General features: G+C 67.2%; 56 protein-coding genes and 1 pseudogene. 21 read left to right on the forward strand and 36 right to left on the reverse strand.

What is annotated here, in order from left to right; translation table 11 throughout:
• The first annotated feature begins 328 nt into the window (after positions 1 to 328).
• Positions 329 to 982, forward strand: a complete 654-nt coding sequence (locus tag VGI62_RS05270; RefSeq protein WP_331503348.1) for a YceI family protein — start codon at positions 329 to 331, stop codon at positions 980 to 982.
• Here the strand turns inward: VGI62_RS05270 and VGI62_RS05275 are convergent.
• Positions 969 to 1,856: a pyridoxamine 5'-phosphate oxidase family protein gene (locus tag VGI62_RS05275; protein WP_331503349.1), complete on the reverse strand. Its 888-nt coding sequence runs from the start codon at positions 1,854 to 1,856 to the stop codon at positions 969 to 971. The genes VGI62_RS05270 and VGI62_RS05275 overlap by 14 nt on opposite strands.
• Positions 1,857 to 1,932: 76 nt before the next feature.
• Here VGI62_RS05275 and VGI62_RS05280 point away from each other — a divergent pair, with 76 nt between their 5' ends.
• Entirely contained in the window at positions 1,933 to 2,880 is a 948-nt protein-coding gene (locus VGI62_RS05280; RefSeq protein WP_331503350.1) for a LysR family transcriptional regulator, read from the forward strand.
• Here VGI62_RS05280 and VGI62_RS05285 read toward each other — a convergent pair.
• From VGI62_RS05285 to VGI62_RS05295, 3 genes are all read right to left on the reverse strand, one after another.
• Positions 2,831 to 3,061 (reverse strand): hypothetical protein, encoded by a 231-nt coding sequence (locus VGI62_RS05285; protein ID WP_331503351.1) that lies wholly within the window; start codon positions 3,059 to 3,061, stop codon positions 2,831 to 2,833. The two genes, VGI62_RS05280 and VGI62_RS05285, sit on opposite strands and share 50 nt — an antisense overlap.
• 153 nt (positions 3,062 to 3,214) lie before the next feature.
• Positions 3,215 to 3,985: an HpcH/HpaI aldolase family protein gene (locus tag VGI62_RS05290; protein WP_331503352.1), complete on the reverse strand. Its 771-nt coding sequence runs from the start codon at positions 3,983 to 3,985 to the stop codon at positions 3,215 to 3,217.
• A 24-nt stretch (positions 3,986 to 4,009) separates the two neighbouring features.
• On the reverse strand, positions 4,010 to 5,416 hold the full coding sequence (locus VGI62_RS05295; protein ID WP_331503353.1) for a M20/M25/M40 family metallo-hydrolase: 1,407 nt from the start codon (positions 5,414 to 5,416) through the stop codon (positions 4,010 to 4,012).
• A gap of 192 nt (positions 5,417 to 5,608) precedes the next feature.
• Here VGI62_RS05295 and VGI62_RS05300 point away from each other — a divergent pair, with 192 nt between their 5' ends.
• Complete coding sequence (locus VGI62_RS05300) at positions 5,609 to 6,661, forward strand: hypothetical protein (protein ID WP_331503354.1); 1,053 nt, start codon at positions 5,609 to 5,611, stop codon at positions 6,659 to 6,661.
• A gap of 10 nt (positions 6,662 to 6,671) precedes the next feature.
• On the opposite strand, the gene VGI62_RS05305 is transcribed toward VGI62_RS05300, so the two are convergent.
• Positions 6,672 to 8,156 (reverse strand): amidohydrolase family protein, encoded by a 1,485-nt coding sequence (locus tag VGI62_RS05305; RefSeq protein ID WP_331503355.1) that lies wholly within the window; start codon positions 8,154 to 8,156, stop codon positions 6,672 to 6,674.
• 131 nt (positions 8,157 to 8,287) lie between these two features.
• On the opposite strand from VGI62_RS05305, the gene VGI62_RS05310 reads away from it, so the two are divergent.
• From VGI62_RS05310 to VGI62_RS05340, 7 genes and pseudogenes are all read left to right on the forward strand, one after another.
• The gene (locus VGI62_RS05310; protein ID WP_331503356.1) at positions 8,288 to 9,337 is read left to right on the forward strand and encodes an alpha/beta hydrolase; all 1,050 of its coding nucleotides are present in this window, start codon (positions 8,288 to 8,290) and stop codon (positions 9,335 to 9,337) included.
• 64 nt (positions 9,338 to 9,401) lie between these two features.
• Positions 9,402 to 9,641, forward strand: coding sequence for an aa3-type cytochrome c oxidase subunit IV (locus VGI62_RS05315; RefSeq protein WP_331503357.1), 240 nt, complete (start codon positions 9,402 to 9,404; stop codon positions 9,639 to 9,641).
• 112 nt (positions 9,642 to 9,753) lie between these two features.
• The gene (locus tag VGI62_RS05320) at positions 9,754 to 10,887 is read left to right on the forward strand and encodes a Re/Si-specific NAD(P)(+) transhydrogenase subunit alpha (RefSeq protein ID WP_331503358.1); all 1,134 of its coding nucleotides are present in this window, start codon (positions 9,754 to 9,756) and stop codon (positions 10,885 to 10,887) included.
• 4 nt (positions 10,888 to 10,891) lie between these two features.
• Entirely contained in the window at positions 10,892 to 11,230 is a 339-nt protein-coding gene (locus tag VGI62_RS05325) for an NAD(P) transhydrogenase subunit alpha (protein ID WP_331503359.1), read from the forward strand.
• Between the two features lie 14 nt (positions 11,231 to 11,244).
• Positions 11,245 to 12,662 (forward strand): annotated as a pseudogene (locus VGI62_RS05330) (NAD(P)(+) transhydrogenase (Re/Si-specific) subunit beta).
• 116 nt (positions 12,663 to 12,778) lie between these two features.
• The gene (locus tag VGI62_RS05335; protein ID WP_331503360.1) at positions 12,779 to 13,828 is read left to right on the forward strand and encodes an aldo/keto reductase; all 1,050 of its coding nucleotides are present in this window, start codon (positions 12,779 to 12,781) and stop codon (positions 13,826 to 13,828) included.
• A gap of 72 nt (positions 13,829 to 13,900) precedes the next feature.
• Positions 13,901 to 14,731, forward strand: a complete 831-nt coding sequence (locus tag VGI62_RS05340) for an alpha/beta fold hydrolase (RefSeq protein WP_331503361.1) — start codon at positions 13,901 to 13,903, stop codon at positions 14,729 to 14,731.
• Here the strand turns inward: VGI62_RS05340 and tilS are convergent.
• From tilS to ruvA, 10 genes are all read right to left on the reverse strand, one after another.
• Positions 14,728 to 15,936, reverse strand: coding sequence for a tRNA lysidine(34) synthetase TilS (tilS, locus tag VGI62_RS05345; protein WP_331503362.1), 1,209 nt, complete (start codon positions 15,934 to 15,936; stop codon positions 14,728 to 14,730). The two genes, VGI62_RS05340 and tilS, sit on opposite strands and share 4 nt — an antisense overlap.
• A 65-nt stretch (positions 15,937 to 16,001) precedes the next feature.
• Positions 16,002 to 16,874 (reverse strand): tol-pal system protein YbgF, encoded by an 873-nt coding sequence (gene ybgF / locus VGI62_RS05350; RefSeq protein WP_331503363.1) that lies wholly within the window; start codon positions 16,872 to 16,874, stop codon positions 16,002 to 16,004.
• Entirely contained in the window at positions 16,874 to 17,440 is a 567-nt protein-coding gene (gene pal / locus VGI62_RS05355) for a peptidoglycan-associated lipoprotein Pal (protein WP_331503364.1), read from the reverse strand. The genes ybgF and pal overlap by 1 nt, the downstream gene beginning before the upstream one ends.
• A 75-nt stretch (positions 17,441 to 17,515) precedes the next feature.
• The gene (gene tolB, locus VGI62_RS05360; protein WP_331503403.1) at positions 17,516 to 18,811 is read right to left on the reverse strand and encodes a Tol-Pal system beta propeller repeat protein TolB; all 1,296 of its coding nucleotides are present in this window, start codon (positions 18,809 to 18,811) and stop codon (positions 17,516 to 17,518) included.
• An 8-nt stretch (positions 18,812 to 18,819) separates the two neighbouring features.
• Complete coding sequence (locus tag VGI62_RS05365) at positions 18,820 to 19,611, reverse strand: energy transducer TonB (protein WP_331503365.1); 792 nt, start codon at positions 19,609 to 19,611, stop codon at positions 18,820 to 18,822.
• Positions 19,608 to 20,135 (reverse strand): ExbD/TolR family protein, encoded by a 528-nt coding sequence (locus VGI62_RS05370; protein WP_331503366.1) that lies wholly within the window; start codon positions 20,133 to 20,135, stop codon positions 19,608 to 19,610. The genes VGI62_RS05365 and VGI62_RS05370 overlap by 4 nt, the downstream gene beginning before the upstream one ends.
• Positions 20,136 to 20,138: 3 nt before the next feature.
• Positions 20,139 to 20,840, reverse strand: coding sequence for a protein TolQ (gene tolQ, locus VGI62_RS05375; RefSeq protein WP_331503367.1), 702 nt, complete (start codon positions 20,838 to 20,840; stop codon positions 20,139 to 20,141).
• 63 nt (positions 20,841 to 20,903) lie between these two features.
• Entirely contained in the window at positions 20,904 to 21,356 is a 453-nt protein-coding gene (locus VGI62_RS05380) for a YbgC/FadM family acyl-CoA thioesterase (protein ID WP_331503368.1), read from the reverse strand.
• Positions 21,353 to 22,384 carry a Holliday junction branch migration DNA helicase RuvB gene (ruvB, locus tag VGI62_RS05385; protein ID WP_331503369.1) on the reverse strand — a complete coding sequence of 344 codons (1,032 nt, stop codon included), beginning with the start codon at positions 22,382 to 22,384 and terminating at the stop codon, positions 21,353 to 21,355. The genes VGI62_RS05380 and ruvB overlap by 4 nt, the downstream gene beginning before the upstream one ends.
• Before the next feature lie 115 nt (positions 22,385 to 22,499).
• Positions 22,500 to 23,114 (reverse strand): Holliday junction branch migration protein RuvA, encoded by a 615-nt coding sequence (gene ruvA, locus VGI62_RS05390; RefSeq protein ID WP_331503370.1) that lies wholly within the window; start codon positions 23,112 to 23,114, stop codon positions 22,500 to 22,502.
• A gap of 248 nt (positions 23,115 to 23,362) precedes the next feature.
• Here ruvA and VGI62_RS05395 point away from each other — a divergent pair, with 248 nt between their 5' ends.
• Positions 23,363 to 24,604, forward strand: coding sequence for an MFS transporter (locus VGI62_RS05395; protein ID WP_331503371.1), 1,242 nt, complete (start codon positions 23,363 to 23,365; stop codon positions 24,602 to 24,604).
• Between the two features lie 30 nt (positions 24,605 to 24,634).
• On the opposite strand, the gene ruvC is transcribed toward VGI62_RS05395, so the two are convergent.
• Positions 24,635 to 25,144, reverse strand: a complete 510-nt coding sequence (ruvC, locus tag VGI62_RS05400) for a crossover junction endodeoxyribonuclease RuvC (protein ID WP_331503372.1) — start codon at positions 25,142 to 25,144, stop codon at positions 24,635 to 24,637.
• Positions 25,145 to 25,348: 204 nt separating this feature from the next.
• On the opposite strand from ruvC, the gene VGI62_RS05405 reads away from it, so the two are divergent.
• Together VGI62_RS05405 and VGI62_RS05410 are read left to right on the forward strand one after the other, a co-directional pair.
• Positions 25,349 to 26,611 (forward strand): cytochrome-c peroxidase, encoded by a 1,263-nt coding sequence (locus VGI62_RS05405; protein WP_331503373.1) that lies wholly within the window; start codon positions 25,349 to 25,351, stop codon positions 26,609 to 26,611.
• Between the two features lie 287 nt (positions 26,612 to 26,898).
• Positions 26,899 to 27,210: a helix-turn-helix transcriptional regulator gene (locus VGI62_RS05410; RefSeq protein WP_331503374.1), complete on the forward strand. Its 312-nt coding sequence runs from the start codon at positions 26,899 to 26,901 to the stop codon at positions 27,208 to 27,210.
• Positions 27,211 to 27,268: 58 nt separating this feature from the next.
• On the opposite strand, the gene VGI62_RS05415 is transcribed toward VGI62_RS05410, so the two are convergent.
• From VGI62_RS05415 to VGI62_RS05455, 9 genes are all read right to left on the reverse strand, one after another.
• Entirely contained in the window at positions 27,269 to 27,634 is a 366-nt protein-coding gene (locus VGI62_RS05415) for an EthD domain-containing protein (protein ID WP_331503375.1), read from the reverse strand.
• 200 nt (positions 27,635 to 27,834) lie between these two features.
• Positions 27,835 to 28,122 carry a UrcA family protein gene (locus VGI62_RS05420; protein ID WP_331503376.1) on the reverse strand — a complete coding sequence of 96 codons (288 nt, stop codon included), beginning with the start codon at positions 28,120 to 28,122 and terminating at the stop codon, positions 27,835 to 27,837.
• 150 nt (positions 28,123 to 28,272) lie between these two features.
• The gene (locus VGI62_RS05425) at positions 28,273 to 28,842 is read right to left on the reverse strand and encodes a hypothetical protein (protein WP_331503377.1); all 570 of its coding nucleotides are present in this window, start codon (positions 28,840 to 28,842) and stop codon (positions 28,273 to 28,275) included.
• A complete protein-coding gene (locus tag VGI62_RS05430) occupies positions 28,839 to 29,489 on the reverse strand; it encodes a peptidylprolyl isomerase (RefSeq protein ID WP_331503378.1) in 651 nt (216 codons plus the stop codon). Before VGI62_RS05430 ends, VGI62_RS05425 begins: the two co-directional genes overlap by 4 nt.
• A 10-nt stretch (positions 29,490 to 29,499) precedes the next feature.
• Positions 29,500 to 30,000, reverse strand: a complete 501-nt coding sequence (locus VGI62_RS05435; protein ID WP_331503379.1) for a nuclear transport factor 2 family protein — start codon at positions 29,998 to 30,000, stop codon at positions 29,500 to 29,502.
• Positions 29,997 to 30,812: a site-2 protease family protein gene (locus VGI62_RS05440; protein WP_331503380.1), complete on the reverse strand. Its 816-nt coding sequence runs from the start codon at positions 30,810 to 30,812 to the stop codon at positions 29,997 to 29,999. Before VGI62_RS05440 ends, VGI62_RS05435 begins: the two co-directional genes overlap by 4 nt.
• Before the next feature lie 13 nt (positions 30,813 to 30,825).
• A complete protein-coding gene (locus tag VGI62_RS05445; protein WP_331503381.1) occupies positions 30,826 to 31,446 on the reverse strand; it encodes a hypothetical protein in 621 nt (206 codons plus the stop codon).
• A 150-nt stretch (positions 31,447 to 31,596) separates the two neighbouring features.
• Complete coding sequence (locus VGI62_RS05450; RefSeq protein ID WP_331503382.1) at positions 31,597 to 33,255, reverse strand: M28 family metallopeptidase; 1,659 nt, start codon at positions 33,253 to 33,255, stop codon at positions 31,597 to 31,599.
• A 280-nt stretch (positions 33,256 to 33,535) separates the two neighbouring features.
• Positions 33,536 to 33,745: a cold-shock protein gene (locus VGI62_RS05455; RefSeq protein ID WP_331503383.1), complete on the reverse strand. Its 210-nt coding sequence runs from the start codon at positions 33,743 to 33,745 to the stop codon at positions 33,536 to 33,538.
• 308 nt (positions 33,746 to 34,053) lie between these two features.
• Here VGI62_RS05455 and VGI62_RS05460 point away from each other — a divergent pair, with 308 nt between their 5' ends.
• Positions 34,054 to 34,269: a hypothetical protein gene (locus tag VGI62_RS05460; protein WP_331503384.1), complete on the forward strand. Its 216-nt coding sequence runs from the start codon at positions 34,054 to 34,056 to the stop codon at positions 34,267 to 34,269.
• 2 nt (positions 34,270 to 34,271) lie between these two features.
• On the forward strand, positions 34,272 to 34,628 hold the full coding sequence (locus VGI62_RS05465) for a hypothetical protein (protein ID WP_331503385.1): 357 nt from the start codon (positions 34,272 to 34,274) through the stop codon (positions 34,626 to 34,628).
• Between the two features lie 196 nt (positions 34,629 to 34,824).
• Here the strand turns inward: VGI62_RS05465 and VGI62_RS05470 are convergent, their stop codons facing one another.
• A complete protein-coding gene (locus VGI62_RS05470) occupies positions 34,825 to 36,123 on the reverse strand; it encodes an alkyl sulfatase dimerization domain-containing protein (RefSeq protein WP_331503386.1) in 1,299 nt (432 codons plus the stop codon).
• Between the two features lie 72 nt (positions 36,124 to 36,195).
• Here VGI62_RS05470 and VGI62_RS05475 point away from each other — a divergent pair, with 72 nt between their 5' ends.
• Positions 36,196 to 36,318, forward strand: coding sequence for a hypothetical protein (locus tag VGI62_RS05475; RefSeq protein WP_331503387.1), 123 nt, complete (start codon positions 36,196 to 36,198; stop codon positions 36,316 to 36,318).
• A 24-nt stretch (positions 36,319 to 36,342) separates the two neighbouring features.
• Here VGI62_RS05475 and VGI62_RS05480 read toward each other — a convergent pair whose 3' ends face one another.
• On the reverse strand, positions 36,343 to 36,837 hold the full coding sequence (locus VGI62_RS05480) for an SRPBCC family protein (protein WP_331503388.1): 495 nt from the start codon (positions 36,835 to 36,837) through the stop codon (positions 36,343 to 36,345).
• Between the two features lie 113 nt (positions 36,838 to 36,950).
• On the opposite strand from VGI62_RS05480, the gene VGI62_RS05485 reads away from it, so the two are divergent.
• Positions 36,951 to 37,925, forward strand: coding sequence for a hypothetical protein (locus tag VGI62_RS05485; RefSeq protein ID WP_331503389.1), 975 nt, complete (start codon positions 36,951 to 36,953; stop codon positions 37,923 to 37,925).
• Positions 37,926 to 38,076: 151 nt separating this feature from the next.
• Here the strand turns inward: VGI62_RS05485 and VGI62_RS05490 are convergent, their stop codons facing one another.
• Positions 38,077 to 38,823 carry a YebC/PmpR family DNA-binding transcriptional regulator gene (locus tag VGI62_RS05490; protein WP_331503390.1) on the reverse strand — a complete coding sequence of 249 codons (747 nt, stop codon included), beginning with the start codon at positions 38,821 to 38,823 and terminating at the stop codon, positions 38,077 to 38,079.
• Between the two features lie 111 nt (positions 38,824 to 38,934).
• On the opposite strand from VGI62_RS05490, the gene VGI62_RS05495 reads away from it, so the two are divergent.
• Positions 38,935 to 39,171, forward strand: a complete 237-nt coding sequence (locus tag VGI62_RS05495) for a hypothetical protein (protein WP_331503391.1) — start codon at positions 38,935 to 38,937, stop codon at positions 39,169 to 39,171.
• Between the two features lie 7 nt (positions 39,172 to 39,178).
• Here the strand turns inward: VGI62_RS05495 and VGI62_RS05500 are convergent, their stop codons facing one another.
• The 4 genes from VGI62_RS05500 to VGI62_RS05515 form a co-directional block, all read right to left on the reverse strand.
• A complete protein-coding gene (locus tag VGI62_RS05500; protein ID WP_331503392.1) occupies positions 39,179 to 39,766 on the reverse strand; it encodes a histidine phosphatase family protein in 588 nt (195 codons plus the stop codon).
• Positions 39,763 to 40,548: an SDR family NAD(P)-dependent oxidoreductase gene (locus VGI62_RS05505; protein ID WP_331503393.1), complete on the reverse strand. Its 786-nt coding sequence runs from the start codon at positions 40,546 to 40,548 to the stop codon at positions 39,763 to 39,765. Before VGI62_RS05505 ends, VGI62_RS05500 begins: the two co-directional genes overlap by 4 nt.
• 15 nt (positions 40,549 to 40,563) lie before the next feature.
• Positions 40,564 to 41,403 (reverse strand): alpha/beta hydrolase, encoded by an 840-nt coding sequence (locus VGI62_RS05510; RefSeq protein ID WP_331503394.1) that lies wholly within the window; start codon positions 41,401 to 41,403, stop codon positions 40,564 to 40,566.
• Positions 41,404 to 41,518: 115 nt separating this feature from the next.
• Complete coding sequence (locus VGI62_RS05515; protein ID WP_331503395.1) at positions 41,519 to 42,484, reverse strand: zinc-binding alcohol dehydrogenase family protein; 966 nt, start codon at positions 42,482 to 42,484, stop codon at positions 41,519 to 41,521.
• Positions 42,485 to 42,625: 141 nt separating this feature from the next.
• Between VGI62_RS05515 and VGI62_RS05520 the strand changes: the two genes are divergently transcribed.
• Positions 42,626 to 43,513 (forward strand): patatin-like phospholipase family protein, encoded by an 888-nt coding sequence (locus tag VGI62_RS05520; protein ID WP_331503396.1) that lies wholly within the window; start codon positions 42,626 to 42,628, stop codon positions 43,511 to 43,513.
• On the opposite strand, the gene VGI62_RS05525 is transcribed toward VGI62_RS05520, so the two are convergent.
• On the reverse strand, positions 43,510 to 44,673 hold the full coding sequence (locus VGI62_RS05525; protein ID WP_331503397.1) for a DegT/DnrJ/EryC1/StrS aminotransferase family protein: 1,164 nt from the start codon (positions 44,671 to 44,673) through the stop codon (positions 43,510 to 43,512). The genes VGI62_RS05520 and VGI62_RS05525 overlap by 4 nt on opposite strands.
• 272 nt (positions 44,674 to 44,945) lie before the next feature.
• A complete protein-coding gene (locus VGI62_RS05530; RefSeq protein WP_331503398.1) occupies positions 44,946 to 45,671 on the reverse strand; it encodes a TorF family putative porin in 726 nt (241 codons plus the stop codon).
• Positions 45,672 to 45,721: 50 nt separating this feature from the next.
• Here VGI62_RS05530 and VGI62_RS05535 point away from each other — a divergent pair, with 50 nt between their 5' ends.
• Positions 45,722 to 46,657 carry a LysR family transcriptional regulator gene (locus VGI62_RS05535; protein ID WP_331503399.1) on the forward strand — a complete coding sequence of 312 codons (936 nt, stop codon included), beginning with the start codon at positions 45,722 to 45,724 and terminating at the stop codon, positions 46,655 to 46,657.
• Here VGI62_RS05535 and VGI62_RS05540 read toward each other — a convergent pair.
• A complete protein-coding gene (locus VGI62_RS05540) occupies positions 46,654 to 48,240 on the reverse strand; it encodes an AMP-binding protein (RefSeq protein ID WP_331503400.1) in 1,587 nt (528 codons plus the stop codon). The genes VGI62_RS05535 and VGI62_RS05540 overlap by 4 nt on opposite strands.
• Positions 48,241 to 48,396: 156 nt before the next feature.
• Positions 48,397 to 48,990, reverse strand: coding sequence for a hypothetical protein (locus tag VGI62_RS05545; protein ID WP_331503401.1), 594 nt, complete (start codon positions 48,988 to 48,990; stop codon positions 48,397 to 48,399).
• Positions 48,991 to 49,155: 165 nt separating this feature from the next.
• Here VGI62_RS05545 and VGI62_RS05550 point away from each other — a divergent pair.
• Positions 49,156 to 49,439, forward strand: a 284-nt coding sequence (locus tag VGI62_RS05550) for a hypothetical protein (RefSeq protein ID WP_331503402.1), incomplete at its 3' end; no start/stop codon positions are given.

The raw sequence follows: 49,439 nt of genomic DNA on the forward strand, positions 1-49,439 counted from the left end.
TGGCGATGACGCGATTGTCGGGCAGGGTGACAAGATCGAACTTGCGCACCCGTGCCACCTGATCGACGCCCGCGTTGGAACGGGAGTCCGAGGCCAGCACCAGGCCCTGCGGCAGCAGGATTCCGAGGCAATAGGTCATGCGGCTCCTCTCGCCATCTGCGCCGGGTCGTCGGGCGCAACCTAAGTCCGTGAGGCGGGCGAGTCCCGGCCCGAACGACCGACTCTCATCATCAGCTCCCGCGAGGGTTGCCGCTGGCCCCGTCTTCGCGCATGTCGGACTGACGGCCCACCGTTCGTCCTTCGGGCGAACGCCAACGAGAGAGACGAGATGAAGAGCCTCCCGACCACAGGCGCCGCCCTGGCGCTCGCGATCTGCGCCGTCCAGCCCGCCGCCGCGGCGCCTGCCGCCGCCGCGCCGCAGCCGCCGACCGGCGCCTACACGATCGACAAGGCCCACACGTCGGTGACCTTCCGGGTCAGCCACCTGGGCTTCTCGCACTACACCGCCCGCTTCGCGAAGGTGGACGGCAAGCTGAAGTTCGACCCGGCGGCGCCGGCGGCCATGGCCGTGGAGGCCACCATCGACCCGCAGTCGCTGGAACTGAACGCCCCGCCAGCCGGATTCCACGACCAGCTGATGGGCAAGAGCTTCTTCGAGGCGGCCAAATATCCCGCGATCACCTTCCGCTCCACCAAGGTCGCCGTCACGGGCCCGAACACCGCCAAGGTCACCGGCGACTTCACCCTGCACGGGGTCACCAAGCCGGTGACGCTCGACGTCACCTACAACGGCGGCTGGCCGGCCAACGCCATGGACGGTAATCGCATCGGGTTCTCCGCCCACGGATCGTTGAAGCGCTCGGCCTTCGGCATGGGCTTCGGCGTGCCCGCGGCTGGCTCGAACATCGGCGTCGGCGACGACGTCGAGGTGATGATCGAGACCGAGTTCGCGAACGGCGGCCCGGCGGCTAAGCCGAAGTAGGCGAGGCCGTCCAGCTCAGCGGGACGGCGGCCCGGCGCCGCCAGCCGGCCTCGACCTGCAATGACCAGGTGCGCTGGGCGCCCGCGAAGCCGGTGGCCTCGGCGTCGGCGTCCCAGGACACCTCGGCCGCGCCCTGCAGGTGCAGCAGGTCGCCGGTCTGGAAATCGAGGAACAGCGCCGCCGCCCGCGGATAGGCCAGCATGTTGCCGAGCGTGTTGAAATAGCGGTTGCCGCGGAAGTCGGGGACCGTGAGCCGGCCTCCCTCCAGCTTCACGAAGCCCGGCCGGCCGCCGCGGTGCGAGACGTCGACCCCGCCGTCCGGACCCATGGCGGCGGTGGCGACGAAGAAGGTGTCGGCGGCGGCGATCTGGTCAGCCGCCTCGGCGTCGAGCGCGGTGAAGGTCTCGAACCGGCCGGGTGAGCGCGGCGCGGCGTGGACCTCGCGCTGCTGGATGTACTGCGGACAGTTGCCGAAGCTCTGGTCGACCACCAGCCAGTAGCCGGCCGGCGCGACCGCGGCGACGCGGCCGTTGGCGCGGTTGCGGCGGCGCGTCGCGAAGTCGATGCCCAGCAGGGCGAAGGGCGCGCCGGGCGCGAGCGCCGAAGCCATCGGGTCCCGCGGATCGAGCGCGGTCGCCACGGTCAGGGTGAGTGGGTTGGGCGCCGAGATGAAGCCGGCCGGCCCGGCGACCATGGTGGCCGCGGGTTCGCCGGCCAGGTCCAGCCCGGCCAGGACGGCGTAGGGCAGCGTCTGGAAGAAGGCCCGGTGCTGGTCGGGCATGGCCTCTCGGATGCCGTGGCCCCCGGGGCCGCCGCCGGCCAGGCGCTGGGCCTCAAGCTCCCCGGCGTGGAACGGGTCTTGCGGATGGATCATGGGGTCCTATCTGCGCCTTGCGGGAAACGGCGATAATCCGGCGCCGCCGCAAATCACCCTTCCGGGAAGCGGAACAATGGATCGGCTGGACGAACTCGAGGTCTTTGTGGCGATCGTCGAGGCCGGCAGCCTGACCGGCGCGGCCCGGCGGCTGGGGCGGTCGCAGGCCGCCGTCACCCGTGCGCTGGCGGCCCTGGAGGCGCGGGCCCGGGTCCGCCTGGCGGAGCGCACGACGCGCAAGCTCGCGCTCACCGACGCCGGCCTGCGGCTCGCCGAGCAGGCGCGTCGCGTCCTCGCCGACTATTCGGCGGCGGTGAGCGCGGAGACCGCCGAGGGCCCGCTGCACGGCCGCATCGCCGTGACCGCGCCCCTGGTGTTCGGCCGGCGTAACGTGACGCCGGTGGTCACCGCCTTCCTCGACGCGCATCCCGAGGTCTCAATCGAGCTCGTCCTGTCGGACCGCCACCTCGACCTGATCGACGAGCACCTGGACGTCGCCGTGCGGATCGGGCCCCTGGCCGACTCCGGCCTAGTGGCGCGCAAGGTCGGCGAGGTGCGCCGCGTGACGGTCGCGGCGCCCTCCTACCTCGACCGCGCGGGCGCGCCGGAGACGCCGGCGGACCTCGCGGGCCGGCAGACCATCCTCACCACCGGGCCTTCGCAGCTCGCCGAGTGGCGCTACACGGGCGCCGACGGCCGCGAGGTGGTCGTGAAGCTGAGCCCCCGGCTGACGGTGAGCGACGTCGATGCGACCCTATCGGCGGCGCGGGACGGCCATGGGATCGCGCGGCCGCTGAGCTATCAGGTCGCCGAGGACCTGGCGGCGGGGCGTCTGGTGCGACTGCTGGAGGCGTTCGAGCCCGCGCCCCTGCCGGTGCAGTTGGTGACGCCCAGCGCGCGGCTGACGCCGGTCCGGATTCGCGCCTTCCTGGACCACGCGGCGGACGCGCTGGCGGTCCTGCCGGCGGTGCGGCCTATTCCTTGGCGAGCAGATACCGCACGCCGCGCGCGGCGAGGGCCATGACGACGGCGGCCACCGCCAGCTGCGTGGCGAGGACAGTCGACCAGCCGTCGACCGCGAAGCCCATGGCGGTCACCAGAAAGGCGATCGCCAGGGCGACGCCCAGCCAATGGATGGATCGCCCGATCAGGCCCGAGGGGCCGACGTCCGAGCTCAAGGCGCGCGGCCAGATGAGGTTCGGCATGGTTCGCTCCCGCGACGGTGGCCTGGCTGGCCAAGTCGTGCTTACGCACATTCAGGGCCGACCTCGAGCGGTGAAGCTTCCCACGAAGGAGCTTTCGAAGGTGTTGCCGCCAAATGATGCAGCGACAGGCGCCGGCCGCCCGTGGAACGGCCGTCAGTGGGCGTCGAGCCAGGCCCGCATCTCGGCAGCCTCGCGGCGTCCGCTCATCAGGTAGCGGGTGTCGGCGCCGACGGTGACCAGGTCGAAGCCGCGGCCGATCATCTTCTGCGAGTAAGCCGGGCTGTTGGTGTGGACGCCGACCCGCACGCCCGCGGCCTTGCAGGCGGCGAGGATCTTGTCGAACGCCGCCATCAGGGCGGGGGCGTCGGAGTCCTGGCCGGGCGGGCCGCCCATGGCCAGCGAGAGGTCCGAGGGCCCGATGTAGACGCCGTCCAGGCCGGGCGTCGCGACGATCGCCTCGACGTTCGCGAGGCCCGCGGCGGTCTCGATCATGGCGAAGGCCAGCATCTCACCGTTGGCCTTGGCGTGGTAGTCGGCCCCGCCGTAGACGACCGCTCGCGTGGGGCCCGAGCTGCGGAACCCCTCCGGCGGATAGCGGCAGGCCTGGACGAAGGCCGCGCACTCGGCCGCGTCGTTGATCATCGGGCAGATGACGCCATAGGCGCCGGCGTCCAGCGCCCGCATGATCTCGCCGGGCTGGTTCCACGAGACCCGCACCAGCGGCGTGGCCGCGGTGGTGGAGATGGCCTGCAGCATGGCCAGCATCTCGGAATAGCCGATCACGCCGTGCTGGGTGTCGACGGTCACGGCGTCCCAGCCCATGGACGCCATCAGCTCGGCGGAGAAGGCGCCCGGCATGGAGCACCAGCCGTTGATCACCGGCTTGCCGGCGTTCCACAGTTCCCGCAGGCGGTTGGCGCGCATCTTCACTCTCCAGCTGGTCGAAGCTTACCCGGCGCTGGCGTAGGCCTTCACCAGGTCGGTCAGGTAGTCGCGGCCGGTATAGACCGCCTTGACCGCGATGTGCTCGTTCAGGCCGTGGGCGCCGCTGCCCTCGGGGCCGGACCAGAAGCCGGGGACGCCGTAGGTCGGGATGCCGACCGGGATCAGGTAAATCGCGTCGCTGGCGCCGGTGGACATAGTCGGGATCATCGGCACGCCGGGGAAGTACTTGGCGGCGACCTTCTCGGCCGGGCCCATGATCTTCGGGTCGAGCGGCGAGGGCATCGACTTGCCGCGGATCGGCTGCAGGGGGATGAGCTTGACGCCGGGGTCGCCGATGGCGGCTTCCAGTGCGGCCTTGGCGCCTTCCATGGTGGAGCCCGGGAACATCCGGCAGTTGATGTTGGCGCCGGCCCGCTGCGGCAAGGCGTTCTCGGCATGGCCGCCGTCGAGCAGGGTGGCGACGCAGGTGGTGCGCAACATCGAGTGGAACGCCCGGTCGGTATTGAGCTGCGCTTCGGCGGCTTTGTCATTGGGGTCCTTGGCGATGGCGACCATGGCTTGGCCCATAGCGTCGGTGCGCCCCGCGCCCGCCTTGGCGAAGAACGCCCGCGTCGTGTCGCTCATCGTCAGGGGGAACTCGTAGTCGCGGATCTTCAGCAGCGCCTGGGCCAGCTGGTAGATAGCGTTGTCGCGGATCGGGACCGATGAGTGGCCGCCTGGATTGGTGGTCTCCATGCGGAATTGCTGGACGACCTTTTCGCCGACCTGGATGCCCTGGGTCTGCAGGACGCCGTTCGCGTCGGCCCGGCCGCCGCCGCCTTCGTTCAAGGCGAACTCAGCGTCGATCAAGTCACGCTTGTTCTTGGCCAGCCAGTCTGCGCCGTTGAATGCTTCGAGGGTCTCTTCCCCGCAAGTCAGCGCCAGCTTGATGGTTCTCTTGGGCTGATACTTCTCCTCCTTGAAACGGATCAGCATGTCGACCCAGGTCGCGTCGATCACCTTCATGTCCGAGGTGCCGCGTCCGTAGAAGTAGCCGTTCTCCTCGATCAGGACGAAGGGGTCGCGTGTCCAGTCCGCGCGCTTGGCTTCGACGACGTCCAGGTGGCCAAGGAGCAGCATCGGTTTCGCGGTCTTGCTGGTCCCCGGCAGGATCGCGACCAAGCCGCCTTCCTTGGGATGGTCGGGGACGGAGAAGTAGCTGAGCTGGCTCTCGGCGAACCCGGCCGCCTTCAGCCGCGCTCCCATCTTTGCGGCGGCCTCCGTGCAACTCCCCGCGGAGAGCGTGGTGTTGGTCTCGACAAGCTCCTTGTAAATCTCGCGAAAGCGGACCTGGTCGGGCCGAAGGTCCGCCGCGCTCGCGGTGTGAACGAGCCCGAGCGCCAAGGCCGCGCCCAAAATCCTGCCTAACATCACAAAGCTCCCCCAAGGTTCGACGACTGCAGGCCCTTATGGAAGGCGCGGGCGAAGCTTCCAAGCCCGGGAATGTCCAGGCTCCGCCATTTCCTGCGCGTTGACATCGTTTCGGACGGCGTATCGGATCGGCAGCGGGCGGGGCTGCACGTGTTGAGGCGATCCGCCGCGGCTGTTCGAACGGGAAACGGCATGGGGCGGATGACCTTATGGGCGGCGTTGGCCGTCGCAGCGTTGACCAGCGAGGCCTTGGCGGGGCCGGCATGCGCCGCGCAGACGAAGCCGTTGTTCGCCAGCGACGAGGTGATCCGTCTCACGATCAAGGGACCGATCCCCGTGCTGGTGCAACGCGCGGCGACTTCGGAAAAGCCCATAGCCGGCTCACTGGCGGTCCAGGGCGCAGCGCCGGAGACCCTGCCGGTGGCGCTGTCGGCCCGCGGGATCACACGGCGACAGCAAGACGTGTGCACGTTTCCACCGATCCGCGTCGAGTTTCCGCAGAAGCCGCCCGCAACCTCGCTGTTCCGGGGCCAGAAGCGTCTCAAACTGGTCACCCATTGCCGGCCGGGCGAGGGGTTCCAGCAGTACGTGCTGTTGGAATACGCGGCCTACAAACTCTACAACCTTCTGACGCCGGCCAGCTTCGACGTGCGCCTCGCCAAAATCGACTACGTGGACAGCGACGGTCGCCCAATCATCTCGCGGATCGGCTACTTCATCGAAGACGCCGACGACATGGCCCGTCGCAACGACATGACCAGGTTCAGGACCAAGAGCCGGGTGCCAGTGGCCCAGCTCAACGCCCATGACGCGGCGAGGTTCGTGCTTTTTCAGAACATGATCGGCAATCTCGACTGGGCGATGACGGCGGGGCCGGCCGGCACGGATTGCTGTCACAATGCGAGGCTGATCGGCGCAGACGGGGCGACGACGAATTTTACGCCTGTGCCTTACGACTTCGATTTCTCCGGTATGGTCGACGCGCCCTATGCGACCCCACCCGCCCAGATCAAGATCCCCAACGTCCGGGTCCGACGCTACCGCGGATATTGTCGGCACAATGAGGAAGCCCAGGCCGTCGCCGCGGACCTGTCGGCGCGCCGGACGTCACTGCTGGCGGTGATTGGCGCCATACCGCAACTCGACGCGCCGATGCGCCAGAAGGCGACCGCCTATCTTGGCGGCTTCTTCGATCAGATCGGCAGCCAGGCGGGCGTCGCCGACCTCCTCAAGGCCTGCGTCTAGTAGGCGTTGCTCAGTACTGCCCGTAGCGCCCTCTCACCGACTCCAGCAGTCTTGCGGAGTCGTAGCCGACGCCGTCCTTGAAAACGATTTCGACGTTCTCGATGTCGGCGATGGCCTTGGAGGGGTCGCCTTTGACAACCACGAGGTCGGCGTCCTTGCCAGGGGTGACCGTGCCGATCTTGTCGGCCAGCCCGAGATAGGTGGCCCCGTTCAGGGTGGCGATCCTGATGGCTTCCTCGGGTTCGAAGCCGGCCTGGACGAGCAGTTCGACCCCGCGTTGATCGCCGAAACCCGGGATCACCCCGCCATTGCCGGTCGGGTCTGGGCCGGCCAGCAGCAGGCCGCCGGCGGCGACGAACTTTCGCTCCAGGGCGAGGTCGTTCTGATAGGCCCTGGCGGCGTCGGCATAGCGCTCACGCGGCGCCTGGTTCACGAGGTTGCGGGAATAGAGATAAGCCTCGCGCGCTTCGGTGGTCAGCACCGCCATAGCTCTGGGATTGAGCGCCGTGAGGCCCGGCACGCGCTCGGCGAAGACCGGCAGGGTCGAAGTCACCGCCACATGGTGCTCGACCAGGAGCTTGATCAGAGCATTCGCCGCCGGGCTGTCGGGGGTCATCGCAAGCAGGGTCGGCGTGCCGGTCCCTTGCGAACAGAGGTCCGGCTGCTTGCCCGGATCGAGTTGCGTATTGACGAAGAAGCCGTGTTCCAGGTCGTCGATGCCGAGGGTGGCGGCTTCCGGATAGGTTACCGAGCACAGGTGGCCGGTGATTTTCAGCCCGCGTCTGTGGGCCTCGTCGATAGCCGCCTTTAGCTCGGCGCGGGTGATATTCATGTAGGCCTTGAAGGAGGTGGCGCCCATGTCGGCCCAGAAGGCCACGGTGCGGCGCGCGTCCTCGGGGTCTTTCAGCTGATGCATCTGGATGAACGGGCTTCCGGCGCCTTCAAGATAGGGACCGGTGACATCCATGTGCGGCCCGACCATCCCACCGGCGTCGATCACGCTTTTCACGTTCAGGTCGGCGTAAGGCTCGACGGAGCCGGTTGTCCGCATGGTGGTGACGCCCGCCGCGAGGTAGAGCCTGGGCGAAGAGAACGTCATCTGCGGTACGACCAGCGGCGGCTCCGAATGCCCCGCAGCGTCCATGTTCGGCCGGGCGATGTAATACATGTGGTCATGCAGGCCCACGAGGCCGGGCATGACCGTGCGCCCGGTCAGGTCCAGGACTTCGGCACCTGGCGGTGCGGCCATATCCGGTCCACCGACCGCGGCGATCTTTCCGTCTGCCACGACAACGGTCCTGTCCGGCTGAACCGCAGCGCCGGTTCCGTCGATCACCTGCACGTGGCGAAGCACGACGGCCTTGGCGCTGACCCGGACGAACGGCTGCACCGCGGCGCCGGGAGAAACAGGCGGCGCCAGGATGGCGGGTTGGGCCCCTGCGCCTGTCAGCGTGACGAGCGCCCACGCGCTCCCCAGGATCCAACGCTTCAACATCTCCAGCACCCCTCCACGGCCAAGCCCGGCGGACCCTAACGTCCGGACGAAGCGCTTGCCATTTTTCAAACGCTTGTTAGTCACTCAGCCCCGACGACCTGCGCCGAAGTGACCAGCGAGGACGAGTATCCATGGCCGAAGACGTGAAGCCGGTTGAGACTCCCGTTGGTGGATATGACGACCGGCCGATCCACACCGAGGTCCCGCTCCCGCCTGAGGTGCAGGCCCCGCTGGCCGAGTACAAGGGCGAACCGCCGCCATCGCCGTCATGGTTCAGGGAGGCCATCGCCCGCGAACCGGAGCGGGTGTTCGTCGAATCGCTGGGTTCAAAGCTCGAAGTGCTGACCTGGGGCGAGATCGGTAAGCCCGGGCTCCTGTTCGTGCACGGCAACTCGGCTCATGCCGACTGGTGGAGCTTCATCGCTCCGTATTTCGCCGACGACTATCGGGTGGCGTCGATGTCCCTGGCCGGCATGGGCGCCTCCGATTGGCGCGATCGCTATTCATTCACCGACTTCGCCGATGACGCCGAGGCTGTCTCGCGCGCCGTGGGCCTCTATGAGGGCGGGCAGAAGCCGATCTACGTCGGCCACTCGTTCGGCGGCGGGCAAGTATTCTTCGCCGCCGTGCGCCATCCCGAACACATGCACGCCGCAGTCATGGTCGACACCGGCTTCGGTCCCCCGCCCGAGGAACTCGCCAAGCGCCAGGCGCAGATGGAGGCGGTCCGCAACATTCCGACAGTCGATCGCCCCAGCCGGGTCTATCCGACGCTGGAGGCGGCGCTCGCCCGCTTCCGCCTGATGCCGCCGCAACCGGCCGGCAATCCCTTCATCGCCGACTTCATCGCCCGCCGCTCCTTGAAGAAGGTCCCGATGCCTGACGGGTCCGGCGAGGGCTTCACCTGGCGGTTCGATCCCAACATGTGGGCCAAGCTCGACCGTGAGCGCGCGATGAGCGGCGATTTCGGCCAGGCTGCCGGCGTCACGACGCCCATGGTGCACATCTACGGCGCCAAGAGCCGAATCGTGGAGCACCGCAAGTCGGGGGCGCCCTCGCCATTCCCCGTCGGGATGGTCGAAATCGAGATCCCGGATTCGCACCACCACATCATGATCGACCAGCCCCTGGCGCTGGTCGCGGCGCTTCGTGCGCTATTGGCCGCATGGCCCGCGGGTTGAGCCCAGCCCCGGTCTCGTGTAGCAACCCCGCCCACAAATCCCCGTCAAAGAGAGCGTAGTCCCTATGGCCGGTCCGGCTTCCAACTACCAACGCGGTGAAATGGACATCCAAGAGCAAGTGTCGACCTTCGAGCTTGTCATGCACATGACCAAGTGGGGCAGCCTGGCGGTGACCTCCATGCTTGTGCTGCTGGTGTTGTGGTTCTGCACCGGGGTCGGCTTCTTCACGGCGGCGCTCACCTCGGCGGTCGTGGCGACGCTCGGCGTGATCTTCCTGCGCAACGGCGCCGGCGCCGAGCACTAGGCTTCTGGACGACACCGAGGCTGTGCCTTCGCCCGCGGGCCTTCGAGCCGGCTGGACAGAATCTGACGCACACCCCTAAGGTCCGGCGCAATCTTAGGAGAGCCGTCGAATCATGGCCGTCATTGCCGTCACCAGGGAGCGCCGCGCCGGTGAGACGCGCGTCGCCGCAGTTCCCGAGACGGTGAAGAAGCTGGTCGCTTCGGGGTTTTCGATCGTGATCGAGGCCGGCGCGGGGGCGGTGGCTTCCTATGTCGATGCCGACTACCAGGCAGCTGGCGCGACGCTCGCCAAATCCGCCAAGGACGCGCTCGCCAAGGCCGATATCCTCTTCAAGGTCCGGGCTCCCGAAGCCGAGGAGATCGCCGCGATCAAGCCAGGCACGCTGGTCGTGGCCACCCTAAATCCATATCAGGATCGAGCCGCGCTCGACGGCCTCGCCAAAGCCAAGGCGACGGCCTTCGCCATGGAGTTCGTACCCCGGATCACCCGCGCCCAAATGATGGACGTATTGTCATCCCAGGCCAACCTCGCCGGCTATCGGGCGGTCATAGAGGGAGCTGAGGCCTACGGCCGGGCCATGCCGATGATGATGACCGCCGCGGGCACCATCGCCGCGGCGAAGGTGTTCGTCATGGGCGTGGGCGTCGCCGGTCTGCAGGCCATCGCGACCGCCAGGCGGCTGGGGGCGGTCGTCACCGCAACCGATGTTCGCCCTGCCACCAAGGAGCAGGTCGAGAGCCTCGGCGCGAAGTTCCTCGCTGTTGAGGACGAGGAGTTCAAGAACGCCCAGACCGCCGGCGGCTACGCCAAGGAGATGAGCGCTGAGTACCAGGCCAAACAGGCAGAGCTGGTCTCAGGACACATCGCCAAGCAGGACATGGTGATCACGACCGCGTTGATTCCAGGTCGTCCGGCGCCGAAGTTGGTCTCGGCCGCCCAGGTCGCCTCGATGAAACCCGGCTCGGTGATTGTCGACCTGGCTATCGAGCAGGGGGGCAACGTCGTGGGCGCCAAGCTCGGCGAGGCCGCTGTCACCAAGAACGGCGTGAAGATCCTGGGCCTGCCGAACTTGCCGGGAAGGGTCGCCACCGACGCCTCGGCGCTCTACGCCCGAAACCTGATGGCCTTTGCGGGCCTGTTCCTCGACAAGGACGGCAAGTTCGCCCCGGACTACGCAGATGAGATCCTGCAGGCGGCTCTGGTCACCCGCGACGGCGCCGTCGTGCATCCGTCATTGAAGGGGTAGCTTCATGGAAGCCGTCGACCCGACCGTCTTCCGCCTGGCGATCTTCGTGCTGGCGATTTTCGTGGGCTACTACGTCGTCTGGAGCGTGACGCCGGCCCTGCACACGCCCTTGATGGCGGTCACCAACGCCATCTCCTCGGTGATCATCGTCGGCGCGCTGCTTGCCGTGGCGGCGCACGCGACAGGCGGCGAAATGACCCCGAGCATCATGATCTCCAAAGGCGCCGGCGCGGTCGCTGCGACCTTCGCCTCGGTCAACATCTTCGGCGGCTTCCTCGTCGTTCGCCGCATGCTGGCGATGTACAAGAAAAAGGACCCGGTCCTGAAGAAGGAAGCCGCATGACCGGTGGACTCGGAATGAACGCCAATCTCGCGGCTATCCTCTACCTGATCTCCGGCGTCCTCTTCATCCTGGCCCTCCGGGGCCTCTCCTCGCCGACCACCAGCCAGACGGGCAATCGCAACGGCATGATCGGCATGGCGATCGCCGTCGGCACGACCCTGGCCACGCTCTGGACCCAAGGCGTTCTCGACGGCCTGACGCTCGGCCTGGTCGCCGGCGGCGTGGCTATCGGCGGAACGGTTGGGGCGGTGATCGCCCGGCGCGTGGCCATGACCGCCATGCCGCAGCTCGTGGCAGCCTTCCACAGCCTGGTCGGCATGGCCGCCTGCCTTGTGGCGGTGGCCGCGATCCATACGCCCCAGGCCTACGGCATCGCCGGGGCCGACGGGGTCGTCCACTTGAATTCGCTGATCGAGCTGTCGATCGGCCTGGCCATCGGCGCGGTGACTTTCACTGGCTCGGTGATCGCCTTCGCCAAGCTGAACGGCAACATGAGCGGCGCGCCGATCCTGCTGCCTGCCCGCCACCTGATCAACATCGCCATCGGCGCGGCCATCGTGGTCCTGGTGGTCATGCTGGTGATGAGCGGCGGCTCGGCGCTCTGGGCGTTCTGGGGGATCTTCGCGCTGGCGCTGCTGATCGGGGTGACCCTATCATCCCGATCGGCGGGGCGGCCATGCCGGTCGTGGTGTCGATGCTGAACAGCTACTCAGGCTGGGCGGCCGCCGCGCTGGGCTTCACGCTTGAGAACACCACCCTGATCATCACCGGCGCGCTGGTCGGCTCTTCCGGCGCGATCCTCAGCTACATCATGTGCAAAGGGATGAACCGCAGCTTCATCTCAGTGATCCTGGGCGGCTTCGGCGGCGACGACGCTGCTTCGGCCGCAAGCGGAAAGGCCGAGACGAGGCCTGTAAAGCAGGGCAGCGCGGAGGACGCGGCCTTCATCATGAAGAACGCGTCCAAGGTGATCATCGTCCCTGGTTACGGCATGGCGGTCAGCCAGGCGCAGCACGCCCTGCGAGAGATGGCCGACAAGCTCAAGGAGGAGGGCGTCGACGTTAAGTACGCCATCCATCCGGTCGCCGGCCGGATGCCGGGCCACATGAACGTGCTGCTGGCCGAGGCCAATGTCCCCTACGACGAGGTCTTCGAACTTGAGGACATCAATGCCGAATTCCCCACCGCCGACGTGGCTTTTGTGATCGGCGCCAACGATGTCACCAACCCTGCCGCAAAGACCGATCCAACCAGCGCCATCTACGGCATGCCGATTCTCGACGTGGAAAAGGCGCGCACCGTGCTCTTCGTGAAGCGCGGCATGGCCGCCGGCTATGCCGGCGTCGAGAACGAACTCTTCTTCCGCGACAACACCATGATGCTGTTCGGGGACGCCAAGAAGATGGTCGAGGGCATCCTCAAGGCGCTCTAGACGGCGCAGGCTGCCGGCAGTTTTCGGTTTATTGCGGGGTCAGACCACGACTGACCTCGACGCGTCACAATGGCCTGACCATATGAGCGGGCACCCCGTTTTTTCGGAGACGCCCCATGAAATACAACCAGCTCGGCCGCACGGGCCTGTTCGTTTCCGAAATCTGCCTTGGCACCATGACCTTCGGCGGCGCTGAAAACGCCGGCATCTGGAAGGCCATCGGGGCGCTGCAGCAAGGGGAGGTGGACGGCATCGTCGGCCGGGCGCTGGAGGCGGGGGTCAACTTCTTCGACACAGCCGATGTCTACTCTTTCGGTGAGTCCGAGAAACTGCTGGGCCTGGCCTTCAAGAACCTCAAGACGAAGCGCAAGGACATTGTCATCGCCACCAAGGTTTTTGGCGAAATGGGGCCGCGCCCCAACGACCGCGGGGCCAGCCGCGGCCATATCATGGACAGCGTCCAGGGGAGCCTCGATCGCCTCCAGACCGACCACATCGACCTCTACCAAATCCACGGCAACGATACGGTCACGCCGATCGACGAGACGCTGCGCGCCCTCGACGACCTCGTGAGCCAGGGCCTGGTACGCTACGTCGGCGTCTCCAACTGGGCCGGCTGGAAGATCGCCAAGGCGCTGGGACTCAGCGACGCCAAGGGCTATGCCCGTTTCGAGACGCTGCAGGCCTACTATTCCATCGCCGGACGCGACCTGGAGCGCGAACTGGTCCCAATGCTCACCTCTGAGCAACTCGGCCTGATGGTCTGGTCGCCGCTCGCCGGGGGGCTTCTCTCCGGCAAATTCGGGCCGGGTTCCAACAATCCGGAGGGCTCGCGCCGCACGACCTTCGACTTTCCGCCCGTGGACAAGGACCGCGCCTGGAGGTGCGTCGAGGTAATGCGCGAGGTCGGCGAGGCGCACGACGCCTCGGTGGCCCGGGTGGCGTTGGCCTGGATCCTCCAAAAGCCGTCGGTGATGAGCATCATCATCGGCGCCAAGACGTTGGAACAGCTGGACGACAATTTGGCGGCCGCCGACCTGAAGCTGACGCCGGAGGACATGGCCAAGCTCGACGAGGTCAGCGAATTGCCGCCCGAATATCCCGGCTGGATGTTCGCCCGCCAAGGCGGTGCGCGGCGGCCGAAACCCTTCGTCAGGGCGAGCTGAGGCCACCCGCCGATGTCCGTGACGAGATCCCGATCCGTTCACCGGCCACCGCCCAAGCCGCCTCGCGGCGAAATGATCGATGTCGGCGGCCGACACCTGCGCGTCGTGCGCGCCGGCCCGGTGACCCAACGGCCGACAATCGTTCTGGAGCATGGCGCCTTCGGATGCGCCTCGGATTGGGCGGTCGTGCAGGAGCGCTTGGCCGCCAAGGGGCTGGCGAGTCTGGCTTATGATCGCGCGGGTCTTGGCCACTCCGATCCCGGACCGAAGCCGCGAGACGGCCACGCCATCGTCTCCGACCTCGCGGCCCTGCTGCGGGAGATCGACGAAGACGGACCGCTGGTCCTGGTCGGCCATTCCATGGGGGGGTTGATGGTCCGTCTCTACACCCTGACCCATACAAGGCAGGTGTTGGGGGTCGTGCTCGTCGATGCGGTCACGCCGGAAGTCATGGCCTCCCCGGTCGGCGCAAAGGCCGTCCAGGCCTTCTCGCGGATGCTGGGGTGGGTCAGCCAAGGCGCGCGGTTCGGCATGATGCGGCCCGTGGCGGCTCTCGCCGGCGACCGTATCGGGCTGACGCCGGAGGCCGCGGCCGAAAAGCGGCGAATCCACGGTTCAGCGCCGCACGCGCGCTGGGCGGCGGAAGAAGTCGGCCAGTGGAGCACGACCTCGGATCAGGCCCGCGTCGCCGACTTCCCGCCGAGCATGCCGGTCGCCGTGGTCACCGCCGGGGCCTCCACCAGCACGGCGTTGAAGCAGGTGCAGATGATTCCCGCTCTCGCCTCGCGCAATGGGTACATCGAACACGTCGCCCGCGCCGGCCACGCGAGCCTCCTCGGACGCCGCTTTGCCGATCCGATCGTGCGCGGCGTCGAGCATGTCCTCGCCACGACGCACCGCTAGGCTGGTTCGCGGTCCACGGCGCCGCAGGCCGCCAGGAGGCGGTCGTAGCCGAGCGGTGTCAGGCGCAGACCACGAACCTCGCCAACCGTCGGGCAGGCGAGCGATCCCGTCGCGTCGACCACGGCCGGCAGAGCCCGACGCGCGTTCGGCGAAAATGTCTTGATGAGCTTCTGTTCCCGGGACGAAAGCCGGCCGGCTTGCCCCGCAAGCCGGCGAACTTCGCAGGGCTGCTCGGCCCGAATCTCGAAACGTCCGTCCCAGACCCCGGTTTGCCCCGCGGCGAGCCGCAGCGGCGCCAGGCCGCCTCGGGAGGCTTCGCCGGCTTCGCGCTCGACCCGGACAATCGCTCTGACTGCTTCGATCCGCGCGCCGGCTAAAGTGGCGATGACGTCGTCCACGCCGGTCAGGCGGTCTGTCAGGCTCTGCACCCGGACAGAAGCCGGCGGGCGGCCTTCCCCCGCGGCGCAGAGGCAGGCGGCTGCTACGAACCGTTGCGCTGCGAGCGTCGCGGCTCCACGCAGTAAGTCGCGGTCCAGTTCCAGGCCGCCGCCGGCATCCGGCCGGCAGGCGATCGCTAGGTCATTGGGGAGCGGTTCCTCTGGCCGCGCGGGTGACAGGCTCGGCGGCCGGGCAAGCGCCTGGCGGGCTCTGGGCCGCGCATAGCCCAGATCGAGGTTGGCGGGGTCATCAATCCAGGTCTCGGCCCGCGCCTTCAACCAATCGCGGATCGCGCTTCGGCGGATGCTCAGTAAGGGCCGTAGCAGGAAGAGGCCGCGGCCTTGCGGCCAGACGGGCGAGGGCGACCACCCGCGCGGATCGGGTGTCGTGGAGCCCGACGCTCGCATCAGCTGGGCCTCCAGAAGATCGTCGGCCGTGTGGCCCATCAGAATGACCCGCGCGCCAATGTCTCGCGCCGCCTCGGCGAGCAGGGTATGCCGCGCGGCGCGGGCCGCAGCCGGCAGGCCGGTGACAGGCTTTTCGGCGGTCCAGTCCAGGCTGCGGAAAGCCAGGCCAAGTCGCGTCGCTGTCGCCGCGCAGGCCCTCGTCCAGGCTGCGCTCTGCGACTGAAGCCTGTGGTCGACGGTGAGGACCACGAGTTCGCGCTCGGCCTGCGCCGCCCACTCGGCGGCTGCAAGCAAAAGGGCGATCGAGTCGCCTCCACCGGAAAGGGCGACGGTGATCGGGCGCCTGCTGCCGGGCAGCAATCGGCGGTCCAGGACCTCGCCGACCCTCTGTTGGAGATCGGGCGCTGTGTTCGTTCGGGCGATTCCTACGCGCACTTCGCCTGGGCGCGCACCGCCGCGGCCCGTGTGGTCACCGCGGCGGGCGCCTTTGGGTATCTACGTTTCAGCTCGGCCAGGGTTTCACACGCGTCCGCCGGCTTCTTCACCCCGACGAGTGCGCGGGAGAGCTCGACCACCGCGTCGGGAGCCCAGGCGGTCTGCGGCCAGCCTCGGATCGCGCCGATGAAGGCGCCGGCCGCCTTAATATTGTCGCCCCGCACCATCAGCGTCTTGCCCCACCAGTAGCGCGCTTCAGGCGTTTTGGTCGTGTCCGGGTAGGTTGTGACGTAGCTGCTGAAGGCGCCCTCCGCTGCGTCGTAGTCTCCGCTCAGCATGAGTTGGCGGGCCTTGGCGAAGGCGTCAGCCGCAGCTGCCTTGTTATCTGCGGGTTGGGGCGAAGCCTCCGGCGGCGGCGGCGGCGCCGGCGGCGGCGCCGCTGCGGCGGCCTCGGCCATCTTCTGCTCGTCGGCGCTCAGGCGGTCGCTTAACGCCTTCAACTGGTTTTTCAGGGCGCTGTTGTCGCGCTGGGCCTGGTCGAGTTCGTGGGTCGCGGCTTCCAGCGTGCCGTTGAGCTTCGTCAGGGTTTGCTCGAGGTCCGTTATCTTGCTGGCCTGTTCGGCAATGCGCGCGTCCGTGTCCGCCGGCTGGACGACCACTGGAGCGCCCGTCTTCTGGGCGTGGAAGACAATGTCACGCAACTCGCGCACGACCTTTTCCATCCGATCCATGCGCTTGGCGTCACGCGCGTCCAGCGGATCATCCATCGGGGTCTGGGCAAACGCCAACCCGGCGAAAGGGGGAGCGGACAGGAGCACCGCTCCTGCCGCCAAGCCCAGCACGCGAAGGCGTACCCGGCGCATCATTGCATCCGGGCGCCGCTGACGACGGCGGTGTGAGCGTTACGGTTGCGTTGGTCGGTCTCATCGCCCGAGCCGAGATCGATGGGCTTTTCTTTGCCAAACGAGACCGTGGAGATTCGGGACGGTTCGATACCGTGCGAGACCAGGTACTCGCGCACGGCATTGGCGCGTCGGGCGCCCAGGGCGAGGTTGTATTCCCGCGTGCCACGCTCGTCGCAGTTGCCCTCGATGCGCACCTGAACGGCCGGGTAGCGCTTCAACCAGCCCGCCTGGGCGTCAAGCAAAGGCATTGCGTCGGTGCGGATCGAATATTGGTCGAAGTCGAAAAACACCCGGTCGCCGATGTTGATCACGAAGTCCCGCTCCGATCCGGGCAGCGCGCCCTGCGTGACCGGCTGGGGCGGCGGCGGCGCATAGGGCGCAGGCGGCGGCGCGGGCTGGGCGGCGGACGGCGGGGTCGTCGGGTAAGCCGGCTTGGGCTTGGAAGCGCAGGCGGCTATCGATAGGGCCGTTGCGGCGAGAATCGTGAGGCGCACGGCGCTCCCGACGTTGCGGGTCGTGACCATATTGATGAGGTCCTCCTTGGAAAGCGCGCCGGCGGCGCAGGGGCAAAGTCTATCGTCAGGCTTGACCGTGCAAGCCTAGTTCAACAACGGCGACCAGGCTGGATCCGATCCCGCGCCCGGGTAGGGCATCGGCTGCGAGATGCGACCCGTGACATCGACGCTCCACAGTTTCGAGCCGCCGCCGGCCCCCTCGCGACTGAACAGCAGGACCCGTCCATTGGGCGCCCAGGCCGGCCCTTCGTCGAGGTAGCTGGAGGTTAGGATCCGTTCGTCCGAGCCGTCTGGCTTCATGACGCCGATGCTGAATTGGCCGCCAACCTGTTTGGTGAAGGCGATGAACTCGCCCGTCGGGCTCCAGACAGGCGTGGTGTAGCGGCCCTGGCCGAATGTGATCCGCCGCGGGTTCGAACCGTCCGCGCCCATGATGTAGAGTTGCGGCGAGCCGGAGCGATCAGAGTTGAATACGATCTTCGATCCATCCGGCGAGAAGGAGGGCGAGGTGTCGATCGCAGGATCGGCCGTCAGCCTGGCGATCGATCGGCTCTTCAGGTCCATCACGAAGACGTCGCTGTTGCCGTTACGCTCCACGGAGAAGGCGACCTTCGCGCCGTCCGGCGAAAAACGCGGGGCGAAAACCATGCCCTTGAAATCGCCGAGACTTTCCTGCCGGTTGGTATCAAGGTTCAGGAGAAAGATCTTCGAGCCCTCGGGCCGAAGCTCCATGTAGGTGATCTCCTGGCTGGTCGCCGAGAAGCGGGGCGTCATGATGATCGAGGAGCCGTCGGTCAGGTAGCTCGGGTTCGCACCGTCCTGGTCCATGATCGCCAGGCGTTTGGTTTTCTTCCCCCGTGCGCCGGACTCCGCCACGAAGACCACGCGGGTGTCGAAATAGCCCTTCTCGCCGGTCAGGCGCTCGTAGACGGCGTCGGAGATCTTGTGCGCGACGCGCCGCCAGTTTTCCGGGCTGGCGGCGAACCGCTGGCCCAGCAACTCCTTCGCTGCGAAGACATCTGAAAGGCGGAAGTCGACCTGAAGGCGACCGGCGACGTTGCTGGCCTGGCCGTAGAGCAGGGCTTGAGCGTTGATCTTCTGCCAGGCCGGATAGTCGGGTTGCACGGCGGCGTTCAGGTCGTGATCGGTGAAGCTTGCCGGATCCAGCGGCCGAAACAATCCCGAGCGCTGAAGGTTGGCTGAGATCACGCCGGCGATGTCGGCGCCCACCTGACCGCCCCCGAAGGCGGGAATCGCGATGGGTAGCGGCTGGACGTCGCCTCGGTTGACGTTGACCTCGATCTCAGCGCGGGCCGCTGACGCCGCAAGGACAGCCGCCGGCAAGGCCGCCAACGCCATCAGCACGGAGCGTTTGGAGATGGGCGTCATCAGGGGCAGGCCTCGCGCGCATTGAAGTTGACGGCAATCTTCTCGCCGTAGAAATCCCGAGGGAGGGTGCGGAACGGGGCGGCGGCGTAGACCGCGCTAACCGCCCGCTCGGCGGCTGTCCGCGAGACGGCCGTCTGGGCGCCCTTGATCTGCGGGGCGACGTCACCGACGACCTGACCGCCGGAGCCAATCGTGAATGTCACGCGCACCTGCACGTCGCGGCCGCCTTCAACTTCGCAGTTGGGATTCCAGCGGCGCTGCAGTTCGTCCGTCAGCCCGCTAAGGGCTGCGGCGGAGACGCCAGCACCCAACGCCGGCCGGGCTTGGGTCGCCGTTTCCGGGCGCGCAGGGCCCTTCGCCGCCGACGAAGGCTTGGCCTGCGCGGGTTTGGCGAGTTTCGAGATGCTGGCGGAGAGCGCGTCCAGGTCGAGGCTCTTTTCGGGCTTGGCCGGTGGCGCAGGTTTTGCGGGAGCAGGCGCCGGGATCGGCTTGACGAGCTTGGGTTTAGGTTCGGGTTTGGGCGGCGGCGCGGGCTTCGGTTCCGGGGCGGGGGGTGTCGATTCCAGCGGCGCCTGGGCGACCGGCTCGTCGGCTTGCGCAGTCTGCTCGACGGGGGCCTGGTCGGCCTGGTGGACCTCGGTGGCAGGGGCCTTGGAAACGATGGTTACAGGCACCGCCGATCCGACCTTCAGATCGCGGGCGAAGTTCCAGGAGATCAACAGCGAAATGGCGACGGCGGCGTGCAACAGCACGGACCCCATCATCGCTGGCGACAGCTCCCTGCGGGTCATTGCGCGCCGGCCTCCGCGGGCGCGCCGCGCGGCCGGGGAGCCGAAGCGGTCTTGGCGCCGGAAGACGGGCCGCCCGTGTCGGTGATCAGATTGATCGCGGTGAAGCCGGACGTCGACAGCGCCGCCATCACCTGAGCCACCACCGCATAGGCCGCCTTGCCGTCGGCACGGACGTAGAGCGGCTTGGACGTGTCAGGCCCGGCCATCTCGTGCAGACGGGGGGAAAGGTCGGCGAAGGGAACAGGGTCCTCCTTCACGAAGATCGAGCCGTCGGCGCGGATCGAGACGGTCAGCGGTTCCGACTGGTCCTGCAGTGACCCCGCCTCGGTCTTCGGCAGATCCACCGGCACGCCGACCGTCAGCAGGGGGGCCGAGATCATGAAGACGATCAGCAACACCAGCATCACGTCGACCAGCGGCGTTACATTGATCTCCGAGAGCGCGCCGCGGCGGCTACGACCGCCGCGGCGGCGGCCCCGAGCACGGCCGGCGGCGGCGAAGGCGTCATTGGTCGAGAGCGCCACGGCCTAGGCCCGCTCGGCCAGCCGCCGTTGGATGGCGGTCGACAGGTCGTCGGCGAACCCCTCCAGTCGGCCGGAGAAACGGGCGGCGTCGGTCGAAAACTTGTTGAAGGCGATATAGGCCGGAATGGCGGCGATAAGACCTATGGCGGTGGCGAATAGCGCCTCGGCGATGGATGGGGCGACGACGGCGAGCGAGGTGTTCTTCTGGATCGCGATCGACTGGAAGGCATGCATGATGCCCCAGACTGTCCCGAACAGCCCCACGAACGGTGAGGCTGTGGCCACGATGGCGAGCGAGCCCAGGCCGTCCTCGACGCGTGCGCTTTCGCGGGCGATGGCGGCGTCGAGGACCCGATCGATGCGCTGAATCAGGAAGGCGGTCTGGGAGTCGGTGGCCGGGCCCTTGGCGCGGACCTCGCGCCACTCTCGAAGGGCGCCTTGCAACATGCGCGGAAGCGCGTGGCGCGGCCGGTCTCCGGCCCTGGTCGCGACCTCCTCGAGGCTCTTGCCCGAGGCGACCTCGTCCTCGAAACGGTTGGCCTCGCGGTTCAGGGCGGAGAAGCGGAAGGTCTTGTCGAGGATCACCGTCCAGGACCACAGGGAGGCTAGGCCCAGGCCCAGCATCACCAGCTTCACGACCCAGTCGGCCTTGATGAAGAGGGCGATGAAATTGAAGCTCTCGGGCGAAACGACGGTGGGGTCCATGCGGGGTCCGGGAGCTCCAGTGAATCAGTAGGCAGGCCGTGGTGATCGTGTGCGGTGGCGATCTTATGGCGAAGGGGTAAACAGCGGCGCCAACACCTCGGCCATGCCGGGCGGCGGCCGACGCGCCCGGCCCTGCAGATCGATGCAGGCGGCCTCGACCTGGGCGGTTGCGATCAGCTCGTCGCCGCGGGTGATCCGTTGGCTGATGAAGAGCCTCGGGCCTTTTACGCTGTCGTAGGTCGTACGCACCAAGAGCGCGTCGTCGATACGGGCGGCGCGTTTGAACTCCACAGTCATGCGGGTGATCGTGAAGGCGGCGGGGTCCGGGCGGTCCAGAAGGGCCGAATGGTTGATGCCCACCACACGGAAGAAGTCGCTCCGCCCCCGCTCGAAATAGCGCAGATAGTTGGCATGGTAGACGACGCCGGTGAAGTCGGTGTCCTCGTAGTATATGCGGACCGGCAACTGGTGCTCGCGGCCGACCAGCCAGCCTGCGGAAGGATCGGTGTTCGTCATTCGTCGAACAGGTCCCCGGCCTGGGACGGGCCCACGCTCTTCGGAGCCGCCAGGCCAAGGTGGGCATAGGCCTTGGCGCAGGCCATCCGGCCGCGGGGCGTTCGCTGGATGAAGCCCTGCTGCAGCAGGAAGGGCTCGATGACGTCCTCGACTGCGTCGCGGGCCTCGGCGATGGCGTAGGCCAACGTCTCCACGCCGGCCGGGCCGCCGGCGTAATTCTCGATGAGCGCCCGCAGGTAGCGTCGGTCGAGTGCATCGAGGCCCATCTCGTCGACGTCAAGGCGAGCGAGCGCCGAGGCGGCGGCGCGGCGGTCGATCATCTCCACGCCGTCGCTGGCCGCGAAGTCGCGGACCCGGCGCAACAGGCGCCCGGCGACGCGGGGCGTGCCGCGCGAGCGGGCGGCGATCTCCCCGGCCCCTTCGGGATGCAGGTTTAGGCCGAGCTTGCCGGCGGCCTGCGAGAGCACCTTCTTGAGCTCGGCCGGCGTGTAGAACTCAAGCCGGATCGGTATGCCGAAGCGGTCGCGCAGCGGCGTGGCGAGAAGGCCGGCCCGGGTCGTGGCGGCGACGAGCGTGAAGGGAGCAAGGTCGATGCGGATAGAGCGCGCCGAGGGTCCTTCACCGATCATCAGGTCGAGGACATGATCTTCCATGGCCGGATAGAGGATCTCTTCGACGTTGGCGGCGAGCCGATGGATTTCGTCGATGAAGAGGACGTCCTTGGGTTCAAGGTTGGTGAGGATGGCCGCGAGGTCGCCGGCCTTGGCCAGCACCGGGCCGGAGGTGGCGCGGAAGTTTACGCCGAGTTCGCGGGCGACAATTTGGGCAAGTGTGGTCTTGCCAAGGCCCGGCGGCCCGAACAGCAGCACGTGGTCGAGCGCCTCGCCGCGCGCCTTGGCGCCTTCGATGAACACACGAAGGTTTCCCTTGGCCTGCTCCTGGCCCACGAACTCGGCGAGCGTCTGAGGGCGGAGTGCGCGGTCCGGCGCTTCGAGGGGCGCCGGCTCGCCGGAGACGAGGCGGGTCATGGAAGATTTTCTCCCCCGCCGGCGCAGCTGTCAGCGAAGCCGACCGAGCTGGTCTTCCGAGGCCCAGCGCCTTGCCTCCCTTCCCCCCACGGGGATGAACTGATCGCCCTGGCCCTCACCGCCCCAGCTCCTGCAGGGCGGCCTTGATCAGGGCAGGGGCTTCGGTTTCGTCGCCCAGGCGCAGGGCGGCCTGCTCCACCACGCGGCGAGCGGCGGGTTCGGCGACGCCCAGGCCCATGAGGGCCGAGACCGCTTCCCCGGATGCCGTTGGTTTTGCGGCCACGGCGGGCGTGGCGCTGGCGTGGAAGGCGGCTACCACTCCGTCGCCCAGCGGCTTGTCCTTCAGCTCGGTGACGATGCGCAGCGCGAGCTTTGGGCCGACGCCCTGGGCGCGGGCGACTGCGGCTTGGTCGCCGCGTGCGGCGGCGGCGGAAAGTTCGCCCGGCGGCAGCACGTCGAGCACGGCCAGGGCGGCCTTGGGGCCTACGCCCTGAATGGTTTTCAGCATCACGAACGCTCGCCGCTCATGACGGTCTAGGAAGCCATAGAGGGTCATGCCGGTCTGCTCGCCCCACTGGCTCTCGATATGCAGGGTCGTGGTTTCGCCGGTCCCAGGCAGGCGCGACAATGTCCGCGAGCCGCAGCGCACGACGTAGCCGACGCCGGCCACGTCGATCAGAGCTTCCTCCTCGCCCACCTCGGCCACGACTCCCCACAGACGACCGATCATGCGGGGGCTCTCTTGGAGGCTCTTGGGTGAATCACGTTCGGCATCTGTTCCAGCATGCCGTAAACCATGCCGCTTCGCTTGATCAATCGTGAACATCTCGTGATCAAACGGCTTAGCCCGAGCTCTGCTGTAAACCAATTCATTCAACTAAGAGGTGCGTTGCTCGCCTCTCCTGTTTTCTCAATGTGTTCCGGCCAAGCTTCCGTTCGTCGAACAAGATGCTAGCGTCGGGCCCAGGGGAGCTTGAGATGAACGAAGAGACAGCCCGCAAGGCGCCGCATCCCGGGCTCTATCTGATCCTCTATCTGCCGTTCGGCATCGCTTTCGGGTATGTGACGGTGACGCTGGCCTGGCTGCTCAGCCAAGCGGGCGCGAGCGTTGCGGCGATCGCTGCGCTAGCGGGCATGGGCCTTCTGCCGAATACCTGGAAAGTGCTCTGGGCGCCCTTGGTCGACACGACCCTCGGCTCGAAGACCTGGTACCTGATCGGTGTCACCGGCACCGCGGCCAGCATCGCGGGCATCGCCTTCATGCCGTTGCGCACAGATCTTCTGTGGGCGTTCGGCTGGCTGGTGCTGGCGTCGAACGTAATGGCCAGCGTCACGACAATGGCGGTGCAGCGATTCATGGCCATTGACACACCTGACCACGAGAAGGGGCGGGCCGGCGGCTGGAGCCAGGCGGGGAACCTCAGCGGCTCGGGCCTTGGGGGCGGAGCGGGACTGTGGCTGGCGCAACATTCCGGCCATCCGTGGATCTCCGGAGCGGTGCTGGCCATCGCCTGCATGGCGTCGGCCCTGCCGCTCCTCCGGCTGCGCGAGCCCGGCCGCGCCGTGGACGCGCGCAGTTATGCGGCGATCCTCGCCGAGACGGGGCGCGATGTCCTGACACTGGCCCGTACACGGATCGGGCTTATGGCCTGCTTCATCATGCTGCTGCCGATCGGCTCCGGCGGGCTGCAGCAACTTTGGGCGGCGATCGCCAAGGACTGGGGGGCCGGCGGCGACGAAGTCGCGCTGGTGGGGGGCTTGCTTGCAGGCCTGGTCTCGCTCCCAGGCTGCATCGCCGGCGGTTACCTGGCCGATCGCATGGATCGCAAGCAGGCCTACAACCTGTTCGGCCTGGCGCTGGCGATGGTGGCCGTGGCGATGGCTTTCGGGCCGCGTAGCCCGATGGCCTTTCTGGTCTTCGCCTGCCTCTACAATTTCGTGGTCGGGTTCTGCTACGGCGCCTATTCGGCGGTGACGCTGGAGGCCATTGGCCAAGGCGCGGCGGCCACCAAGTTCAACCTGATCTCCTCCATCTCCAACGTCCCTATCCTGGTGGTCACCCTTGTCGATGGCTGGGCGGAGACGAAGTTCGGCGCGACAGGCATGCTCTGGACCGAGGCGGCATTGGGCGCGGCGGCGGTCGCGCTCTACTACGCCGTGGCGTGGGCGACGCGCCGGCTGAGTTGGGAGCTGCTTCTGGGCAAACGTGCCGTGGCCTAGCCTGACGACCTGCTCAGCCTCCCAGGCGGATCAGGCCGCTCCCAGGAAGGCGCGGGCGCGGCGAGCGTGGGCGTGGGCTATGGCGACGGCGAGCGCGTCGGCGGCGTCGGCGGTGGTCTCGCCCGCGGTGGGGAGCAAGCGGCGGATCATGTAGCCGACTTGGGCCTTGTCGGCGCCGCCCGTGCCGACCACGGCTTTCTTGACCACGGTGGCGGCGTATTCGGCCACGGAGAGGCCGGCCCGCGCCGGGGCGATCAGGCAGCAGGCCCGCGCATGGCCGAGCTTCAGGGCCGAGGCGGCGTTGTTGTTCATGAAGGTCTCTTCGACGGCGGCCTCGCTGGGCGCGTAGGCTTCGATGACCTTGCCGAGGTCTTCAAACAGGATCAGCAGCCGCTCGGCGAAAGGCAGGCTGTCCTTCGGTGCGATAACCCCATGGGCGACGTGGGTCAGCCGCGCCCCCTCCACCGCCACGACCCCCCACCCGGTGCGGCGAAGGCCCGGATCGAGGCCAAGGATGCGTAAGGGGCGAATCGCGTTCATTGTCTGTTCCAGAGTGGAGCAGGGATGGGAGCGCGGGAAGAGTTGAGGAAGGGTGATCAGCGGCCGACGTCCGCATCGCGCCCGCCGCTGTCAAGTATTTGCGATTTCGCGGAACGGATCTGTCGAGCGTAGTTTCGGGCCGAGGGAAGTTCTCGGCGGACAAGACAGGTCATGTGGAGTCGGTCTCGAAGACACCGCGACCTCATGCTGGTTGTGAGCGTCGCAGCGCTGCTGGTGGGTTGTGGGTCCACCAATCAGGCCGCCCGATCGACGCTTGACCCACCGACGGGCGGCTTCAACCTGATATCTGTGGCCCATCAGGTCGGGCTGCCGGTCGCCGCCACGCTGGCCGCGATCCCCGCCGACAACCCCCAGACGCCGGACAAGGTCGCGCTCGGCGCAAAGCTTTTCTTCGATCGCCGCCTCTCACTGGACGGGACCGTGGCCTGCGGCAGCTGCCACAATCCGGCGCGCGCCTTCAGCGATGGACGGACGGCCTCGGTTGGCGTCAAGGGTCGCGTAGGCCAGCGCAACGCCCCGACAATCCTGAACACGCTCTACAGCAAGACCCTGTTCTGGGACGGCCGGGCCACAACTCTCGAAGAACAGGCCGTGCTCCCGATCCTGAATCCAAGCGAAATGGGGCAGGCGAATCTGGACGCAGCGGCGGCTGCGATCGCTAATGACGGCGAGTACCGGAGCGCATTCCAGAAGGTCTTCGGCCGGCCACTGAACGGCCCGGACCTGGCGCGCGCCATAGCAAGCTATGAGCGCTCGGAGATCGCGTTCGCCTCGCCATTCGACGAGTCCGCCAACGGCAACGCCAGGGCTATCAGCGACTCCGCGAGACGTGGCTGGGCGCTGTTCAGCACAAAGGCTCGCTGCAACAGCTGCCATGCCGTTGAGGATACGACGCCTGACCGGACCTTTTTCACGGATCAGAGCTTCCATAACATCGGCGTCGGCATCGACCGGCACAACGTTGTGACCTTGGCTTGTGAGGCGCAGGCGCGCTTCAACACGCGCAATGTCCTCGCCATCGACCGGGCTGCGATCCAGACGGACATGTCAGCGCTTGGCTCGTTCCTTGTCACCAAGCAGCCAGCGGACATCGCGACCTTCAAGACCCCGAGCCTGCGCAATGTCCTGGTCACGGCGCCTTACTTTCACGACGGATCGGCCAGGACGCTTTGGGATGTCGTCGACCACTACAACAAAGGGGGCATGAACAATCCCTGGCTCGACGAGAAAATCCGGCCCCTCGGCCTGTCAGAGACTGAAATCGACGACCTCGTCGCGTTCTTGGCTAGCCTCACCAGCGCGCAATTTCGCGAGCAAGGCGCCAAGGCGCTCGCCGTTCAACGCGAAATCGCCCGCGCTTCACGGCCCGAACGCGACAACGCCCGGGCCTTCGGGCCAAAGCCGACCCGCCCCGATCCGGCCCTCGCCTGCGCCCCGAAGACCTGACTGCGCTCCCGCTCCCGATGCTGGGCGGCAGACAGAATCCATTTTTATGGAACACTGTTCGCTCGAAGCGCGTTTACCTGCCAATGCCAGTGGCCGAGGTCACAGCTCACTGCCTGGAGAACGGGCAATAATCCAAAGGCCTGGTGACAGGCGCGGCCCGGGCTCCCTCGTTCGGGCAGTAACTTTTACGTGCGGTGCCGAAAAAAAAGCGTTCGAAGAACATCGGAACCTTTCGTGACGGCGTACGTAGGAGCATTAATGAGGGGCTGTTCTGTTGGGGCATATTCATGCGTGACCAAGGTATCTATCGCGCCATTGGACGACGTCTGCGCGCGAGGCGTCGGCTACTCGACATGACTCAACGCGAGGTCGGGGATCGCTGCGGGCTGACCTTTCAACAGGTGCAGAAATACGAAGCCGGACTGATCGCCATGCCCATAGCGCGGCTGATCGCCTTGGCCGACGCGCTGCAGGCGCCTGTTGGCGACTTCATCCCAGCTCTCCCCGACAGCCGCGCGGCCATCCCAGCTGCGTCCACCGCTGAGGCCGAAGTGGTCAGCTGGGAGCGCGTGACCCAGGGACGCGCCGCGATCGCCTGAGGGCGCGCTGAGAGCTGGCCGCCACGAGCGGCCGAAGGGCGCCGTCAGCGAGCGGCGCTCAGCCGAGGATCACCCTTTCTTCGCCCCACCAGAGCGGGCTCTTCGAAAAATCGATGAAGCGGCGTTCGTCTTCCAGAAGCAGGGCGGCGGCCTCTGAGCTTGCGGCGCTGCGGTTTGCGAGCAGCCTTTCCAGGCTGTCGTACCAGAGCTGGGCCACGCCGTCGTATTCCGGCGGCGTGTCGCGGCTCGCGCGCAAGGGGGCGCTGGCGTCCGCCGGCAGGCTGTGCAGTTGGACATAGCGGCGGATCTGCAACGTCTCGGCGACGGAGGCCACCAACGGCCCATGGGTGTTGAACCAATAGTCCTGGAACGCCTCGCGGCTGAGGTGCGGCAAACGGGTCAGGCAATAGGTGAGCTTGATCATGGCCGGGCCAACATGGACGCACGGCGAGGCTCACAGCAAGAGGCCCGCGACCGGGGATGATCGCGGGCTCTTGTGTCCGCCCCTCTTGAGGCCGGGGAGCGAGGGAGGGCGGACGGGGATGGGCCTGGGGAGGGGCCCTTCCAATCCTTTCTGGCGACCTTTCTTGGTCGTCTTCTCGGGGCCGGCGGCGGAGAGACGTTTTAGCTGCGGCTGGCGAACTTAATGCCGGACACGAGCTTGTCGTTGACCTCGGCGCGGACTGCCGACTGGCAGGCGGCCCGCACGCTCATCTGCGCTTCACCGGAGCAATATTGGCGCGCGGCGGTATTGAGGCGCTGTTCGTAGACGGCCTTGCCGGAGGCGGTGGCCAGGTTAAGGTCGCCGACGCGGACTGCGGTCTGGGCGTGGGCGGCGGTGGTCAGGGCGGCGGCCGGCAGGATGGCCAGGGCCAGCATGGCGATGTTCGAGATGCGAGCGGTAATGTTCATGGTCATATCCCTCGTCTGAAAGCCTGGGGCGATGTGAACCGCCGATGACGAGTGAATACTTCCCAGGTTCATGTAAGTCCCGTGAAGTCTCCGTAATGACCTCGAATTAACAAAATTACCGAGGTTTAATTACTTAAACGGGATGTAATGTTAGGACGGAATGTGGTCCGGCACGCCGATGAGCTGCAGGAAGGTCACGGCTGCGACCGGTCGTTGGGGGACATTTGAGACCGCGTGGCCAGGCCTGGCTTCGACGCTGAGTGCGGCCACGATCCAGGCGCCGGGGAAGGCCTTCAGCTCATGGTCTTCCATGGCCTGCAGGTGCGGACACTCGGCGCGGGCCCGCTCGGCGCAGGTCAGGTGCATGGGCGCGACGGCGCCGGCGTCGAGGAGCGGCTTGTCGTCGTCCATGTCCGGCGGCAACCAGGGCCCCGCACCCTTGGCGCGGAGCTCACCGGCGGTCGTCCAGCGGGCGGTCTGGGTCCAGCGATCGTTCTCACGCGTAGGTTCGCCGCACATCGGGCAGCGCATCTCGCGCACGGACTTCCTCTGCCGGAACAGGTGGTTGCGAGAATAGAGCGGCTCGCCGCGGCCGGGATGTTCGGACTGGCCGACGGCCAGCACTCCGTCGACGGAAGGGCAGGGGCCGACGCCGGTGACCGTCTCGGTCGACCAGCTGGCCACCCAGGGGACGTCGAGGCCGATTGTGAGTTTGCTCACGGGGTGCTCGCTGCTGGGGCCGGAGCGGGCGGCGATGAAGCCGCAGGCGCGGGCGGTGCGCGCCGGATCGAGGTGATGCGCAGCGGCTTTTGCAGCATTTCGCCCTTCATGGCGCCGACCCCGGCGTTGGGATCGGTCGGCAGGCCGAGGATGGTCTTAGCGACCGGCATGCCGTCGACGACTCGCCCAAAAGCCGCGAAGCCCGGATCCACCGCCGAGGCGTCGAGGTAGGGCATGTCGCCGATGACGATGAACCAGTCGGCTTGGGCCGAGCCGGGCGCGTGCCGGCCCATGGAGATGGTCCCGTCGGTGTGCCTGAGGCCGGTCTTGGCGGTGCTCTCATGGGCGATCGGCGGGAGCACCTTCTTGGGATCGTTCTGCAAGCCACCCTGTATCGAGCCGTAGTCGTTACTTGTCTGGCCCTTGGGCTTCGAAGCCCGGTAGAACGTCGCCCCGTCGTAGAGCTTGCGGTCGACGTACTTCAGAAAGTTGGCCGTGGTGATCGGCGCCTTGTCGGCGAAGAGCTCAAGGGTGATCGATCCCTCGGGGGTGTTGATCACGACCCGAGGGTTCTGGGTTTGGGCCGCGGCCGGCGCGGCCAGCGCCAGGGCGAAGACGAGGGTGAGGAGACTGCGGCGCGGGAGCATGGCCGTCAGCCTACCCGCCGCCTCCTGAAATGGAAGGCGCCGCAGCTCGGCAGCGCACGATGGTGTCGGTCTGGCCGGTGGCGCGCAGGCCCGCGGGCGTCATCTCGAAAGTGGCGATGCGCCGCGCGCAAACCCTGCGTGCGACACCGGCCTTGGTTATGTCGGAGACCGCGCGGGCCGAGACACGGGCGGAACGGCCATCGGCGGCGATCGTGACCGTCTCGATCGTGACGCTCTCGATTATCTGGCCTGCCGCCAGCGTACGCCGGCTCTGAGCGCGGGCCTGCTCCAAGGTGCTCACGCCATAGAGGACGATTTTGTTGTCGTTGCCGAGCGCCTGATCGGTAAAGCGGGCGTTCGGGCTGAAGGTCGCGAAATAGGCGGCGAGGTCGGCGGAGTTCCAGGCCCGCGACTGGCGCGCGACAAGGCTGCGCACTTGCGGCTCGGTGAGGCGAGCGTGCTGGGCGAGCGCGGCGCCGGCGAACAGCAGCGCCACGAAGAGGGCCTTCACGCCGGACGCCAGAAGTGAAAGGCGGCCCAGCCGGCCTGCAGCGCGCCGAGGTCCAGGCCCAGCGTGGCCGACAGCGAGGCCGCGGTCCGCAGCAGCAGACCGCTCGCGCCGGGAACCCAGAAGATCAGCAGGAGCAGCGCCACCATCGCCAGTCCCTCGACCTTGCGAAGCTGCGGCATGAGGCGGGCCGGCAGGAAGGGCCGAATGGCGCCGAAACCGTCCAGTCCGGGGATCGGCAGCAAGTTGAGGATAAGCGCAGTCGCCTGCAGGAAAGCCAGCATGGTCAGGGCGGCGAACAGGGCTGTCGAGCCCTGGCCGACGACGCCGCCGGCTTGCCAGGACGAGAGACCACGGGCGAGGACCAGGAGGACCACGAGCGTCGCCGCCGGTCCTGCCAGGGCGGCCGCGGCCCGCCAGAGCGGCCCGCGCATCAGGTCGTTGCGCAGATAGACAGCTCCGCCCGGGAAGCCGATGCCGCCCATGGCCAGCGCGATCAGTGGGATCACCAGGCTCACACCCAGGTCGCCGTAGCGGCGCGGGTCGAAGGACAGGTAGCCCTTCTCCGCCACCGTACGATCGCCGCCCAGCCAGGCGACGGCGGCATGGCTGAATTCGTGGGCCATAACCGACAGAATCCAGCCCACCATCACAAAGGCGAAGACCAGAAGGCCCCTGGGAAACCGCACGAGCGCAGCACCGAGCGAGATCCAGACGACCACGATTCCCGGGCCCGCCAACGGGCTGGCCACGGGGCCGGCCCGGGCCGCGACCTCGGGCGGCTCTTGTGGTGGGGGGCCGGCGACGTCCTTCACGCCGGGACGTCTATCACATCGGCGGCTTGGCGCCGTTCTCCCCGACGGAGACCGAGCCCGCCATCATGCCGTTCGGGGTCTTCTGGACGACCATGAAGACCGGGGTGCCGACCTTGACCAGCTCGCGCTTTCCGGGCGCGATCTGAACCACAGGCACATTGGCTGGCACGGTGATGTGGCGCTTGCCGTAGGAGTAGCTGACGTCGAGCTCGCGCGAGCCCTTCTTGCCGGCCACGACTTCACCGACGGTGCCGTTGGTCATCATCGAACCTGGCTTCAGATCCCAGCCGTAGTGGCCTTCGCCCATCTTCACGCCGGGCGGGAAAACGTGGACCTCAAGCGACTTGCCGCTCGTCCCGTCCTTGTTGGGCATCTCGGAGGTGCCGATGAAGCTGCCGGGCTGGATGGCGTCGATGGCCACCGGCTTCATCACGGCGACGGACCAACTTGGCGTCAGGCTCACGGTCTGCGGGCCCTTGTCGGTCTTCACCGTCATGGACGTCTCGTTGAGCGCGGTAATTGTGCCGCGCACAACCGTGGGCGTGGGCGGAGCGGCCGGAGCAGTCGGCTGGGCGAGCGCGGCGGTGGCGGAAAGTGAGAGCGCGGCGAGGGCCGCAACGGCAGGCTTCAACATGGGCGTTTCCGAGGCTTGCGAGGATACGCGTCCTTTTGTGAACGCTGTTCTGGATGCCGCAGATAGGTTGTCCGACAAAGCTGCGCAATGAGCCCGCGTCAGGATCTTCGTTTCGACCGAATTGGAACGGAGCTTACGGCACAAAACGCCCTATTTCCGCTCCGTCGCAGTTTCGGCGCGGATCCGCTTGAACTCCGAGGTCGCGTTCCAGTCCGGCCAGCGGCCGGAATTGGCCAGGTCACGGCCCACGTCATAGAGCAGTTCGATATCCTGGGCCGCGCCGCGCAGGTCCCAGTCGGGGCTCCAGTTGTCGCAGACCTGGTGGTAGCAGCGGCTGGTGTAGTCGTTGACCCAGCGGTCTCCGGCCTCGCGACCACCCGTGAGCAGGTCCGGCCCGGCGGCCATACCCATGACCAGCAGGGTGGGCACGCCGCGCTTGGCCACGCTGAAATGGTCGGCGCGGTAAAAGAGCGCCTTCTCCGGATGCGGGTCGGGGGTGATGGTGCGGCCCTGCCGGGCGGCGGCTTTCGCGAGGTCGGCTTCCAGGGAGTTCTGGCCGGCGCCGACCAGAACCATGTCGTGGCTGAGGCCGGCGGTCTGCACCACGTCCATGGTGAAGTTGGCCGCAGTCGTCGGCAGCGGCAGGCTCGGGTGGGTTGCGTAGTATTCGCTGCCCAGAAGGCCGCGCTCCTCAGCCGTCCATACGCCGAAGGCCACGGTGCGTTCAGGTCTCGGGCCTCTGGCGAAAGCGCGGGCGATCTCCAACACCCCGGCCACTCCCATGCCGTCGTCGATCGCCCCGTGGCGCACGGTGTCGCCGCTGGCGTCCGGCGGGCCCTCGCCGAAGGCGTCCCAGTGGGCGGCGAACATCACGCTCTCCTTGGGCCTAGTCGACCCGGGGATCTGGGCCAGCACATTGTGGCTGAGGAGGTGGGCGGTCTTGATGGTCACGTTCGCTGAAAAGGCCGCGCCGGGCAGGGGGATGGGGTGAAAACCGGCCGTGCGGGCGCTCTTCTTCAGCGCCTCGAAGTCCAGGCCCGAGGCCTTGAAGAGATCGACTGCCACGTCGCGCTGGATCCAGCCCTGGAGCATGGGGTGGATCGCCGCCGGATCGGTGCGGACGACGTCGTAACTATCGCCGTTGGAGGCCACGACGGTCGACCAGGGATAGGCCGCGCCGGCGGTCTCGTGGACGATCAGGGCGCCAAGCGCGCCTTGGCGCGCGGCCTCCTCGAACTTGTAGATCCATCGGCCATAGTAGGTGGCCGCCTTGCCGCCGAACCGGCCGGCCACCGGCTCGCCCGGTTCAGCCTCGAAATCGGGGTCGTTGATCAGGAAAACTGCGATCTTGCCCTTCAGGTCGACGCCCTTGAAATCATCCCAGCCGCGCTCGGGAGCCGTGACGCCGTAGCCCACGAAGACCAGCGGGGCGTTCTCGATCGTGACACCGGAAACCGGCCGCTGGGTCCAGGCCATGATCTCCGAGGTCTCGGCGAGGTCCCGGGTGTGGCCGCCGGCGGTAATGCTGAATTCGGCGCCGGGCTCCACCTGGAAGCGGATCAGCGGCACAGCCTGGGTCCAGCCGCCGTTGTCGCCGGCGGGTTTGAGGCCCAGCGCTTTGAACCGGTCGGTCAGAAAGGCGATGGTCCCGGCCTCGCCCGGGCCGCCCGGCGCGCGACCGGCCAACTTAGAATCGGCCAGCACCTTGACGAGCGCCGACAGGCGGTCGGGGGAAATGGGGTTGGTCGGAACCGCAGCGGCGGGCACGGCGACAAGGCAAGCTGCGAGGACAAGTGACGAGACGCGCATGCGGGACCCTAGCCTTAAATCTCGTGCCGTTGCGACCCTGCCTCACGTCCTCAGCCCCTCGCCGAGACCCGAGCACCTGGCCGTCGAGCGCAGGGGCCCGGGGCTCTACGACCGGTCACCCCGCGCGGCTCCGCCGCGGATTTACGCCTTGGCGCCGGACAGCCGCGGCGCGGCTTGGCGGATGACGCCCGTTGCGTAAGGCCCAAACGAAAGGGCCGGCGCCTCGCGGCGCCGGCCCTTTTTGGTCTGGCGCGGCTCAGTTGCGAGCCGCGGTCAGTGCTTAGGCTGCGCCCAGCTGGCCGGCCGACGTCTTGCCGTTGCGCGGGTCCTTTTCCAGCTCGAAGCTGATGCGTTGGCCCTCGTTCAGCGAGGACATGTTCGCGCGTTCCACCGCCGAGATGTGCACGAACACGTCTTGTCCGCCGTCATCCGGTTGAATGAAACCAAAGCCCTTTTGGCCGTTGAACCACTTCACGACACCAGTCGCCATATTAGTATCCCCTTCCGGGTCTTAAGTATTCACGCGCCCAGGATGGACGGCGCGATCAAATTTTCGGAGAGGGTCGAGGGCAGTTCCGGCGCCCGATTGGAAAATCGGGGGTGGAGAGCGGGCGAGCCAAAACGATATTCGATGCAGCCACCTTGCCACCTGGGGGTGCAAGACGCAAGGCAAATCACTCAAGCTTAAGCGAAAAGGGGAGACGGCCCGCTGTTTTACCTATAGAAAACTTATCCCTTAATCTTTCGATAATCATCCGGGGCTCGTGGCCCATACGCCGCGCTTAGAAGGATCTCACCATGGCCATACGCGGCGCAGCCGATCGCGAAATCCTTACTGTGGCCCGCCACGAGGGTCGTTGGGCGGTGGAGCATCACGGCGTGTTCTACGACCATGCGATCGAAAAAGAAGAGGCCAAGGCCGCCGCCAACAAGCGCGCCAGGGCTCTTCAAGACCAGGGCCGTCCCTGCCAGGTGCGGGTGAACGGCGAGCACGGCTTCTTCGCGGACGCATAAACATGACTTCTCACGCACCCAAACCCGCCCGGCGTCGTGGCACTGCTGCTGAAGAGGCGCGCCTGGCCATTGAACAAGCCGAAACTGACGGCGTGGCGCGCGACGCCATGACCCTGCGCATGACGTTGCGCGATGTCTCCGAACTGAAGCGCGACCCGAAGGTGCCGATGGCGGACATCAGCTATGGCCCGGACGGCATGCGCTACCTAGGCGTCGCCGTGGACCAGGGCGGCGTCACTCAATCGACGCTCGACCGTGGCGACACCTCCTATGTGCGCGGCGCCGCCGTCGAAGCGGTGGTCAAGCCCAAGGCCACGCGCAAGAAGGCCGTCAAGAAAGTCGCAGCGACCGCCGCTTAAGGGGGTTTCTGCGGCGTCGGAGCGAAAGCCGTTCAGCGTTCGGCTGACGCGCTCGAGGGCGTCTGCCGGAGCGAGAAGCCTCCCGGTATTCCTGCTTTCCGATGCCGGGTTGGCGCCGAGGCCGCCCACAACGCCGCCCGACCGCTCGGCCACCGACGTGCGAACGTTCCGGGAGGGAACGCCGTCGAGTTGATCCCTACTTCGCGGCCGCCTCGACCTGGTTCAGGCCCGCGTGCAGCCAGCCGCTTTCGTTCGAGTTCTTGGAGGCCGTGAGCAGCGTCTCAAGGGCGTGTTTGCGGGCGGCGAGGGCGGCGGGGTTCTTGGGATCGGCTTTGAGCGCGGCGCTGGTCAGGCGAAGGGCGAGCGCCGGGTCGGTCGCGACCAGGCTTTCGGCGCGGGCCGCCACCGGGCCTGCGCCACCGGCAATGCGGACGAGCTCGCCATCGGCTTCGGCCGGGGCGGTCGCGTACATGGTGGCAGGATCCCCGTCGAACCAGCCGGCGTAGCCTTCGTAGATGCCGCGCACCGACCAGCTTATCGCGCCATACCCCTCGCCGACCGCAAGCTCCGGTGGCAGCTTGACGGTCTTCATCAAGGTGAAGACGTCTTTGCCCTCGTTCATGCCGCGTACGGTGGCGTCATGCACGTAGAGGATGGCGTCGCGGTACTGGGTGAGGACCCGGCGGACATTCTCAGCCCCGACAATCGGGACGCCGTGGCTGGGAAGCACGATCTCCGGCTTCAGCGCCAGGACCTTGTCGATCGACTGTACGTAGTTAAGCGCCGGCCGGGTGAGCGTGCCCCGCAGCGTGTACATGTTGGGGAACGACGCATAGTAATTGTCGCCGATAAAGAGCGCCTTCAGCTCTGGAATCCAGACATTGAGCATGTCCGGCGTTTCGCCCGGCATCGACAGGCAGTCGAAGGTCAGATCCCCCAACCTGAACTTGTACTCTTTGTCGAACAGGACATCGGCGAGCGGTGGGGCGGCGTAGTTCCCGGGATTGGCGTTCGCCGAACCCGGCCGGCCGATGCCGGCGGTCGCGTTGTATTGCGCGGCGTTGCGGGCCACGAAGAAGCCCTCCAGACGCGTCTGGTAGTTGCGGAACTCGACTTCGTTGGCCTGGCCGATGACATGGGTTCCTGGCTCCTTCCAGGAGGAGACGCCCCCCGTATGGTCGCCATGGCTGTGGGTCAGGATGATATCCTTGATCGGCCCGGTGGAGACCGCTCGCAGCAGGGCCTTGTGGCGGGCGGCGTTCATCGGCAGCGAGGTGTCGATGATCACGTTGCCGGCCTTGGTGGTCACCATGAAGGTATTGCCGAAGCCGGTGGCCTGGAAGATGCGGCCGCCTGCGAATTCCAGAGCCTTGGCCTGGCCGGCGCCGGCGCCGGTGGGCTGGTTGGCCCCCATCCGCTCCGGCTGCTGGGCGGCGGCTGAGCCGGTTACGACCAGCGTCAGGGCCGCGGCGATGGCGAGGGTATTGCGATGCATGGAGATAGGACCCACTGGAAGCCTTGACGGGGCGCGGCGGAAGGGCTCCATCGCGCGCGACGAGGAGATGCCATGGCCAGCCAGGATCCGGAAACACGCGAAACCGCGCGCCGCAAACTTATCGGGCGCGCGATGGTCGTCGGCCTCCTGATCCTGGTGGCTGTCTATGCGGTCGTCACGTTCCGCCATGCCTGAGAGCTGGCGGGGTGGCGAAGTAGGCTACTTGGCTTCGGCGCTGGCCTTCATGGCGTTCACCAGCACGGTGAACTGGCGCGTACGGCTTTCCTTGTCCTTCGCCTTGTCCTCCGGCTCGTGCTTCGGCAGGGCGTCGGCGTCGTAGACAAGGGTGTACAGAAGCCTGGAGTGGCCCTTGTCGATCGGGCGGATCTCCACCGTGCCGTGGTAGTCGGTCGGCGACTTGGGCTGGCTGTAGGTGTAGCTCCAGGCGGTGTTGGCGACCAGCAACTCGGTGACGCGTCCGGCGATCAGGCGGACCGCGCCCACTTCGCCGTCCTTGCCCGAAGTGATCTCGCAGGTGGTCTTGAACCAGGCGCCGATCTGGCAGTAGCCGTTGATTTTCTTCCAGGCGGCATCGGCCGGGGCGTTGATCGTCGCTTCGAGCGGTACGGTCACGAAGTCGGCGGCATGAGCCGCGCCAGCGGCCAGAGCCAAGCCCGCGATGATCGGCGCTGCGGCGGCGAAGGCGATTTTCATTGGTTTCTTTCCCCCATTCGGTTGGTTGGATTTGGACCACAGGTCGCACGTGAGGCCAAGGCTGTAGTAGGCTTGCCGGCAGCTATTTGGGGCCGGCCTTTCGGGGTTTGACGATGCGGATCTCCGCGTTTCTGCTGCTGGCGTTCGCCCTCGCCTTCTTCTGGGGCCCGGCGGAAGCTCAGGGCTACAAGGTCCCGCGCACGGCCTCGGGGCGGCCCGACCTGCAGGGCCAGTGGACGAACGCCTCGCTCACCCACCTGGAACGGCCGCGGGACCTGCAGTCCCTGGTTATCACCGAGGCCGCCGCCACGGCCTATGAAGCCGGCCACGACGGCGCTCCGAAGATCCCCGGCGATGACGTCGGTCAGGACACAACGGAAATTTGGGAACAGGGCGGCAAGCTGGCGCGGCTCGCCGGTGAAGTCAGGACCTCGTGGCTGACCGACCCGCCGGACGGGCGCCTTCCCTACAGCGAAGCCGGCCGGAAGCTCCTGCAGCGCAGCATGGACGCACTCTATACCGACTTCGACGGGCCGGAGGCCCGCCCGGCTATGGAGCGCTGCCTGCTCGGCTCCAACAGCACCGCGGGACCACCGATGTTGAACGCCGGGTACAACAACAACTACCAGTTTGTTCAGACGAAGGACCATCTGGTCGTCATCGTCGAAATGAACCACGACGCGCGCATCATCCCGCTGGCGCCGACAGCGCCCCTGCCTGCGGCAGCGATGTCTCGGATCCGCCCCTGGATGGGCCGCTCGGTCGGGCGATGGGAGGGCGATACCCTGGTCGTCGAGACCGGCGATTTCAACGTGATCGGGTCATGGCGGGGCTCGTCTCCGATCTATATCTCGCCTGCGGCCCGGGTCACGGAGCGGTTCACCCGGGTCTCGGCCGACGAGATTCGCTACGAATTCGCGGTCGACGACCCGGCGGTCTACACCCAGGTCTGGAGGGGCGAGATGCCGCTTCGGCGCGCGACGGCGCCGATGTACGAGGTCGCCTGCCACGAAGGGAACTATTCGATGAGCGGCATCCTGGCGGGGGGCCGGAAGAAGGACCGCGAGGCGCCCACCCAGACCCGTTAGGCCCGGGGCTTAAGTCCGAGCTGGATCTGAGGTTCAAAACATATCGGTTTCATCGCGCACCCCACCGGCGAAATCCGGCGACCGACGAAAAACATGGAAGCATCCGGATCGATCTCGCTTTCGCGGGGACGAGCGGCGTCGGGTGCGGAGGTTAGCCCGCCAGCTTCTCCAGCTCGGCGGCGTCGATGTCCTCGTTGGAATAGACGTTCTGGACGTCGTCGTCGTCTTCCAGGGTTTCGAGCAACTTCATCAGCGAAGCGGCCGCGTCACCGCTGATCGGCGTTCGCGCCTTCGGTCGCCAGGCGATGGCGGTGGATTTGGCGGGGCCGAGCGCAGCTTCCAGGGCGGTGGCTACCTCAGTTAGGGCCTCGAAGGCGGAGTAGATCGTATGGCCGTCTTCGTCGGTCTCGACGTCGTCGGCGCCCGCCTCGATGGCGGCCTCCATGACCTTGTCTTCGGAACCGGCCTCGGGCCCGTAGGTGATCTGGCCCACGCGATCCCACATGAACGCGACGGAGCCGGTCTCGCCGAGGTTGCCGCCATGCTTGGTGAACGTTGAGCGGACCGTGGAGGCCGCGCGGTTGCGGTTGTCGGTCAGCACCTCAACGATGACGCCGACGCCTGCAGGGCCAAAGCCCTCGTAACGGATCTCTTCGTAGGCCTCGGCCTCGCCGCCCGAGGCTTTCTTGATGGCGCGCTCGATGACGTCCTTGGGCAGCGACTCGCTCTTGGCGTTGTTCACCGCCAGCCGCAGGCGCGCGTTCATGTTCGGGTCGGGCAGACCGGACTTGGCCGCGACCGTGATCTCGCGGGAGAGCTTGGAGAACAGCTTGGAGCGCGCAGAATCGGCGCGACCCTTGCGGTGCATGATATTTTTGAACTTGGAATGTCCGGCCATGGTCCGCTGGATTGGTCAGTTGGAAGTCGGGCCTGCTTCTAGCCTCCAGACCGGCCGATCGGAACCCCCGCCATGCACGCGGGTTCCCCAAACGGGAGCTGGAGGCAGACCATGAGCGAACAAGGGATCCAGGACGCGGACGAGCTGGGCCGGCCGGCGACCAACGGCGAGCTGGTCCACTGGATGGCGCCCAAGCCGCTTCGAGTCGGACCTGCCGGGGTCTCGGCATGGGCGGCCGGAGCTTTCGGGGTGGGTGTCGTCGCAACGGTGGTCGTTCTTGCGTTCGCCCACTGGCTAGGGCCCGAGCGAGCGCTCGGCGCGCTGTCTCGGCGGCGGAGGCGAATTTAGCGCCGCCCTATTCCAGCGGCTCGCAGTCGATGCGGCCGATGCTGCCGAGATGCAGGAGGTAGACGGCGTCCTGCGGGACGTCCTGCTGGCCGCTCTGGTCCCGAGAAAGGTCGGCGTAAAGGCCGCGCAGGACGCGGCCGGAGATGCCGTGGCTCACGGCGACGATTTTCCGTTCAGGCTCCGGGGGCAAGCTGGCGAGCCAATCGCCGACGCGGGCCGCGACCTGCTCGTAGGTCTCGCCCGTCGCCGCGTCGAACGCCCATCCGGTGCGACCAAACGTGTCCGGGTGTTGCGCCTCGAGTTCCGCGCGCAGGCGTCCGTCGTTCTCGCCCCAGCTCATCTCCTTCAGGCGTTCGTCAAGCTCGACCGGCAGGCCGCCAAGCTTGCGGGCCACAATCTCAGCGGTGGAGGCGGCCCTGCCGAGCGGGCTGGAGATGATCCGCCAGCCGGCGGGATCGCGGATCAGGTCGCGAAGCAGGCCGCCGACCGCCTTGGCCTGGCGGACCCCCAGCTCGGTCAGCGGGCTGTCGACGTGGCCCTGGATGCGACGCTCGCGGTTGAACTCTGTCTGGCCGTGGCGAACGAGGTAGATCACCGTTTACGGCGCACCACCGGGTGGGATGTCGACAGGCCGCCGTCGACGGCGATGGTTTGGCCGTTGACGTAGGACGAGTCGTCGGAGGCCAGGAACAGTCCCGCGTGGGCGATCTCGTCCGGCACGCCGTAGCGGGTCAGCGGATTTAGCTGGCCGATCTTGTCCTCGTTGCCGCGGGCCCGCGCCCCGTCGAAAATCGGCTTGGTCATGCCAGTCTCGATCAAGCCTGGCGCGATGGCGTTGACGCGCACGCCGGTGCCGTAGAACTCGTTCGCCGAAGTCTGTGCGAGGCTGATGACGCCGGCTTTGGACGCGGAGTAGGCCGGGCCGCCGGCGCCGGAGCGGATACCGGCCACCGACGCCGTGCAGATGATCGAGCCCTTGCCGGCCGCGATCATCGGCCTTGAGGCGTGTTTCACAGCCAGGAAGGCGCCGATGAGGTTCACGCGCAGGATCTCGGCCCAGTAGTCGGCGGTCTGTTCCTCGAGGGGCGTCCAGCCGCCGGAGATGCCGGCGTTGGCCCAGACCACATCGAGGCCGCCGAATTCGGCCAGGGCGCGATCGACGAAGGTCTTTACGAAAGGCTCCTCGCCGGCGTCGCCGGTCATCGCTACGGCCTTACCGCCCGCCTTGCCGATCATCTCGGCCGTTTCACCGACGGTGCCGGCGCGGTCGACGCAGACGAGGCGAGCGCCCTCGCTCGCAAACAGCAGGGAGGCGGCGCGACCGATGCCGCTGCCGGCTCCGGTTATGACGGCTGTGCGGCCCTGAAGACGTCCCATGATCGGTCCTTTGGATTAGGCGGTGGCTTTTGCGCGGCTCGCCGCAGCGACGATGGCGTCGACGAATATGTCGTGGAGGCCAGGGGGCAAGTCGTGCCCCATGCCTGGGATGATCCGAAGTTCTGCGCCCGGGATCGCCGCGGCGGTCGCCTCGCCCCCGACCTTCATCAAGAGAGGATCATCGGCGCCATGCAGGACGACGACGGGAATTCTCAGGCTCTTCAGGGCCTCGGTGCGGTCGCCATCGGCTTCGACCGCCTTGCGCTGGCGCCCGACGCCCACCGGATTGAAAGCACGGTGATATTCGGCGATGACGCGGGTCCGGTTCTCTTCGTCCGTCCACGGATGGGCTGGGCTGCCGATGGTGCGGGCGTTGGCCATCCGGTTGAGCACGAAGGCTTCGAAGTCGGCCTTCGGATCCGGCGGCGGCAGGTTGAGGACGGCAGCGGCTTCCGGAGTCGACTTGAAAGCGTCGGCGGCGCCCGTGGTCGACATGATCGACGTCATCGAAAGCACGCGGTCGCGATGGTCGAGCGCCAGGCGCTGGACGATCATCCCGCCCATGGAGACACCGGCGATGTGGGCCTTCCTTACGCCGGCGGCGTCGAGCACCGCCACGCCGTCATTGGCCATGTCCGCCAGAACGTAGCGCTCGGTCGGCCAGGTGGAGAGCCCGGTGTCACGGTTGTCGAAACGGATGGCGCGATAGCCCTTGGCGACCAGCTTTTCACAGAACGCCTCCGGCCAGCGGGTCATCTGCGACCCCAGGCCGTTGACCAGCAGTACGGTCTCAGGGTGGCCGTCACCGAATGACTGGTACTCGATCTCGACGTTTCCGTTGCGGGCGCGGGGCATGCTCTGTCTCCAATTCCATCCCTCGGGGAGGGAGTCCGTGAAGCGATGGTGGGGCTTGGCGGCCCACTCAGTCAGCTTCGCTGACAGCTCCCCCAAAGGGGAACAACTTTTTGCTTCAGGGTATCAACAACACCCGCCCGACGGCTTGGCGACTTTCGATGTAACGGTGGGCTTCGGCGGCGTCGGAGAGCGCAAAGGTCTTGTCGATGACCACCTTCAGCTTGCCGTCGGCGACGTCCTGGATCAGCTGCTGGATGTTGTTGTGCACCCGGTCCGTCGCGATTTCAGCGCCGAGGAAGACGCCTGACAGCGAACGGTTGCCGCCCATCATCGAGCCCACATCGACCTTCATCGGCTCGCGCCCGGCCTGGCCGACCATCGAGACACGGCCGCGGTAGGCCAGCGACATGATCGAGGACTGCAATGTGGGCCCGCCGACGCTGTCGACGATCACGTCGGCCATGTGCTTGTCGGTGAGCCGCGCGACCTCCAGGGCCACGTCATCGCGCTGGTAGTTGATGCCGTGCGTCAGGCCGAGCGGCTTCAGACGTTCGAGGCGCTCATCTGAAGAAGCGGTCGCCAACACCATCGAGGCTCCGGCCCGTGCGGCGAGCTGGATGGCCGCGACGCCGACGCCGGAGGCGCCGGCCTGGACCAGCACAATCTCCCCTTGTTTCATCCGGCCGAATTCGAAGAGGCAGTCGTGGGCGGTGCCGAAGGGCACCGGGATGGCGGCCGCCTCGCGAACGTCCATGCCTTCTGGGATCACCCATGCGGTGCGGGCGGGCACCGCACGCAGCTCCGCATGGCTGCCGAAGGCTCCGGTGGTCACGACCTTGTCGCCGACCTTGATGCCCTCGACCTCCTCGCCGATTTGCACAACCTCTCCGGCCGCCTGGTAGCCCACGATGTGCGGCTTGGTGACAAGCGCACCGCGGAACCGGTTCAGCGTGTCGCCGCCTTCGATCGAGACAGCCTCGACGCGAACAATAATCCCCTTGCGGTGGCATTCGGGGTCGGGAACCTCCTCGTAACGGAAGACGTCCGGAGCGCCGTTCTCGTAGTAGACCGCAGCCTTCATGGTGGCGTTTCCCTATCCGAACATCTGTTTGACTCAACGCATCCCACGGCGGACCTGGACGCGCAAGATGCAGGGGAGCTTTGCGGGGTGACACCCGCGCCGCTGTCGGCGATGCTCGTGAAAACGGTTGGAGAGAACGCCATGTCGCGGGCGCTGGTGCTGGGGGGCGGCGGACCGGTCGGGATCGCCTGGGAGAGCGGGCTGGTGGCTGGGCTCGCGCAGGGCGGCGTCGACCTCGGCCAAGCCGATTTCACCATGGGGACCTCGGCGGGCTCTTTCGTGGGCGCACGGCTGGCGTTGGGCGCGGATGCGAGTTCGCTGGCCGACCCGATCCTCGCCGACCAGATCCCCGGCGAGGAGCGCAGGTCCGCCGGCGCCGGGGGGCCGCCGGCGGACCTCTCGACCCTGATGCGGTTGATGGGCGAGGCGCAAGGAGGGCTCCGCAACCCGGCTGATGTGCGCGCCGAGATCGGCGCCTTTGCGCTGGCCGCCCAGACGCCGAGCGAGGAGGCTTTCATAGAAAGTTTCGGCCGTTCGTTTTCGACCCTGCCCGTCGACGCCTGGCCGGAGAGGGATTTCGCCTGCACGGCGGTCGATGCCGCGACGGGGGCTTTCCAGCTCTGGACCAGGGCGTCAGGCGTGGGTGTCGTGCGAGCCGTCGCTTCGAGCTGCAGCGTGCCGGGCGTCTATCCGCCGGTGACGCTGAACGGGCGGCGCTACATCGACGGCGGTATGCGCTCATCGACCAATGCCGACATGGCGAGCGGCCATGAACTGGTGGTGGTCGTCGCGGTGCGGATTGGCACGGCGGGCGGTCTGCTGGGCGAGCGGATCGCGGCGCGGTTCAACGAGGAAGTCGAGGTGCTCAAGGACGGCGGCGCCACGGTGGCGGTCATCACTCCGGACGATGCGAGCGTCGACGCCTTCGGGACGAACCTGATGGACTTCCGCCGCCGCCCTGACGCAGCCCGAGCCGGGTTGGCGCAGGGCCGGGCCTACGCCGCCGACCTGCGTAAGCTCTGGAACTAACCGTTCTTCTTCACGAACGCGCGGATGGCGGCGATGATCTGGTCCTGGTCGTCTGCGGTCAGGTAAGGGTGCATAGGCAGGCTGATAACCTGGCCGGCCTTGGCCTCGGTGACTGGCAGGCCGCCGGGCGCGACGGGATAGACCGAGTAGACGCCCTGCTTGTGGATCGGGATCGGATAGTAGACCGCGGTCGGAACGCCCTGCTCGCGAAGTTGCGGCGCGAGGTCGTCTCGGCCGGGAAGCTCGATGGTGTACTGCGCCCAGACGCTGACGCCGCCCTCCAGCACCGAGGGGGTTTTCACCAAATCGCCGAGGCCCTTGGCGTAGCGGTCGGCGACACGGTTGCGCGCAACGATCTCGTCTTCGAAGATCTTTAGCTTTTCGAGCAGGACAGCAGCCTGGATGGTGTCCATCCGGGAATTCATCCCGATACGGACGTTCAGGTATTTCGGGTCATGTTCGAAGGTCTTGCCCTCGATGTCGGACTTCACCGCCTGGCCGTGCACCCGCAGGGAGACCAGGAGGTCATGGAAGCCGGCGTCCTTCGACAGCACCGCCCCGCCATCGCCATAGCAGCCCAATGGCTTGGCCGGGAAGAATGAGGTGGTCGCGACATCGGCCCAATGGATCGGGTGCTTGCCGTCCAGCGTGCAGCCGAAGCCCTGGGCGGAGTCGGCGATCAGCTTGAGTCCGTGCTTCCTGGCGATCCGGGAGATCGCCGGATAGTCGGCGGGGCCGCCAAACAGGTCGACAGCGATAATCGCCTTGGGCGTCAGCTTGCCGTCGCGCTTCACCTGCTCGATGGCGGCCTGCAGGCTTTGCGGGTCGAGGTTGTAGGTCTCCGGATTGATGTCCACGAACACGGGTGAGGCCCCGACCAGCGGCATGGCTTCAGCTGTCGCGGCGAAAGTGAACGACGGGCAGAAGACCGCATCGCCGGGGCCGATCCCCCAGGCCATCAGCGGCAGCACCAGGGCCTCGGTGCCCGAGCCGCAGGAGAGCGCAAATGGCGCCTGGCCGAAGGCGGCCAGCTGGCGTTCGAACTCAGCGATCTCCGGGCCCATGATATAGGCTCCCGAGCGGACGACCTTGAGGATTGCGTCTTCCAGGGGCTGGCCGAGGCGCTGCCTTTGGGCCTGCAGGTCGATGAACGGGATCATGGGCGGCTCCGGCGTTTTCGGCCGGGCTAGATGACACACGCCGCACGGCGCGGCCAAACACGCTTGTTTTCCGAAGGTTTCGCAGGGACGTAGATCTTGGCGTCGTTCGGTGAGCCCGGGCGTGCTGCGGGCCGGCTCGGGCTCGCCATGGTGGCGACGACAATCACGCCGGTGCGGACCCGCACCCTTCGTAGGCCCATCGCCGCGCAGACCCGAGCTGGTATGCGGCGCGCTCGCCGACCTGGGCCGCTGAAGCAGCGTACCCTGCGGCGTTAGAGGATCGGTGGCAGGCTGAGGGTCAGCGTGCCGACAACGGCCGGATCGCAGGCCTTGGGCTGGAAGCCGCAGTTCTGCCGCGTGCGGTCGGTGTCGACGTAACGCAACTCGAAAGCGAGCGTCTTCCAGACCGCCGTGGCGCCCAGGCCCCAGTAGGTGCGGTCGTGCCCGCGACCGCCGCCCTGGGTTCCCAGCACGGCTTTCGCCGTCACAGCCTTTGAGATCGCCAGGTCGGTCTCGCCCTCCACGCGGGCGACCGGGCCGGAGCCGTAGGATCCCTCCGGGACGTAGGAGATCAGGCCGATGGTGGTCCATGGACCTGCTGTGTGCTTGGCCTGGACCTTGGCCTGGACGAAATTGAATGTCGGGCCAGGCGTACGGTTGTCGGGGTAGGCCGAGTACATCGCCTCGAGTTTGACCTCGGTCTTGCCGGCGTCGAGGCTGAAATTCTTTCCGCCGTAGGCGTCGATCTCGAAGGTCGGGGCTCCGGAGTAGCCGAAGTCCACCTGGGTGGCGAAGACGCCCGCATAGAAGCCGTCGGGCCGCCACCAGTGGACGTAGCCCTGCACCACCGGCCGGCCGCGGGACTCGCTTACGCCCTGGTAGCGGTAGTCGCTGGCCAGCACGACAGCGGAGAAGAGGCCACCCCAATCGTTCGCGCCGGCGTTGGCGGCGGAGGGGATGGCGAGCAGAACGGCGGCGAGTGCGGCGAGGGGTTTCATCGCCAAGGGTCTAGTCCGCCGGACTACTTCGGTGATATTGAATTCGGGAGATGAGTGAATTCGATCTCAATCAAATCCGCAGATTGGACGGGGGCCTGCTGCTGGTCTTCCGCGAGCTGCTGCGGACGGGGCGGGCGAGCACCGTCGCAGCGCGGTTGGGCCTTAGCCCCTCTGCGATAAGCCACGCGCTCGGGCGGCTGCGCGACCTCTTCGACGACCCGCTGTTCGTGCGCCGGCCGCACGGCTTCGAGCCGACCCGGCGGGCGCTGGAGCTCGGTCCTCAGATCGAAGCCCTGATCGAGCTGACAGGTAGGACGCTATCGCGAGAGACGGGTTTCGATCCCATGAGGAGCGAGCGCGCCTTCCGCTTCGCCGCTCCGGAGTTCGTAACCGCCCTGATCGGTGCGGATCTGATCAACCGGCTGAAGGCCGTGGCGCCCAAGGTGACATTCGGCATCCTCTTTGCCGACGAGGAGGACGCCTACCGCGGGCTGCGCAAGGGCGAGATTGAGTTCGCGCTCGGCCGCTTCGGCGCCGCGAGGCCCGGCTTCACCGTCGAGGCTCTGTTCGAGGACCACTACTGTGTGGCCGCCCGCAAGGACCATCCGCGACTCGGGGGCTCTATCGACGTGGAGAGCTGGCGCAGCATCGGCCATATCTACGCCTGGTCGCCCAGCGAGACGGCCATGGACACGTCCGAGACCGGCACGGGCGAGCCCATCGCCCATCTGGCGTCGGTTCCCCAATGGCTGACGGCGCTGGTGCTCGCCGCTTCCACCGACGGCATCGTCACCTGCCCGCGAAGGCTGGCCGATCGCCATGCCGAGCGGCTGGGCCTTCAGGTGCTTGACCTGCCCTTTGAGCCCAACGAGATCACCGTCTCGGTGGTGCGGCGCGCCGGCGCCGCCGACGCCGGCGTGGACTGGATGCTGCAACGCGTGCGCGAGGCCGCCCTCAATCATTCGCCTCAGGAGAGTCGCGCCTAGATCTGCCTGGCCCGACCTTCCCAGTAGGGCGCGCGGACCTTGTTGCGCTGGATCTTTCCGGCCTCGGAACGCGGCAGTTCGCTGACGAAGTCGATGCTGCGCGGGACCTTGAAGGCGGGAAGGTTGGCGCGCGCGAACGCCAGGATCTCCTGAGCGAGCTCCTCGGAAGCCGCGTGGCCCTCCTTCAGCATGATCACAGCCTTGACCTGCTCGCCCCACTCGTCGTGCGGCACGCCGACGGTCGAGGAGTCGGCGACGGCGTCGTGCTTGATCAGCTCGTTGTCGATCTCCTGAGGGTAGATGTTCACCCCACCGGAGATGATCGTCTCGGCGTTGCGGCCGGTCAGGAACAGGTAGCCGTCTTCGTCGAAGTAGCCGACATCGCCCATGGTGAAGTAGTCGCCGACCCGGTTGGCCTGGGTCTTGGCCTCGTCCTTGTAGTAGGTGAAGCCGCCGCCGGGCGGCAGCTGGTGGTAGATGCCGCCGGGCATCCCGGTCGGGCACTCGTTGCCGGCCTCATCGAGGATCTTGGAGCCCAGCAGGGCGGGCCGCTTGCCGACGCTGCCCGGCTTCTTCAGCCATTCCTCCGAGGAGATTACGAAGCCCGCGCCGCCCTCCGATCCCGCATAGTACTCGTTCAGCACCGGGCCGAACCATTCGATCATGGCCAGCTTGACCTCTGGCGGACAGGGCGCTGCGCCATGGACGATGTAGATGACGCTGGAGAGGTCGTACTTCGCCTTCACTTGGTCGGGCAGCGCCAGCAGGCGCTGGAACATGATCGGCACGAGGTGCATGTGGCTGACCCGTTTCTCGGCGATCAGCCGCAGGACGGATTCAGAATCCCATTTGTCCATGAAGACCAGTTGGCAGCCCGCGCCCATGGCGCCGCGTACGTCGAAGGCCAGCGGCGCCGCATGGTAGGCCGGGCCTGCGCAAAGCTGCACAGAGCTGGCGTGATCGTAGCCGCGCATCGTGTACATCGCCTGCGGAGTGACCACCGACTGGGCGCGGTAGACGCCCTTGGGCCGCCCGGTCGTGCCGGAGGTGTACATCATCTGGCTTCCGAGCACCGGGTCAGCGATGTCTGAGCCATCGAGCGGGGCGAGCGCGGCAGCGTAGTCCAAGAAGCCTTCGATCGGGCCGCCGATGGCCACTTTGACCATCACGTCCGGGCACTGGGCCACGGCTGCGGCGGAGGCTGTCACGCGCTGCTCGCAGAATACCGCCTTGGCCTCGCAATCGTTGACGATGTAGGCGATCTCGTCTGCCGTGAGGTGCCAGTTGACCGGCGTGATGCGCCAGCCGCCACGCAAGCATGCGGCGAGCACTTCCACGAACTCCGAGCGGTTCGAACAAACCAGCGCTACGGCGTCCCCCGCCTTCAGCCCGCGCCGGCGCAGCAGGCGCACGATGCGGTTGGCCGCAGTGTTGAGTTCGCCAAAGGTTGTGACCTTGCCGTCAGGGTCGTGGATGAAGGCGGCGTCAGCCTTGAGATCGGCCCACACCGCCATGGTCATGCCGCTCGCTGCTGCGGCGTTCAGCCGGTCTTCGAGGTCCACGCGTTCCTTAAGGTCTTCCATTCGAAATCCTCCCGGCGCCGCACTGTGACCGGCGCGCTTGATACAATTGGAGACTCCGGGGGACGGGACGAAATGATCCGCATCCCGGGCAAGCCGGAGACTTCGCGGGCACCATCACACGAGGAAAACCGGGCGACAATTGGGAGGCGGCGCCGCTTAAGCGCCCGGGCGCGTCAGGTCACAGATCCAATTGACCTCCCACGTCTTGCCGCCGTCGGCCGAGAAGGCCTGTTCCATGTGCGCAGTGCTGCGGCCGGAGTGGGTCCAGACAAAGCGGACCAGGACCATTCGGCCCTTCCAGTCCTCGTAGTCGAAGAGTTCCCCGCGTCCATCGGTGAACTGGCCCACTGTGGCGGGCAAACCAAGGGTCCCCTTGTCGACGTCGAGCAAATAGATGCTCCACTGGCGTGAGGTCGGATTGTAGAGCCTGAGGGTCTGCGCCCGGATGTGTTGCTTGGTGGCCGGGCTGTCGACTTCGAACTCCTCGAGGTTGGCGCTCGAGCCGAGGACGGGATGGGTGCGCGAAATGCCTTCGTATTCGATCCATTTGGTCGAACCGACCAGCCGGTCCGGCAAGCGTTTGAGGCGGGCTTTCCATTCCCCCAGCAGGAAGTCGAAGTCATGGGCGCCGTCATGCTGGGCAAGGGCCGGCGGCGCGGCGCCGGCCTGGGCCCGCGCGTGCCGCGCCGGGACGACCAGGAGAACGGCCGCCGCGACCACGGCCAGCATCCGGTTGTGAGGGGAAAGCATGGGCAGCCTCGCTCGATGACGAGGCTCGACGTTACCGCGGACCAGCTGACAGCATATTGTCAGCAGCCCGCATAGCTCACTCGCCTGCCGCCGCTTGTCACAAAGCGGCTGGCGAATGGCAGGGCGGCGCCCCACAATGGCGGGGCAGCTGATGGAAAATACGGAATGAGCGATTCGCTCCCCACCAAACGGGGCGCGGCGTCGTTTGATGCGCCGACCGTTGATGTCTCGGCCATGCCGCAGGTGCTGGCCCGGATCGCCGGGCTGGCGATGCGCTATCCGTGGCGTATGGCGCTGGCGATCGCGACCTCGCTATTCGCCGCCATGGCGACCCTGGCGCTGCCGCGCTTGCTGGGGCGCGCAGTGGACCAAAGCCATCATCTCCTGATGGCGGCGCCGGGCCATGCGGCCCAGGCGCGCCACGGGCTGGAGATGACCGCGCTCCTGGT

Source organism: Phenylobacterium sp., assembly GCF_036495085.1.
Classification (GTDB): Bacteria; Pseudomonadota; Alphaproteobacteria; order Caulobacterales; family Caulobacteraceae; genus Phenylobacterium.

Bases quoted from the DNA above. Each gene is read 5' to 3' on its own strand.
- VGI62_RS05340 (WP_331503361.1), top strand. From the start codon at position 13,901: ATGATCGATGTCGGCGGCCGACACCTGCGCGTCGTGCGCGCCGGCCCG.
- ybgF (WP_331503363.1), bottom strand. From the start codon at position 16,874: ATGCGCCGGGTACGCCTTCGCGTGCTGGGCTTGGCGGCAGGAGCGGTG.
- VGI62_RS05395 (WP_331503371.1), top strand. From the start codon at position 23,363: ATGAACGAAGAGACAGCCCGCAAGGCGCCGCATCCCGGGCTCTATCTG.
- VGI62_RS05285 (WP_331503351.1), bottom strand. From the start codon at position 3,061: ATGCCGAACCTCATCTGGCCGCGCGCCTTGAGCTCGGACGTCGGCCCC.
- VGI62_RS05305 (WP_331503355.1), bottom strand. From the start codon at position 8,156: ATGTTGAAGCGTTGGATCCTGGGGAGCGCGTGGGCGCTCGTCACGCTG.
- VGI62_RS05290 (WP_331503352.1), bottom strand. From the start codon at position 3,985: ATGCGCGCCAACCGCCTGCGGGAACTGTGGAACGCCGGCAAGCCGGTG.
- VGI62_RS05295 (WP_331503353.1), bottom strand. From the start codon at position 5,416: ATGTTAGGCAGGATTTTGGGCGCGGCCTTGGCGCTCGGGCTCGTTCAC.
- VGI62_RS05465 (WP_331503385.1), top strand. From the start codon at position 34,272: ATGACTTCTCACGCACCCAAACCCGCCCGGCGTCGTGGCACTGCTGCT.
- VGI62_RS05495 (WP_331503391.1), top strand. From the start codon at position 38,935: ATGAGCGAACAAGGGATCCAGGACGCGGACGAGCTGGGCCGGCCGGCG.
- VGI62_RS05300 (WP_331503354.1), top strand. From the start codon at position 5,609: ATGGGGCGGATGACCTTATGGGCGGCGTTGGCCGTCGCAGCGTTGACC.
- VGI62_RS05515 (WP_331503395.1), bottom strand. From the start codon at position 42,484: ATGAAGGCTGCGGTCTACTACGAGAACGGCGCTCCGGACGTCTTCCGT.
- VGI62_RS05525 (WP_331503397.1), bottom strand. From the start codon at position 44,673: ATGATCCCGTTCATCGACCTGCAGGCCCAAAGGCAGCGCCTCGGCCAG.
- VGI62_RS05420 (WP_331503376.1), bottom strand. From the start codon at position 28,122: ATGAACATTACCGCTCGCATCTCGAACATCGCCATGCTGGCCCTGGCC.
- VGI62_RS05480 (WP_331503388.1), bottom strand. From the start codon at position 36,837: ATGAAAATCGCCTTCGCCGCCGCAGCGCCGATCATCGCGGGCTTGGCT.
- VGI62_RS05270 (WP_331503348.1), top strand. From the start codon at position 329: ATGAAGAGCCTCCCGACCACAGGCGCCGCCCTGGCGCTCGCGATCTGC.
- ruvC (WP_331503372.1), bottom strand. From the start codon at position 25,144: ATGAACGCGATTCGCCCCTTACGCATCCTTGGCCTCGATCCGGGCCTT.
- VGI62_RS05320 (WP_331503358.1), top strand. From the start codon at position 9,754: ATGGCCGTCATTGCCGTCACCAGGGAGCGCCGCGCCGGTGAGACGCGC.
- ruvB (WP_331503369.1), bottom strand. From the start codon at position 22,384: ATGACCCGCCTCGTCTCCGGCGAGCCGGCGCCCCTCGAAGCGCCGGAC.
- VGI62_RS05275 (WP_331503349.1), bottom strand. From the start codon at position 1,856: ATGATCCATCCGCAAGACCCGTTCCACGCCGGGGAGCTTGAGGCCCAG.
- VGI62_RS05475 (WP_331503387.1), top strand. From the start codon at position 36,196: ATGGCCAGCCAGGATCCGGAAACACGCGAAACCGCGCGCCGCAAACTT.
- VGI62_RS05535 (WP_331503399.1), top strand. From the start codon at position 45,722: ATGAGTGAATTCGATCTCAATCAAATCCGCAGATTGGACGGGGGCCTG.
- VGI62_RS05430 (WP_331503378.1), bottom strand. From the start codon at position 29,489: ATGCTCCCGCGCCGCAGTCTCCTCACCCTCGTCTTCGCCCTGGCGCTG.
- VGI62_RS05415 (WP_331503375.1), bottom strand. From the start codon at position 27,634: ATGATCAAGCTCACCTATTGCCTGACCCGTTTGCCGCACCTCAGCCGC.
- tolQ (WP_331503367.1), bottom strand. From the start codon at position 20,840: ATGGACCCCACCGTCGTTTCGCCCGAGAGCTTCAATTTCATCGCCCTC.
- VGI62_RS05510 (WP_331503394.1), bottom strand. From the start codon at position 41,403: ATGCCCCGCGCCCGCAACGGAAACGTCGAGATCGAGTACCAGTCATTC.
- VGI62_RS05455 (WP_331503383.1), bottom strand. From the start codon at position 33,745: ATGGCGACTGGTGTCGTGAAGTGGTTCAACGGCCAAAAGGGCTTTGGT.
- VGI62_RS05470 (WP_331503386.1), bottom strand. From the start codon at position 36,123: ATGCATCGCAATACCCTCGCCATCGCCGCGGCCCTGACGCTGGTCGTA.
- VGI62_RS05485 (WP_331503389.1), top strand. From the start codon at position 36,951: ATGCGGATCTCCGCGTTTCTGCTGCTGGCGTTCGCCCTCGCCTTCTTC.
- VGI62_RS05310 (WP_331503356.1), top strand. From the start codon at position 8,288: ATGGCCGAAGACGTGAAGCCGGTTGAGACTCCCGTTGGTGGATATGAC.
- VGI62_RS05410 (WP_331503374.1), top strand. From the start codon at position 26,899: ATGCGTGACCAAGGTATCTATCGCGCCATTGGACGACGTCTGCGCGCG.
- VGI62_RS05335 (WP_331503360.1), top strand. From the start codon at position 12,779: ATGAAATACAACCAGCTCGGCCGCACGGGCCTGTTCGTTTCCGAAATC.
- VGI62_RS05460 (WP_331503384.1), top strand. From the start codon at position 34,054: ATGGCCATACGCGGCGCAGCCGATCGCGAAATCCTTACTGTGGCCCGC.
- VGI62_RS05315 (WP_331503357.1), top strand. From the start codon at position 9,402: ATGGCCGGTCCGGCTTCCAACTACCAACGCGGTGAAATGGACATCCAA.
- VGI62_RS05280 (WP_331503350.1), top strand. From the start codon at position 1,933: ATGGATCGGCTGGACGAACTCGAGGTCTTTGTGGCGATCGTCGAGGCC.
- VGI62_RS05545 (WP_331503401.1), bottom strand. From the start codon at position 48,990: ATGCTTTCCCCTCACAACCGGATGCTGGCCGTGGTCGCGGCGGCCGTT.
- VGI62_RS05450 (WP_331503382.1), bottom strand. From the start codon at position 33,255: ATGCGCGTCTCGTCACTTGTCCTCGCAGCTTGCCTTGTCGCCGTGCCC.
- VGI62_RS05365 (WP_331503365.1), bottom strand. From the start codon at position 19,611: ATGACCCGCAGGGAGCTGTCGCCAGCGATGATGGGGTCCGTGCTGTTG.
- VGI62_RS05530 (WP_331503398.1), bottom strand. From the start codon at position 45,671: ATGAAACCCCTCGCCGCACTCGCCGCCGTTCTGCTCGCCATCCCCTCC.
- ruvA (WP_331503370.1), bottom strand. From the start codon at position 23,114: ATGATCGGTCGTCTGTGGGGAGTCGTGGCCGAGGTGGGCGAGGAGGAA.
- VGI62_RS05490 (WP_331503390.1), bottom strand. From the start codon at position 38,823: ATGGCCGGACATTCCAAGTTCAAAAATATCATGCACCGCAAGGGTCGC.
- VGI62_RS05445 (WP_331503381.1), bottom strand. From the start codon at position 31,446: ATGTTGAAGCCTGCCGTTGCGGCCCTCGCCGCGCTCTCACTTTCCGCC.
- VGI62_RS05380 (WP_331503368.1), bottom strand. From the start codon at position 21,356: ATGACGAACACCGATCCTTCCGCAGGCTGGCTGGTCGGCCGCGAGCAC.
- VGI62_RS05540 (WP_331503400.1), bottom strand. From the start codon at position 48,240: ATGGAAGACCTTAAGGAACGCGTGGACCTCGAAGACCGGCTGAACGCC.
- pal (WP_331503364.1), bottom strand. From the start codon at position 17,440: ATGGTCACGACCCGCAACGTCGGGAGCGCCGTGCGCCTCACGATTCTC.
- VGI62_RS05405 (WP_331503373.1), top strand. From the start codon at position 25,349: ATGCTGGTTGTGAGCGTCGCAGCGCTGCTGGTGGGTTGTGGGTCCACC.
- VGI62_RS05520 (WP_331503396.1), top strand. From the start codon at position 42,626: ATGTCGCGGGCGCTGGTGCTGGGGGGCGGCGGACCGGTCGGGATCGCC.
- VGI62_RS05505 (WP_331503393.1), bottom strand. From the start codon at position 40,548: ATGGGACGTCTTCAGGGCCGCACAGCCGTCATAACCGGAGCCGGCAGC.
- VGI62_RS05325 (WP_331503359.1), top strand. From the start codon at position 10,892: ATGGAAGCCGTCGACCCGACCGTCTTCCGCCTGGCGATCTTCGTGCTG.